Annotated in this window: 38 protein-coding genes (2 of these 38 running past the window's edge); 21 read left to right on the forward strand and 17 right to left on the reverse strand. The window is 63.9% G+C overall.

The window, feature by feature from the left end:
• Positions 1-4026: the 3' portion of an ATP-binding protein gene (locus RMP10_RS00535; RefSeq protein ID WP_310568570.1), read on the forward strand. Its footprint begins 39 nt before the window's first position; 4026 of the gene's 4065 nt are visible here — the last part of the coding sequence; its start codon lies off the left edge, out of view; its stop codon occupies positions 4024-4026.
• A gap of 39 nt (positions 4027-4065) precedes the next feature.
• Positions 4066-5847, forward strand: coding sequence for a serine/threonine-protein kinase (locus tag RMP10_RS00540; RefSeq protein WP_310568571.1), 1782 nt, complete (start codon positions 4066-4068; stop codon positions 5845-5847).
• Here the strand turns inward: RMP10_RS00540 and RMP10_RS00545 are convergent.
• The 4 genes from RMP10_RS00545 to RMP10_RS00560 form a co-directional block, all read right to left on the reverse strand.
• A complete protein-coding gene (locus tag RMP10_RS00545; RefSeq protein ID WP_310568572.1) occupies positions 5795-7210 on the reverse strand; it encodes an aldehyde dehydrogenase family protein in 1416 nt (471 codons plus the stop codon). The two genes, RMP10_RS00540 and RMP10_RS00545, sit on opposite strands and share 53 nt — an antisense overlap.
• An 86-nt stretch (positions 7211-7296) precedes the next feature.
• Positions 7297-8601, reverse strand: a complete 1305-nt coding sequence (locus tag RMP10_RS00550) for a GGDEF domain-containing protein (RefSeq protein ID WP_310568573.1) — start codon at positions 8599-8601, stop codon at positions 7297-7299.
• 316 nt (positions 8602-8917) lie between these two features.
• Positions 8918-10444 (reverse strand): sodium/solute symporter, encoded by a 1527-nt coding sequence (locus RMP10_RS00555; RefSeq protein WP_310568574.1) that lies wholly within the window; start codon positions 10442-10444, stop codon positions 8918-8920.
• Entirely contained in the window at positions 10441-10803 is a 363-nt protein-coding gene (locus tag RMP10_RS00560; protein WP_310568575.1) for a DUF485 domain-containing protein, read from the reverse strand. The genes RMP10_RS00555 and RMP10_RS00560 overlap by 4 nt, the downstream gene beginning before the upstream one ends.
• Positions 10804-10905: 102 nt before the next feature.
• On the opposite strand from RMP10_RS00560, the gene RMP10_RS00565 reads away from it, so the two are divergent.
• Positions 10906-11346 (forward strand): vitamin K epoxide reductase family protein, encoded by a 441-nt coding sequence (locus tag RMP10_RS00565; protein ID WP_310568576.1) that lies wholly within the window; start codon positions 10906-10908, stop codon positions 11344-11346.
• A gap of 6 nt (positions 11347-11352) precedes the next feature.
• Here the strand turns inward: RMP10_RS00565 and RMP10_RS00570 are convergent, their stop codons facing one another.
• Positions 11353-11964 (reverse strand): hypothetical protein, encoded by a 612-nt coding sequence (locus RMP10_RS00570; RefSeq protein WP_310568577.1) that lies wholly within the window; start codon positions 11962-11964, stop codon positions 11353-11355.
• 28 nt (positions 11965-11992) lie between these two features.
• On the opposite strand from RMP10_RS00570, the gene RMP10_RS00575 reads away from it, so the two are divergent.
• The gene (locus RMP10_RS00575) at positions 11993-12778 is read left to right on the forward strand and encodes a ubiquinone/menaquinone biosynthesis methyltransferase (RefSeq protein WP_310568578.1); all 786 of its coding nucleotides are present in this window, start codon (positions 11993-11995) and stop codon (positions 12776-12778) included.
• Positions 12779-12946: 168 nt separating this feature from the next.
• On the opposite strand, the gene RMP10_RS00580 is transcribed toward RMP10_RS00575, so the two are convergent.
• A complete protein-coding gene (locus tag RMP10_RS00580; RefSeq protein ID WP_310568579.1) occupies positions 12947-13741 on the reverse strand; it encodes a 4'-phosphopantetheinyl transferase superfamily protein in 795 nt (264 codons plus the stop codon).
• 69 nt (positions 13742-13810) lie between these two features.
• Here RMP10_RS00580 and RMP10_RS00585 point away from each other — a divergent pair, with 69 nt between their 5' ends.
• Positions 13811-15202, forward strand: a complete 1392-nt coding sequence (locus RMP10_RS00585) for an MFS transporter (protein ID WP_310568580.1) — start codon at positions 13811-13813, stop codon at positions 15200-15202.
• Here the strand turns inward: RMP10_RS00585 and RMP10_RS00590 are convergent.
• On the reverse strand, positions 15199-16509 hold the full coding sequence (locus RMP10_RS00590) for a threonine/serine exporter family protein (RefSeq protein WP_310568581.1): 1311 nt from the start codon (positions 16507-16509) through the stop codon (positions 15199-15201). The genes RMP10_RS00585 and RMP10_RS00590 overlap by 4 nt on opposite strands.
• Positions 16510-16592: 83 nt before the next feature.
• Here RMP10_RS00590 and RMP10_RS00595 point away from each other — a divergent pair, with 83 nt between their 5' ends.
• From RMP10_RS00595 to RMP10_RS00605, 3 genes are all read left to right on the forward strand, one after another.
• Positions 16593-17111: an FKBP-type peptidyl-prolyl cis-trans isomerase gene (locus tag RMP10_RS00595; RefSeq protein WP_310568582.1), complete on the forward strand. Its 519-nt coding sequence runs from the start codon at positions 16593-16595 to the stop codon at positions 17109-17111.
• A gap of 78 nt (positions 17112-17189) precedes the next feature.
• Positions 17190-18779 (forward strand): D-aminoacylase, encoded by a 1590-nt coding sequence (locus RMP10_RS00600; RefSeq protein ID WP_310568583.1) that lies wholly within the window; start codon positions 17190-17192, stop codon positions 18777-18779.
• 2 nt (positions 18780-18781) lie between these two features.
• Complete coding sequence (locus RMP10_RS00605; RefSeq protein WP_310568585.1) at positions 18782-19657, forward strand: glutaminyl-peptide cyclotransferase; 876 nt, start codon at positions 18782-18784, stop codon at positions 19655-19657.
• A 55-nt stretch (positions 19658-19712) separates the two neighbouring features.
• On the opposite strand, the gene RMP10_RS00610 is transcribed toward RMP10_RS00605, so the two are convergent.
• Positions 19713-21236 carry a YifB family Mg chelatase-like AAA ATPase gene (locus RMP10_RS00610; RefSeq protein ID WP_310568614.1) on the reverse strand — a complete coding sequence of 508 codons (1524 nt, stop codon included), beginning with the start codon at positions 21234-21236 and terminating at the stop codon, positions 19713-19715.
• A gap of 17 nt (positions 21237-21253) precedes the next feature.
• Between RMP10_RS00610 and RMP10_RS00615 the strand changes: the two genes are divergently transcribed.
• The 5 genes from RMP10_RS00615 (at position 21254) to RMP10_RS00635 (ending at position 26380) form a co-directional block, all read left to right on the forward strand.
• A complete protein-coding gene (locus tag RMP10_RS00615; RefSeq protein ID WP_310568615.1) occupies positions 21254-21826 on the forward strand; it encodes a transposase in 573 nt (190 codons plus the stop codon).
• A gap of 1404 nt (positions 21827-23230) precedes the next feature.
• Positions 23231-24163 carry a transposase gene (locus RMP10_RS00620; RefSeq protein WP_310568586.1) on the forward strand — a complete coding sequence of 311 codons (933 nt, stop codon included), beginning with the start codon at positions 23231-23233 and terminating at the stop codon, positions 24161-24163.
• Positions 24160-24489 carry a hypothetical protein gene (locus tag RMP10_RS00625; protein WP_310568587.1) on the forward strand — a complete coding sequence of 110 codons (330 nt, stop codon included), beginning with the start codon at positions 24160-24162 and terminating at the stop codon, positions 24487-24489. Before RMP10_RS00620 ends, RMP10_RS00625 begins: the two co-directional genes overlap by 4 nt.
• Positions 24490-24721: 232 nt before the next feature.
• Positions 24722-25333, forward strand: coding sequence for a DUF47 family protein (locus RMP10_RS00630; RefSeq protein WP_310568588.1), 612 nt, complete (start codon positions 24722-24724; stop codon positions 25331-25333).
• A 9-nt stretch (positions 25334-25342) separates the two neighbouring features.
• The gene (locus RMP10_RS00635) at positions 25343-26380 is read left to right on the forward strand and encodes an inorganic phosphate transporter (RefSeq protein WP_310568589.1); all 1038 of its coding nucleotides are present in this window, start codon (positions 25343-25345) and stop codon (positions 26378-26380) included.
• A gap of 360 nt (positions 26381-26740) precedes the next feature.
• On the opposite strand, the gene RMP10_RS00640 is transcribed toward RMP10_RS00635, so the two are convergent.
• Together RMP10_RS00640 and RMP10_RS00645 are read right to left on the reverse strand one after the other, a co-directional pair.
• Complete coding sequence (locus tag RMP10_RS00640; RefSeq protein WP_310568590.1) at positions 26741-27235, reverse strand: multicopper oxidase domain-containing protein; 495 nt, start codon at positions 27233-27235, stop codon at positions 26741-26743.
• A 72-nt stretch (positions 27236-27307) separates the two neighbouring features.
• Positions 27308-28499 (reverse strand): IS3 family transposase gene (locus tag RMP10_RS00645; RefSeq protein ID WP_310568591.1). Its coding sequence is split into 2 segments (ribosomal slippage): positions 27308-28205 and positions 28204-28499, totalling 1194 coding nucleotides; the frame shifts between segments, so codons are not numbered across the junction.
• Positions 28500-29173: 674 nt separating this feature from the next.
• On the opposite strand from RMP10_RS00645, the gene RMP10_RS00650 reads away from it, so the two are divergent.
• The 5 genes from RMP10_RS00650 to RMP10_RS00670 all read left to right on the forward strand — a co-directional run bounded on the left by RMP10_RS00650 (position 29174) and on the right by RMP10_RS00670 (position 36887).
• The gene (locus RMP10_RS00650; protein WP_310568592.1) at positions 29174-29491 is read left to right on the forward strand and encodes a hypothetical protein; all 318 of its coding nucleotides are present in this window, start codon (positions 29174-29176) and stop codon (positions 29489-29491) included.
• Positions 29492-30182: 691 nt separating this feature from the next.
• Positions 30183-31925, forward strand: a complete 1743-nt coding sequence (locus tag RMP10_RS00655) for a recombinase family protein (RefSeq protein ID WP_310568593.1) — start codon at positions 30183-30185, stop codon at positions 31923-31925.
• A 158-nt stretch (positions 31926-32083) separates the two neighbouring features.
• Positions 32084-33106 (forward strand): PD-(D/E)XK nuclease family protein, encoded by a 1023-nt coding sequence (locus tag RMP10_RS00660; protein ID WP_310568594.1) that lies wholly within the window; start codon positions 32084-32086, stop codon positions 33104-33106.
• A 1592-nt stretch (positions 33107-34698) separates the two neighbouring features.
• The gene (locus tag RMP10_RS00665) at positions 34699-35973 is read left to right on the forward strand and encodes a tetratricopeptide repeat protein (RefSeq protein ID WP_310568595.1); all 1275 of its coding nucleotides are present in this window, start codon (positions 34699-34701) and stop codon (positions 35971-35973) included.
• A 458-nt stretch (positions 35974-36431) separates the two neighbouring features.
• Positions 36432-36887 (forward strand): helix-turn-helix domain-containing protein, encoded by a 456-nt coding sequence (locus tag RMP10_RS00670; RefSeq protein WP_310568596.1) that lies wholly within the window; start codon positions 36432-36434, stop codon positions 36885-36887.
• 560 nt (positions 36888-37447) lie between these two features.
• On the opposite strand, the gene RMP10_RS00675 is transcribed toward RMP10_RS00670, so the two are convergent.
• A complete protein-coding gene (locus RMP10_RS00675; RefSeq protein WP_310568597.1) occupies positions 37448-38296 on the reverse strand; it encodes a sigma factor in 849 nt (282 codons plus the stop codon).
• Between the two features lie 1960 nt (positions 38297-40256).
• Here RMP10_RS00675 and RMP10_RS00680 point away from each other — a divergent pair.
• Positions 40257-44915 carry a hypothetical protein gene (locus RMP10_RS00680; protein WP_310568598.1) on the forward strand — a complete coding sequence of 1553 codons (4659 nt, stop codon included), beginning with the start codon at positions 40257-40259 and terminating at the stop codon, positions 44913-44915.
• 447 nt (positions 44916-45362) lie between these two features.
• Here the strand turns inward: RMP10_RS00680 and RMP10_RS00685 are convergent, their stop codons facing one another.
• From RMP10_RS00685 to RMP10_RS00710, 6 genes are all read right to left on the reverse strand, one after another.
• A complete protein-coding gene (locus RMP10_RS00685) occupies positions 45363-46199 on the reverse strand; it encodes a hypothetical protein (protein ID WP_310568599.1) in 837 nt (278 codons plus the stop codon).
• Entirely contained in the window at positions 46199-47065 is an 867-nt protein-coding gene (locus RMP10_RS00690; RefSeq protein ID WP_310568600.1) for a hypothetical protein, read from the reverse strand. Before RMP10_RS00690 ends, RMP10_RS00685 begins: the two co-directional genes overlap by 1 nt.
• A 784-nt stretch (positions 47066-47849) precedes the next feature.
• Positions 47850-49286, reverse strand: coding sequence for a HEPN domain-containing protein (locus RMP10_RS00695; protein ID WP_310568601.1), 1437 nt, complete (start codon positions 49284-49286; stop codon positions 47850-47852).
• 246 nt (positions 49287-49532) lie between these two features.
• Positions 49533-51446: a recombinase family protein gene (locus RMP10_RS00700; protein ID WP_310568602.1), complete on the reverse strand. Its 1914-nt coding sequence runs from the start codon at positions 51444-51446 to the stop codon at positions 49533-49535.
• 317 nt (positions 51447-51763) lie between these two features.
• Positions 51764-53500 carry a recombinase family protein gene (locus RMP10_RS00705; RefSeq protein ID WP_310568603.1) on the reverse strand — a complete coding sequence of 579 codons (1737 nt, stop codon included), beginning with the start codon at positions 53498-53500 and terminating at the stop codon, positions 51764-51766.
• 911 nt (positions 53501-54411) lie between these two features.
• A complete protein-coding gene (locus tag RMP10_RS00710; RefSeq protein WP_310568604.1) occupies positions 54412-55164 on the reverse strand; it encodes a hypothetical protein in 753 nt (250 codons plus the stop codon).
• A gap of 9 nt (positions 55165-55173) precedes the next feature.
• Between RMP10_RS00710 and RMP10_RS00715 the strand changes: the two genes are divergently transcribed.
• On the forward strand, positions 55174-55308 hold the full coding sequence (locus tag RMP10_RS00715) for a hypothetical protein (protein WP_310568605.1): 135 nt from the start codon (positions 55174-55176) through the stop codon (positions 55306-55308).
• A 706-nt stretch (positions 55309-56014) separates the two neighbouring features.
• Positions 56015-57671, forward strand: partial view of an AAA family ATPase gene (locus RMP10_RS00720; protein WP_310568606.1) — the 5' portion only. It continues 446 nt past the right edge of the window; only the first 1657 of its 2103 coding nucleotides appear in the window; it begins with the start codon at positions 56015-56017; its stop codon lies off the right edge, out of view.

The following is a 57671-nucleotide window of genomic DNA, read 5'->3' on the forward strand; positions in this document are numbered from 1 at the left end:
CCTTTGGGATGGGTCGCGTCGACTAGCACCGCGATCGTTGCCTGCGCACTCTGGCAGCAGGCGCCGGGGTGGGCGTCGCTGGTCGTGGCGCTCGTCGCAAGCGCGAGTGCGGTGTGGATGCTGCACACGATGCGACGTCCCCGCGGCATTTCCGCGGCAACGGTCGCGCTACTCGCGATCACCGTCACCGTGGCGGTTGGCGAAACCGCGACCCTCTTTTCGGTTCGCCGGGATTGGGGGGCGTGGTCGGCGGGAGAACGAGAGGATCGGGCGCAGCGCGTGGCCGCAAGCCTGACCGACGTCGCGTCGACATTGCGACGAGTGGCCGAAGAGCGGGTGCTGGACACGCTGAACGTCGCGTCGCCTCCGCTGGAGGGTGCGGTGGAGTCGGCGCTGCTGGTGTTCCGGAACGGCACGCTGGTGGCGCGCGCGGGTCAGACGCGCACACCCATCATGCCTGGAGCACCAGTCGGTGTGCGGCTGGTGGACGGCGCGTTCCATACCTCGTTAGTGGCACGCGCGCGCTCAGCCGACGGACGGGTCGAGGCCGTGACGGTGGCGCTGGTGTCGTCGGCCCCGCCGGCGGATCGCTTTGCCCGACCGCTGCTGCGCACGCTCTCCGGCCGGGTCGATGTGGCGCATACGATCATCGAATCACCGGACTCGACCAACGTGGCGGTCGGTTCGACGGTGGTCGTGGTACCCGATGGGCCGAATCGGTTGGCGCGGGTGCGGGCGTTGAGTTTTTCGGAGGGTGAGACCCAGCTCTCGCTGCTGCAGCGCGCGCGGGCGCGAACCAATCTGACCCTTGGTCTCGCCCTCCTCGGCATGCTGGTCGGCGCCTGGCGCCGACCGGCGCGCACTGGGCAGCGCGTCGCGGCCGCCGCCGCGGCAGTGCTCGCGATCGCGGTGGCGCCGCTCACCGCGTTGTCGAATGTGAGCGCGTTGTTTGACCCCGCGAGCTACTTCGCAGCGATGGGTGGCCCGCTCACGTCGAACGTGGCGGCGCTCCTGATGACCACCGCCCTGGCCCTCGCCGTGTTGTTGCTCGTGTTGCGCACGTCGTTTCAGAAGCCGTCGCGATGGATCGCGGCGGCGGTGGTGATCATCGTGGCGTCGGGCGGACCGTTCTTGTTGCGCGATCTGGCCCGCGGCATCGCGCTGCCCGCAGCCGGCGCGGGGTTCGGGTTATGGATCGCATGGCAGCTCGCGCTCGCACTAGCCGGTGTGTCGATCTTGCTCGCGGGTGCGGCAGCGGGGCAGGCCGCCCTCGGCCCTCGTCGCGGCTTGCCATCCAGCGTCGCACCGCTGCTCGCTCTCATTACCGGCGTTTTCGCCCCGATCCTGTGGGATGCCCCGGGGGGATGGCCGGCGTGGTATCCGGCGCTCTGGGTGGCTGCCATTGGCTCGCTGGCGCTCACGCGGCGCGGTCTCGCGCAGGTCGCCGCGGCCGCCGTCGTGGCCGGCGCCGGCGCGGCGACGCTCACCTGGGGCGCCACGGTACGTGCGCGCATGGCGCTCGCACAACATGACCTCGAGCGCATTGAAGCCGTCGACGAGAACGCGTATCGGTTGCTCGAACGGTTCGCGACCGCGATGCGCGAGGAAACGCGTCCGGTGCGCAGTACTGACGCGCTGTTACGACGATACGCCGCGAGTGAACTCGCGCTTGCCGGGTATCCGGCACGGTTGGCACGCTGGGTGCCAGGCAATTCCACGACGCCGGTGTCGGAGCTGTCACTGGCGCCGGTCAACGACACGATCGGCGCGCAGGCCGTGATTGCGACCATGGCGCGCGAGAGCGGCGTCGTGGAAATCCGCGCCGTGGGCGACGGACCGACGACGTTGCTGGTGGCCGCGGTTCCAGCGCCGGACAGCGTCGTGACGACGATTGCGGTGCCGCCCCGCACGCGTCTGCTCCCGCTCGATCCATTCGCTGCGTTTACCGGCGTCACGGGGGCACGCGGGACGGAGGCACCCTACAGACTCGCCCTCGCCGTGCCGCTGCCCGGCGACTCGATCGCGCACCCTCTCGAATGGCGTCGGCGTGGCGACGCGATGCATGGCGACGGCGTCGCCGGCACGGGCATCGATGTGCGGCGCGTGCACGTGGAAGTGGATCTCCGCACGCTCGATGTGTTGCTGCCGCGGGGAGCCCTGCTGGTGTTACTCGATGTCATCGCGGTGATGCTGCTCTGGTCGGCGACGGCACTCGCTGATGGCGCGTTGGGCCGACTGCTTCGCGTGCGACGGGTGCGATGGTCGCGTTCGTACCGCGTGCGATTGAGCGGTGCGTTGCTCGCGTTCTTCATCGTGCCGGCGACCATCTTTGCCGCCTGGGCATGGTATCGATTGCAGGACGATGACCGCGCGGCGCGCGAGTTGTTGGTCCGTGAAACGCTGCGCGTGGCGGCGGCCGAGCAGGAACAACGATCGGTCGGGACGTCGCCATCGAGTACCGGCGCGCCGCTGTTTTTGTATCGCGATGGTCAGCTTGTCACGGCCAGTGACTCGCTGCTCGATGCCCTCGCACCGCTTGGTCGATTGTTGCCGGTGTCACTCGGCACCGGCGACTTCAGTACGGACGACTTCGGCACCGACGACGTGTTCGCCACTCGACGCATCGCGGTCGGTGACGCGCGCACGCTGGTGGGCTTCCGGCACCTCGCGCCGACCAGCCCATCGGTCCTGGCCACGCCAGCGCGCGGCGACGAGTTCGCGCTCGATGCCCGTCGCGAGGATCTCGGTATCCTGCTGCTCTTCGCGACGATGATCGGAGCGCTGGCCGCGCTCTGGTCGAGTGGGCTCGCCGCGCGGTCATTGGCGCGACCGGTCGGCGCGTTGCGCGAAGCGGCGCTGGCCATTGCCGCCGGCGGTCAGGCCCCCGCGCTCGGCACCGCGCCGGCGACGGAGTTTGCGCCGGTCTATCGCGCCTTCGGGCGGATGGCCGATGATCTGGCCACCAGTCGCGCTGCGCTCGAAGCCGCGCAAAGGCGCACCGAGGCTGTGCTCCAGCACGTGGCCAGCGGTGTGCTGGCGTTGCGGTCTGTATCACGTGGTGCCGCACCCGGTGGCGATATCCTGATCGCCAATCCTCGTGCAGAGGCAATGCTTGGTGTGTCGCTGCGCACCTCAGGTGTATCGTTGCACTCGTTGCCCGTCACGCTCGCTCCACTTGTGGAGCGCTCCGTGGCGTTCCTTTCGGCCACGAACGACGAGGAAGCGTTCGAGCTCCTGGTGCTGGGAAGACAAATGCGCGCACGACTCACGCGATTGCCGAGTGGTGCCGTGCTGACACTCGACGACGTCACCGAGCTCGCATCGGCGCAACGGGTGCTGGCGTGGGGCGAAATGGCGAGGCAGGTCGCGCACGAGATCAAGAATCCGCTCACGCCGATTCGACTCGGTGTGCAGCACTTGCTGCGCGCGTATCGCGACAAGCGCGGCGATTTTGGCGAGATCCTGGACACCAACGTGTCGCGCGTTCTGGCGGAAATCGATCATCTCGATGAGATCGCGCGGGCGTTCAGTCGGTATGGCACCGCGCCCGAAGATCGCACGCCGGCGGTACCGGTGGATGTCGCAGCGGTGGTGCTCGACGTCATGGCGCTGGAGCGTCTGGGCGAAGACGGCGAGCGCGAGGCCGGCATTCGCTGGCACATCGACGCCCCGGAGCCGGGGGCCGAGCAGGTCGTCGCGCTGGCCCTGAGAGACGAACTGAAAGAAGTGCTGCTGAACGTGCTCGAGAACGCCAGGCTGGCCGGCGCCGGCACGGTCGTCGTTCACGTGGAAGGCACGGCCACGCACGTGGTGATCGACGTGAAAGACGATGGTAGCGGCATCCCTGCCGATGTGCTGCCGCAGGTGTTCGAGCCGCACTTCTCCACCCGGACGAGTGGGAGTGGCCTGGGGTTGGCGATCAGCCGCCGGCTGATCGAAGGGTGGGGCGGGACGATCGGCTTGACGAGCACGCCGGGGGACGGAACGACGGTTCGTCTCACGCTCCGACGCGCCACTCGCCGCTGAACAGCACATGACTTCGCTCGGGGCGTTAAACTGCATGTCATGAGTCAGTCCACGCCTCCTCCCGACCACCGGCAAACCACGTCGCCGGCTCCGCATCTCGAGGCGTGGTCGTTGCCCCCCGGCTGGTCGTGGGGGCACGAGGCGATCCAGCGCGAGCATCGGCACTATCAGGAAGTGATCGACGCGCTCGGGCGGTCGTTGTCGCTGGTGAGTGCGCCGGATGCGAGCCACGATGAGTGGCTGAAGAACGAGGCGCGCGCCCTCGCTCACCGCAATCATCCGTCGGTTCCCACCACGTACCACTACTGGGCTTCCTATCAGGAGAGCCGTCGTGGTCCGGGGTATCTCCGTCGCTGGATCGGCGGGGAAACGGTGTATTCGCGCGTCACCCGGTTGGGCCCGGAAGCGATCCCGTTCGCGCTGCAGGTGCTGCGTGAGGCCGGGAGCACGCTCGCCTACCTGCACGACACCGGCGCCGCGCACGGCGCGATCTCGGCAAGTACCATCTGGCTCACGCCGGGCGGACGACTCTGGGTGCTGGGATGGGAGTGGGTCCTACCGCGCGATCAGCGACCGGCCGGACTTCAGCCCGACGCGGCCTACACGCCGTGGCCACCGGAGTGGTCGGCCGCCGAGTGGCGTCCGACGTCGGCGTCCGATCAGTGGCAGCTGGCGGCTATGCTGTTCACGATGCTGACTGGCGAGACGCCGCCCGAGCACGACGTACCGCCCATCTCGCTGCTGCGCCCGGACTGTCCGCAGGCCTTAGCGGCGGTACTGGAGCGTGCGCTGGCGCCCAAGCCGGAAGACCGCTTCCCGAGCATCGCGGCGATGCTGCGTGACATGGACCGGCACGTGTCGGTGCGGCAGGTGATGATCGCGCCCGAGGGCGACGAGTTGCCGCCGGCGCTCGACTCGGCGGAGGCGCGACTGCGCTGGGCCACGGCCGACGACTACGAAATTCTGGCGCCGCTCGGTAGCGGCATGTTCGGTAGCGTGTGGCGCGCGCGCGACCTGTCGCTGTCGCGCGAAGTGGCCATCAAGGTGCTGCATCCGCACATCGCCAAGGATGACACGGCGGTGGCACGCTTTCGTCGGGAGGCACGACTCGCGGCGCAACTCGCGCACGCGGCCATCGTGCCGATCTACGATACCGATAGTCGCGGCGACATCGTGTGGTACACAATGGAACTGGCCGAAGGCGGATCGGTGGCCAGTCTCGTGTCGCGCAGTGGACCGCGTCAGTTCGAAGAAATCGCGCCGCAGGTGGATGAAGTGCTCGAAGCGCTGCATGCCGCGCACACGAGCGGCATCATTCACCGCGACCTGAAGCCGGAGAATATTCTTATCGATCGGTATCGCCGGTGGCGGATCGGTGACTTCGGTATCGCGTACGCGCTCGGTGAAGAGCGTGCCGGTACGTCGGGCACGCCGTCGTTCGCCGCACCGGAGCAGTTGCTCGGAGAGGCGCAGGGACCGGCGACCGACTGCTACGCGTTGGCGAGCATCGTGTACTTCGTTCTCACCGGACGTGCACCGTTCGGCGATGGCCCGGCCGAGACGATTCTGGCGCAACAGCTGTCCGGTTCACTCGCGGCGCGGCTCGAAGACGACGGATTCCCCGAAGCGCTGGGTGGGTGGCTGCTGAACGGACTGGCGGCGCGGATGGAGGATCGCTTCGCAGATGCACTCGAAATGCGTATCGCCTGGCGACAGGTGGTGCGTGCGACGCGTCGTGCGGAAGATCAGCGCCCGTGGTGGCGGAGACTCATAGGGGGCGTTCAGGAAGACGAGCCCGTCGAACCGCCTTCGGGTTGGTGAATTCGCGGAATCCGAGTGGGCCGAGCTCGCGGCCCATGCCGGATTGCTTGACGCCGCCGAACGGATAGCGCGGGTCCGATACCACCATCTCGTTCACGAACACCATGCCGGCATCGATCGCCTCGATGCACTTCGTGGCGAGTCCGTGATCACGCGTCCACACACTGGCGCCCAGTCCGAACGGGGTGTCGTTCGCTTTGGCGATCGCCGCATCGACATCGGCCACGCGAAACACCGATGCCACCGGACCGAACAACTCTTCGCGCGATGCCGGTGCGTCGTCGGGAATATCCACCAGCACCGTGGGCGGATAGAAGAATCCCGCTAGCCCTTCGGTGGAGCCGCCCACGAGGGCACGCGCCCCGGCCGCGATCGAGTCGGTCACCTGCTTCGCGAGTCCATCGCGTACGCTCTCGGTCGCGATCGGTCCGATCTGCGTGGCTTCATCTCGCGGGTCGCCCACGCGCAGGGCGCGCATGCCGCTCACGAACAGCTCCAGAAACTCGTCGTATACGGCGTCGCACACGATGAACCGTTTGGCCGCGATGCACGACTGTCCCGAGTTCACGGTACGGGCGGCAACCGCTTGAGCCGCTGCGAGCGCGATGTCGGCATCGGGGAGCACGATGAACGGATCACTGCCGCCCAGTTCGAGCACGACTTTCTTGAGATGCTGTCCCGCCACCGACGCTACGTGTCGGCCGGCGCGATCACTGCCGGTCAACGTCACTCCCGCGATACGATCATCGGCGACGACGCCGTCGAGTGCGTCCACCTCGATGAAGGCCATATGGCACGGTGCATCGGGCATGGAGGAGTCGGCGGCACGTGCGGTCGCGCGTGCTTCGGTGAAGCAGGCATCGAGCAGTCGCGCACCACCGGGCACGGAGCCGGCCGGCTTGATCAGCACCCCGTTGCCGGCCAGCAACGTGGGCACGGCAAATCGCAGCGCCTGCCAGTACGGAAAATTCCACGGCATGATGGCGAGCACTGAGCCGAGTGGCGCGTACTGAATGCGCACATCGCTCACGTCGTCCTGGAGAAGGACGTCGTCGGCCAGTGCGACCTGTGCCAGCGCCGGCGCTTGTGCGCAGAGCGACACACACTTGTCGACTTCCGCGCGGGCAGCCACGATCGGCTTGCCCATCTCGAGCGAGAGCCACTCGGCGAGCGCTTCACGGTGAGCGTGCAACGCGACACCGAGGGCGGCGACGAATGGCGTACGCTGCGCGTGCGTGGTGTGACGCCATTGCTGCTGTTGGCGATGCACGCGCTCGATCAATGCGGCGCGTTCTGACGTCGTGAGCGGCGGAAACTCATGTAGGGCGACGCCGGTCGCCGGATTTACTGCGCGGAATATCATACCAAGAACCTCGGCGCCTGGCCCCGTAAGGGTCAAGCGCCGAGGTGAACTGTGTTGCGTGTACCGATGAGCCTACGCCGTTTCGCTCATGCCGCGTGTGTAGGCAGAAAGGTGCCCGAAACGGCGGGTGACGCCATCGAGGACACGGCGGATGTCATCGACGCGGACGCCATCGGGAGGGCCATCGCGGCGGCGCGTGCGATCGCGGCCACCTCGGCCGGGACCGGCATCGGCGTGAGCCGTGGCGCACGTCGCGGTGCACGCTGCGGCGCGTGTTCGCGCTGGCGCGCTTCCGCCACCTTCGTCATCTGACGGCGACGCTTGCGGGCGTACAGCAGCTGGTCGGCACGGGCGAGCAACTCACTCACCGATGACGTGTCGCTTGGCCGGACGCGCGTATGTCCCACCGTGAGCGACAGTGGCATCGGCAGTTCTCCCGACGCGTTGAACAGCGCGAGCCGTTCATCGAGGCGCTTCTGGATCGCACGGGCACCCATCACATCGGCGTCGAGAGCGAGAATCGTGAATTCATCACCGCCCATGCGCGCGACCACGTCGCAGTCGCGAACGGTACTGCGCAGCAAGCGCGACACGGCAATCAGGGCACGATCGCCGGTGGCGTGGCCGTGGCTGTCGTTGAGCTGCTTGAATTCGTCCATGTCGACGTACATGACCACCGCGTCCTTGCCCTGTCGGCGCGCAATCCGCAGATGCTGCTCGGCAAGCGTCATGAAGCCGCGGCGGTTGTACAGGCGCGTGAGGTCGTCGGTGAGACACGCCTTCCGCATACGAAGTTCATCTCGCTTGTGCGAGGAGACGTCGCGCACCGTCACGGCCAATCCATCGGCGGTCGGTGCGGCTTGATGAAAGAGCCAACTCGCAGCGACCGCGCGGCGGTCGACCCGGAGCTCTTCTACCACCGCGGTGCGTAGCGTGAACGCATCGACATAGCGCTCGAAGAGCATGTCGGCCATCGGCGTCGGTAATGCCTCACGGATGCGGCGACCGACGAGTTGCTCGCGCGTTTTATAAAGCGTGGCGGCACCGCTGCCGTTTACGTCGGCTATTTCGAAGTCGGTGATCTCGCCGGCCGCCGTGCGCACGGCGCGCAGCAGGAACATGCCGTCCACGTTCGACTGCATCGCATCCTGCAGGTGACGGACCCGATCGCGCAGCGACTCATCCTCCTGCATGCGATGGAGCAGCTCGCGGTGGAGCAGACGCCAGCCGGCAATCGCGACGATGAGCGCCGCGGCCGACAGCAACGGTGCCGCATCCACGACGTTGGGGACGGCATCGACCGACGCGCTGGCCGACAAGCCGGCGGCCGCGAACGCGAGGATCGTGATGACGCCCCAGAACGGTGTGCGAAGAGCGAGTCGATCGAACATGAACAAAGGGTTTGATGCTTGTCGGGATTCCGGAACCTCCATCGGTCCGAAGGAATTCCCGCCCACGTCGCATCGAACGTGTGGCGCCCGTCACCAATGCAACGGGCGTGCCGCTCATCCATTCACGCGCAGCCATCGGGCTGCACGGTCCAGTTTCTGTGCGGTAAGTGTCTGTGGTGCTTTCGCTTACGCAGCTTTTGGTGGCTCCACTAGAAACTCGGTCGACCAAGCAAGTCGGAAGACATTGCCGGATGTTTCGTCCGGTCCCACGCGGCTTATCCCGCCGGGACCGGAGCGGAAATTTCTGCCGAGTGGTCTAGTCGGCGCCCAGCAACAGGCGAGTTTCGATGGCCTCGTGCCGGGCTTCACTGGCCGGATCGGGCCGCAGCAGCGACACCAGAATGCCCGTCGCGAACGACAAGGGAATGGTGACCAGCGCCGGATTCTTGAGCGGAAAGATCGCGGTCGCGTGGTGCAACAGATCGATCTGTACCGCCGGCGACAGCGCGATGAGCACGAGGGTGGAGGTGGCGCCCACGATCATGCTGCTGGCGGCGCCGGCCGTGGTGGTGCGGCGCCAGAACACGCTGAGTACCAAGGCCGGGAAGTTCGCGCTGGCCGCGATGGCGAAGGCGAGACCGACCATGAACGCCACGTTCTGCCCTTTGAAGGCGATGCCCAGGATCATGGCAACGACGGCCAGTACGACCGTCGCAATGCGCGCGACTTTGATCTCTTCACCGGGCTTGGGGTGTCCCTTACGGATCACACTGGCCCAGATGTCGTGCGAGATCGCGGCGGCGCCCGAGAGCGCCAGTCCGGCGACGACGGCCAGAATCGTGGCGAAGGCCACAGCCGCGATGAAGCCGAGGAAGGCGCGTCCACCGAGCAACTCCGCCAGCATAGGCGCGGCCATGTTGCCGCCGGCGTCGATCGCCTTGATCGACTCGGGCGTGACGAGCACCATGGCTCCGAAGCCGAGCACGAACGTCATCAGATAGAACAGGCCGATCAGTCCCGTCGCGATGAATACCGAACGACGCGCGGTGCGGGCATCCGGCACGGTATAGAAGCGCATGAGGATGTGCGGCAGGCCGGCGGTACCGAACATGAGCGCCATACCGAGCGAGATCGCGTCGAGCGGATTGCTGACCAGCTTTCCGGGTGCCAGCACTCCCGCGCCGTACTTGGCGGCCGCGGCGGCGAACAACGCGCGCGGATCGAAGCCGAACTTGGCGAGCACCATGATGGCCAGTGTGGCCGCACCGCCCAGCAGCAGGACGGCCTTCACGATTTGTACCCACGTGGTCGCGAGCATGCCGCCGAAGAGCACGTACGCCATCATTGCGCAGCCGACGATTACGACGGCCGTTTCATACGGAATGCCGAAGAGCAGGCGAATGAGACTGCCGGCGCCGACCATCTGCGCGATGAGATAGAACGCGATCGTGGCCAGCGTGCCGACGGTGGCGCTGATGCGCACCGGCATCGGATCGAGCCGGGAGGCGACCACATCGGCGAACGTATACCGACCAAGATTGCGCAGGGGCTCGGCGATGAGAAACAGCACGACCGGCCACCCCACCAACCATCCGGTGGAGTAGATCAGGCCGTCGAACCCGCTGGTGGACACGAGGCCGGCAATACCCAAGAACGACGCCGCGCTCATGTAATCGCCGGCGAGGGCGAAGCCGTTCTGGCCGGCGGTCACCGATCGTCCGGCGGCATAGAAATGGTCGGCCGTCTGCGTGCGGCGGGCCGCCCAATAGGTGATGCCGAGGGTGATGGCGATGAAGACGGCGAAGAACGCGATCGCCACCGGATCCGGAGTGCCGAGCGTCATCGGGCGCCTCCCTGCGGGGCGCCGTGTGCGTCGTGCGTGCCGCGCGCGGCGGCGTCGGAGCCCGGCATGGCACGGAGCGCGGCCAGCGCCGGGTCGTACACCCGGTTGGCCCACTGCACGTAAATCAGCGTCAGCACCCAGGCGGACACGATGACCAGCGCGCCCAGCACGATGCCGAGGGACAGGCCCTCGCTCACGAGCCCACCGAGCAGGGCCGGGCGGTAGGCCACGAGGAGAATGAAGCCAAAGTAGACCCCGACCATGAGCAGGGTCAGGATCGCGGCCACTCGCCAGCGCGTGAGGGCGAGGGTGCGCGTGGCGGCGATCTGCGCCGCGCGATCAGTCGAAGAAGGCGTCATGGCGCGCGAAGGTACGGGCAGGGCATCTTACGCGGTAGAGTCCCGCCGTTGTTCGGTCTCCGTCGTTCGGTCCTTCTTACCTCGTCTCATACCACGTCTCACGTGACACAGCGCATGGGCATCGCGTTGGGCAGCCTCATTTCTGGGCTGGTCGCGCTCTATCTGCATCTTTGGAAGCTCGGACTCACCGGCGCGCTCGGCTGCAGCAGCGCCGGGGGCTGCGAGTACGTGCAGGGCAGTCGCTATGGGTGGTTTCTGGGCGTCGACGTGGCGCTAATCGGTGCCGTGGGCTACGCGATGCTGTTCGTGGCTGCGACCGTCGGCACGATGTCCACGTATGAAGACGAGACGTGGCCCAATACGCTCATGCAGCTGATGATCTGGCCGGCGGTGTTGTTCACGCTGCGGCTCAAGTACGGCGAGTTCATCGTACTGAAAGGCTTCTGCTCGTGGTGCGTGGTTTCTGCCGTCACGATCACGCTGTGCGCGATTCTGGTCACGCTCGACCGGAAGCGGCTGACCAAGCTGGCCAAGCAGGCCTAAGCTGAACTAGGGGACGTCCTGGTCGCCGACCATGACGGCGTACCAGTGCTTCATCTCGTCGGGGATCGGATATCCGGGGAGCGTACGCACCACGCGGCCGTTGCGGTCGATGGCCACGAAGGTGGGCGTGCCGGGATAACGGAAGGTGAGCAGTACCTGATCGGAACTGCCGGCCGGCCCGATGAGCTGCGCACCGGTGAGCTTTTCCTTGGCGAGCATAGCTACGCCTTCGCCGGCCCCCTCGAGGGTGAGCAGCTTGAGACGCGGCAGTGGACGGCCGGCCGACATCACGCCTAAATCCTTCAGCGCGCGCTTGCACCAGCTGCAGGTGCGCGAGCTGATCATGAGAATGGCCGGTTCCCCCTTGGTGTGCAGGGGAATCACTTTGCCATTCAAGGCGGTCACCTTGAAGGTGCCGATCGCTTGCTCAGCCGTGGGCGCGGTGGCCGGCGCGGTGTCGGTCCCGGCCACGACGCCATGGTCGGCCAGTAGATTCACGACATCCTTCTCGGCCGTCGCGCGCTTCGCGATCAGCACGGTACAGGCCAGCCCCACCAGCACGAGGGCCAGTGTGCTGAAGCTGATGCTGCCGCGAGGGGAACGCGCCGGTGCTGACATACCTGAAATATACCCCGTCCTGGACTGAATGACGCCGCCCGCCGGTTCTCCCGAACGCAAGCTCGGCTCCCTTGATGTGGACGCGTATCTCGCCGATCCGTCGCGCAAGCAGGCGTTCGTGACGCCGATGTTCGACATCATCGCGCCGCGCTACGACGCGTTCACGAAGCTGTTCTCGCTGGGGATGGACGCGGGCTGGAAACGACGCGCGATCGCCGCCGCCATCGCGGTGGCACCCGGCGCTCGCCGCGTCCTCGACCTGGCCAGCGGCACCGGTGACGTGGCCGCACAGCTGGCACGCGCGCTGCCGCAGGCGACGGTGGAAGCGCTCGATGCCTCACCGCGCATGATCGATGCGGCACGTGCGCGACTGAATTCGGTCGACGCGGATGTCGCCGGTCGTGTGACGCCAATGGTGGGCGACATGATGGCCCTCCCGCAGGAACGCGCGAGCATCGATGTGGTGAGCGCCAGCTACGGTGTGCGCAACGTGCCCGACCCCGCGCAGTGCGTGCGCGAGATGGCGCGCGTCCTTCGGCCGGGTGGCGCGCTGGTCACGCTCGACTTCTACCGCCCCGGCTTCGCCCCGTGGCGCGCACTCTTCCTCCGGTATCTCGGCGTGGCCGGCAACGTGGTGGGCTGGCTCTGGCACCGCGACCCGATCGTCTACGGCTACATCGCCCGCAGCATCCGCGATTTCATGACGGCCGATGAATTCTCGGCGCTGCTGCGTCGCGAGGGGTTCGAGGTGGTGAGTGTGCGGTGGTATCTGTTCGGCGGGATTGCGCAGCATGTAGCGCGGCGGGTTGGGTAGGCGGTGTGGTTGCTGACGGTGCGGCTTGAATATCGAGCGACTAAAGCTTCGACGCGAAGGTCGCGAAGTTCGCGGAGGGCGCGAAGAACAGCACAAGCAAAACATTTCTGTTGCTGTTCTTCGCGCGCTTCGCGGACTTCGCGCTCTTCGCGTCGAGCTTTTGCTTTGTTAGATTGAGCCAGATGTAGTCTCAGCAACCGCCGTCGCCACAATCCAACGGTCATCAAGCGAGTACTGCGCGCGTACCGTCATGTCGCTGCGAGAAAGCTCAGGCAGCAGCAGTGAGACCGATACCAATCCGTTGCCCGTGAACTGCAGCGCGACCTCTGTAAAGCGCACATAGCGCCGCACCGTCGGGTCGATCGCCTTGTACACGGCTTCCTTGAGCGCGAACGAGAGAATCACACGTTCACGTTGCGCGAGTGGGTCGGCGTCGAAGGCCGAGAGCGCGTCGAGTTCCGGTACAGTGAGAATGCGGCGCGCGATGGAGGGTCGTGCCACGTCGCGTGCAGTGGGGCGATGCTCGAGGTCGACGCCCACGTGCATCGATGTCCCCGGCGCCAGGCCGTGACGCGGCAACATGAGCGCGAGCGCGGCATCGTGTTTGTGACTGACCGACCCGGCGACCGCGTGCGGCAACACTGGTGCGCCGCGGTCGGTGCGGAGGATCGGGCTGTACGCATCGTGTGGTGCGTGCACGGCGAGGGCGGCCCGCATCGCGAGGCGGCCGGCCACGAAGGTGGAACGACGGGTTTCCGGCATGTCCACCACGAGCGCGGCTTCGTCGGGATGCAGCTGGTTGGACGCGATCATGGCCGGGAGCCACATGCCGGTATCGGGGTCCAGCGGCGTCGGCACGTCGACCCGCGCCAGCGTGAACGCTGACGGTGCGTCACTCGGGGCGGGCACGAACTGCGCGGCCGGCCATGCTAGTGGTGAGGGACGAGTGATCGCGTCGGACATTCTGAAATCTACTGCGCACCGGTGCCTGATCGGCGTGCAAATCCCTGCGCGGGCGTTCACCTTTCATGCGTGACGACGCCACTTCGCTCCGAATCGACGGATAGCCCATCGGCCCGCTCGCGTCTCGTGACGCCGGCGCAGGCCTGGTACGCCGTCGCGATCCTCACGATCGCCAATGTCTCGGGCTTCGTGGATCGACAGATCTTGAATCTGCTGGTCAGGCCGATCAAGCGCGATCTGCATGTCACCGACACCGAGGTGAGTCTTCTGATGGGACTCAGCTTCGTGGTGTTCTACTCGCTGCTGGGCCTCCCCATCGGCCGATGGATAGACCGCGGGCATCGCCCCCGCATCGTCGCGTTGGGTGCCGCCGTGTGGAGCATTATGACGATGCTCACCGGCACCGCCCGCAGCTACGCACACCTCTTCATCGCCCGCATCGGTGTTGGCGCCGGCGAGGCCACATTGGGCCCCGCGGCAGTGTCTATCATTGCCGAGCAGTTTCCGCGCAAGACGCTTGGCGTGGCGATGAGCACCTACATGATGGGCACGTTCCTCGGCTCGGGCGTCGCGTATGCGCTGAGCGCGTTCGTGGTAGGACGCGTGGACAAGCCAGGGCTCGTGCATCTGCCGATCGTCGGCGATGTGTTTCCGTGGCAGCTGGTGTTCTTCTACGTCGGACTTCCTGGCCTGCTCGTGGCGTTGCTGGCGCTCACCATTAGGGAGCCCCGCGCGTCAGGAACACGAGTGCTTCGCGACGAGGTGTCTGCGAGGGTGCCGTTTGCCGACGTTTGGCGCTACATGCGGGCGAACGCTCGCACGATCGGGGCGTTGTCGTTTGGGTTTGCATGCTCGGCCTCGGTGAATTACGGCGTTGGAGCGTGGCTGGCCAGCTTCCTGATTCGGACCCATGAGTTCACTGAGGTCCGGGCGGGTCTACTTATTGGTGTGCTGACCGCCACCCTCGGTCCGCTCGGTGTCGTGCTGGGCGGACGGCTTACCGACGCGTTGTCGAAGCGCGGTTACATCGACGCACCACTGCGCGTGGGCATGCTCGGCGGGCTGGGCATGCTGATCTTCGCCGGGCTCTATCCGTTGGTGCCATCGGCGATCTTTGCGGCGGCGCTGCTGGTCCCGGTCAACATCTTCGCCGCCATGCCGTGGGGCGCCGCCAACGCGGCGATCGCCGAAGCGATGCCGCCGCGCATGCGAGGGCAGGGAAGTGCCGTCTATCAGCTGGTCGTGAACCTCATGGCAGGTGTCCTCGGTCCGACCGCCGTCGCGCTGCTCACCGACAAGGTGTTTCGTGATCCGCTGGCGCTGCGGTACTCGCTCTCGCTTTCGGCCGTCGTCGGGATGACCCTCGCCATCGCTCTGCTGGCCTGGGGCCGTCCGGCGTTCCGAGTCACGGTGCAACGGCTTCGCGACACGGGTACCGACGAAGCGGACAACGCGGCCTAACGTCGAATCCGGTTCACCGCGCTGGTCACTACGTTGCCCGCCAACAAACCGGCGGCCAGCGAGATGCCGATAATCGCCACGCGGAATCCGGTGGCGATACCGGTTTCGACGTCCTGACCAATTAGCGACTGCATGCTGCGCAGTCCGATGCTTCCCGGCACCAGAATGAGCAGGCCGGGCACCTGCGTCACCATCGCGGTGCGGCGTTTGATGCGCGCGAACAGATTGCTGCCGGCACTGACCACGAACGCGCCAAGGAACGCACCAAGCTGCTCGCCCACCGACGCGCCGGCGAATTTCGACACGAGATAGGCGGCCGCGCAGGCCACCATGATGTTGCCGATGTCACGGCGCTGAGCGCTGAGCAAGACGGCGAACGAGATTGGCGCCACCATCAGCGCGACCCATTCGGTCCAGCCGGGAAGCGTGGCACGTGACAACGCGCCTTGCAGCTGCGGCATGGCCTCGTGCAAGATGGGCCCGAGGGCGCCGCCGGTTTGTGCGCCGAGGGCGAGACCGAAGCCCAGTCCGAGGAACACTACGACCGCGCCGCTCAGTCGTGCTGTTCCCGAGGAGAGATGACGGGTGGAGAGTTCCGTCAGCGCCACCGTGAAGGTAAGTCCGGGCAGCAGGATCACGAGGCCGGCCAGAGATGTCGCGAATCCGCTGCGTGTGCCCATGATCCCGTCCATCGTGAACGCGACGGTCGTGACCACGAACGCGACCAAGGGCTCGGTTACATGACGCGTGCTTTCGCGGCGGCCCGCCAACAGAGCGAGCGTGCCGGTGAGCAAGCCAAGGAGCGACGCAATGAGCACGTCGCCCACGCGCACTTTCAGGAAACACGACACGGCGGCCGACGAGCAGATGAACGCGAACAGGACCAGCCACTGCGGATAGGGTGGCGGCTGCTGTTCCAGCGCCTCGACTTGCTGCAGCCCGTCGGCCGGGGAGACCGTCCCCTCGATCACGCCGCGGGTGATATCGCCCAGGGTGGAGAGGTGTCCCAGGTTGGGTTCCCCGGGCTCCACGCGCAGCAGCGACACGCGCTGGTCGTCGAGATTGCCGATGCCCACCATGATGCTGGTGGGGGTCGAGAAGAACTCAGCCTCGAGACCGAGCCGCCGGGCCGTAATGGCCAGCGCCGTCTCCAGCCGATGGGCCGGCGTGCCGTGCTTGTGGAGCGCCCTTGCCAGCTGCAGGAGAAAGCGACGGGATACCGCCGAATGTCCGCCGGTCGACCCCATGGGCACATCCAGCGGGTTCTCGGCCATGCTGAGGGCGTCGGGCAAGTTGGAGCGAGCCATGAAGCTGAGCGTAGGGGAAGCCGACGTCGGGCGCAACGGCTTATCTTTTACGAGAACCCTTCTTCGCCCTTACTTCGAGACACATGCTTCGTTCTCTGTCCTCTACGACCCGCCGCGCGGCGTCGCTGGTCCGTCAAGCTCTGCTGCTGCCCGTGTTCGGCGCCGCGGCGCTCCTGAGTGCCTGCGGAACCGACAGCACGGCGCCGAATATCCCGTCCAATCCCGCCGTGGAAACGTACGCAGCGTCCTTGGGCGTGAACATTGCCGCCATGACCCGCAAGACCGACAACCTGTACGTGCAGGACTTGGTGGTCGGCACGGGCGCGGAGGCGATCGCCGGTCGCGTGATTCGCGTGACGTACACGGGCTGGCTCGTGAACGGCAGCCGCTTCGATACGAACGTGGGCGGCACCGCCTTCAGCTTCACTCTGGGCGCCGGACAGGTCATCCCGGGCTGGGATCAAGGCGTGGTCGGCATGAAGGTGGGCGGCAAGCGCAAGCTCGTGATCGGCTCAGAGCTTGGTTACCGCAACCAGGGACAGGCCCCCATTCCTGCCAACGCCACGCTCGTGTTCGACGTGGAACTCCTCGGCGTGCAGTAAGCAGGAGACAAGCGTTGCATCGAAGGGAGCGGAGAGGATCCTGCTCCCTTTTGCGTTGGCACCCGAACCGGACGACTCATGAGTGCACGACTGCTGCTTGCGCTGGCGTTGACCCTGGTGCGTGCGCCGTTGCCGGCGCAGGCAACACCTGAACGATTCGACCTACTGATTGCCGGCGGCTCGGTACTCGACGGCACTGGCCGCGCCGCGCAGCGACTCGATGTGGGGATCCGCGGAGATCGCATCGTCGCGATGGCCCCCACGCTCTCGCGGGCGAACGCCGCGCGGGTGATCAACGCCGCCGGCCGCACGGTGTCGCCGGGGTTCATCGACTTACATGCGCACCTCGAGCCGCTGCTGCAGTACCCGCTCATGGAGAGCGCGCTGCGACAGGGCGTCACGTTAGCGCTGGGTGGACCCGATGGCGGCTCACCGTTGCCCTTGGCGCCGTATCTCGATTCGGTGCGCACGGCCACCATCGGCATCAATGTGGCGTATCTCGTGGGGCACAACGATGTGCGTCGCACCGTGCTGGGCATGCAGGCGCGGGCACCCGATGCGGCCGAGTTGTCGCGCATGAAGCAGTTGGTGGCGACGGCGATGGGGCAGGGCGCCTTCGGGCTGAGCACCGGCTTGTTGTACCTGCCCGGCACGTACTCGAACATTGAAGAAGTGATCGCGCTGGCGCGGGCGGCCAGCGACAGCGGCGGCATCTACACGTCGCACCTGCGCAAGGAAGGCATCGGGCTTCTGGACGGTGTGGGCGAAGCGCTCGAGATCGGGCGACGCGCGCACATCCCGGTGGTGCTCACGCACCACAAGGCGGTGGGCCAGCAGATGTGGGGCAAGAGCACGATCACGCTGGCCATGGTGGACAGCGCGCGAAAGGCCGGCACCGATGTGATGGTGGATCAGTATCCGTACACCGCCACGCACACGGGCATCGGCGTGCTGGTGCCGAGTTGGGCGATGGCCGGTGGTGATGCGGAATTTCGCAAGCGCCTCGCGGTACCGGCGATCAAGGACAGCATAACGCGCGGCATCATCGACAACATTCTGAACGATCGCGGCGGCGGCGATTTGGCGCGCGTGCAATTCTCACGCGTGGCGTGGGACAAGAGTCTCGAAGGGAAGACGCTGAAGGATTGGGCCGCGCGTCGTAAGCTTGCGCCAACGCCAGAGAACGGGGCCGCGCTGGTGCTGGAAGCGATGCTGAACGGCGGCGGCAACGCGATCTATCATGTGCTCGACGAGCAGGACGTGCGCCGCATCATGGTCGCGCCGTTCACGATGATCGCCAGCGATGGCCGCATCTCGAGCCCCGGCGATGGCCATCCGCATCCGCGCGCCTACGGCACGTTCCCGCGCGTGCTCGGCGAGTATGTGCGCGTTCAGAAACTGCTGCCGCTCACCACGGCGATCCACAAGATGACGCAGATGCCGGCCGTGCGACTTGGCCTGACCGATCGCGGTGTGCTGAAGGTGGGGAACGTGGCCGATGTGGTCGTGTTCGACGCGGCCACGGTCAAGGACATGAGCACGTTCGCGGCGCCGCACCAGTATCCCGTGGGAATCGAGACGGTGGTGGTGAATGGGGCGGTGGCGGTGAGTGGTGGAAAGGCGACGGGCGTAAGGGCGGGACGGGTGGTGACCCGGCCTGGGAAGTGAGCATGACGCGCTGCGCGCTGCTACGACTGCTGGTCGTGTGCGTGCTCGTGAGTGCCTGTCGCGATCGCCCTGACACGCAGACGCCAGGTGATACGCCCGTACTGCCGTCGGGGATGATGACGGCGACCGTCACCAATGCTGACGGCGTGGCGCCGGCTGTTCCGTTCTCCCCCAGTACACCGCTCGCGCGCCCCACCGTCGTTGAGCGATACGCGCATGATTCAACAGCGTACACGCAAGGGTTGCTACTCGTCGGTGGTCGCGTGTTCGAGGGGACGGGGCTGGAAGGGCAGTCCGACGTGCGCGAAGTCTCGTTGCGCACGGGCCGGGTCATCCGCCGCACACCGACACCGAATGGCGCATTCGGTGAAGGGATCGCCGAACTCAACGGCCGCCTGTATCAACTCACGTGGCGACGCGGCGCGGGCACGGTGTATTCGAAAGACTCGCTGCGTATCATCGACAGCGTTCGCTACGACGGCGAGGGCTGGGGACTCACCGCCGACGGCACACAGCTCTATCTCAGCGATGGTACGCCGCGTATTCGCATTGTCGAGCCGAAGGCGTTCACAGTTGTGCGCACGATCGACGTGACGGAGGATGGTCGGCCGGTTCGTTGGCTGAACGAGTTGGAGTGGGTGCGTGGCGAGCTGTGGGCGAATGTGTACCAGACGCCGTTCATCGCGCGCATCGATCCGCTGAACGGAAACGTGAAGGGTTGGATTGACGTGGCTGCGCTGCTCACACCGGAAGAACGCCTATTCGTCGGGGCGCGCGGAGGGACAGCCAACGGGATCGCGTACGATGCGACGACAGATCGGGTGCTGCTGACGGGGAAGTTGTGGCCGTGGCTGTTCGAGGTTACGGTGCCGAAATAGGGGATGAGTCTGGCGCTTACTGCTTCCTCCATCCTGATACCCTCCTCACTGCTTCCTAAGCTGTTGGCAGTTCTGCGATGCTCGTTTCATCAACCACCGGCCTATACCGCAGCGCCTCCCCCACGTGCATACGGTTCACCACCTCGAGGTCATCGAGATCGGCAATCGTGCGCGCCACGCGTAGCACGCGATGATACGCGCGGGCACTGAGGGTGAGTTTGTCAGCAGCGCGCACGAGCAATGCGCGGGCGTCGGGCTCGAGTCGGGCGGCGGGCGCGATGAGTCGCACGGGTGCCGTGGCGTTGGTGAGCGCGGCCAACGGTTGCGTGCCCGCGGTATGGGCATATCGCGCACGCTGTCGTTCGCGCGCCGCGATCACGCGGGCCCGCACCTCGGCCGATCGTTCCTGCGGCGTGTGCGAGGCGAGGTCGCTGGGCGGCACGCGTTGGACGTGCACGTGCAAGTCAATGCGATCGGCCAGTGGGCCCGACAGTCTGGCGCGATGGCGTTCCAGATCGGCCACCGAACATCGGCAGTGGCGATCATCGCAGCCGGCGTAGCCGCATGGGCACGGATTGCTCGCGGCGATCAGCGCGAAGCGTGAGGGGAATCGTACGGCCCGCGCCGCGCGGGCGACGACCACGACGCCATCCTCCAGCGGTTGCCGCAGTGACTCCAGTGTATGTCGCGGGAACAGCGACAGCTCGTCGAGAAACAATACGCCGCGATGGGCGAGACTCACTTCACCGGGGCGTGGCCATCCGCCGCCACCAACGAGTCCGGCGGTGGAGATGGAGTGATGCGGGGCGCGGAACGGGCGTGCCGGCGTGGCGCTGGTGGGAACCTGCTCGGGGCCCAGCAATCCGGCCACGGAGTGAATGGCGAGCACTTCGAGTGCTTCCTGTTCATCGAGTGGCGGCAGAATGCCCGGGAGGCGACGGGCAAGCATGGTCTTGCCGGCGCCCGGTGGCCCCACCAGCAGCAGATTGTGCGAACCGGCCGCCGCGATTTCGATGGCGCGTACCGCGAGTGACTGACCGACCACGTCGCCGAGGTCCGGTGTGTCATCGGGTGGCGCGTCGGTGCGTCGTGGTCGCGTATCACTGCGGGCCGTGCCATCACGCAGCGCGTGCACCAGTTCTTCGAGCGTACGTGGCGCCATCGCTCGCGCACTCGGCACGCGCAGCGCCTCAGCCAGATTGTCGGGCGGGACGATCAGCAGGGCGTCGCTGGTCGCAGCCACATGCCGCGCCACAGCGAGCACCCCGCGTACGCTCCGGAGTTGTCCATCGAGGCCCAGTTCTCCCACCGCGCAGGTGTGCTGCAGCGAGTCGGCCGGCAGTTGTCCGCTCGCGGCAAGTAAGGCGAGCGCGATGGGGAGATCGAAGGCGGTACCTGTTTTTGGCAAGTCTCCAGGCTGGAGATTCACCGTGATCCGTCGTGGTGGAATCGTGAATCCTGAATTCGCCAGCGCCGCGTGCACGCGGTCGCGGCTTTCCTTCACTGCCGTCGCGGCGAGACCGACGAGCGTGATAGTGGGGATGAAACCCCCGCAGGGATGAGGCCAAGGCGGCAGCAGAAACCGGAATCCGAAGCATAGACCGCCGCTGCGGCACCGCCAACGTCTTCGGCGTCGTCGAACCCAAAGCCGGCCGTCACTTCACGTGTGCCACGCCGAATCGGACGGCCGCCGCCTTCGCGCGCATGGTGCGCCGCGTGATCGAGGCCTACCCGAAGGCGTGGACCATTCATCTGGCGTTCGACAATCTCAACACCCACCGCGAGAAGGCGCTGCTCGATCACTTCGGCCCGGTAGATGGCGCACCACTCTGGGCACGGTCGACGGTGCACGACACGTCCAGGCACGGCAGCTTGCTGAACCGAGCCGAGATCGCACTCAATCTCGCGTCCCGGCAGTGCCTCGGCACCCAGCGCATCGATCAGCTCCGGGCGCTCCAACGGCAGACCCGCGCGTGGACCGCTCGGGCGAACCGGCGTCGCACGACGCGTACCTGGTGCTTCACCCGCAAAGACGCCCGCCGAAAGTTGGGTTCTCAAAAGCCACTTTCTAAGCGGTCACAGAACTCGCGCCGCATGGAAATCTGCTCATCGCCGCAACGAGCCCGAAGCGTCGTCTTCGAGTCCGTCGGCCACAAGGATCACGTGTAGCCTCTCCGCGCCGATCTAGTCGGTGTCCGCTTCTGGGGAACGAGCATGCCCTCTGCGTCACGCGCCTGCCGCCGTCATCGCGAGAGGGACTCCTCCGACACGACTGCCGTCGTAGCCAATGGTGATTGAATTGATCGATTCGTCTACACCGATCTTGCAACAAGTGTCCTGAAACAGGGGGGCGGGGCCGAATAAGGAAACTCTTCACCGAATAGAAGTGGGCACGCGCGAGCGGTATGCGCAAGTTGCCTTCCCGCACTCTTCCATCAGGAGTCATATCGTCAGGCTCCAAGTTGGCTGGTTAACCGCTTTCTAAGGAGCAATGTGCATGAAAAAGCCTACGGTGAAGTATGGACTGGGGTTAGTCGCAATCGCCACAGCGTTGATGATCGGTACGGCTGCACTCGGTTATGCCTATAAGCCGCCAACTTCTCGCGAGCGGGCCACAATTTGGCTGGCCGAAAATGCTATAAATCGTCCAACCGAGTACGCTGGGATTGCTTCGCAGCCGATACAATGGCGGCGGCCGTTATTCGGTTTGTTGACAAGTCGGGAGAAGATGGCTCTTTGGAAAGCGCATCTGGAGTCTTTTGTGTTGCCCGATGCAGCGTTGACTGCTGTCCAATTGGGAGTCCGTACGAAACTCAACGCGACGTTGTCGGCAAAGCAGGTTGCGCAAGTTCAGGCCGTAATCGCGCAACTTCCGGAACTGTTCAGCGCGACGAAATCTCTAGTTGAGCGTCAGACACTGCTTCATGAGGTATGCGCACTGAACAAGTCAATGTTCACCCGTAGAGAGACAATCGCAATTTTTGGTCTGATCGGTGAGCTCGACGACACACCCATAGGAGATTGGCCCGCCAACCAACCGCAACCGGCCGCATCCCAAACGAACGTTCAGACCGCTAGCGTCCTACCAGGAGCGGCGTTCGTCGGCTTGCTCCGAATTGGTCTAGCGACAATGGGCATCGGACCGACCGCCTGCAACTGCAATTCCGGAAGCTGGTGCAGCTGCTGGGGCGGAGATTGTAATGGGTCGAACGGGGAACCCGGTTCCTGCCGAGTAACTTCCGGTGACCAAGAAGACGGTGATCCGGGGTGCGGTTGCCTCTGGATTGATGGGTGCGACGGTAAGTGTTCGGAGGCATAGCACTCAACCGTATATCCAGGATCTAAATCCTGCTTTTCCTCCTCTATCACGCAATTTGGACGATAGGGGAGGAAAATGGAGTGGCGAAGGAAACCGCAGCTCTGCACCTTTTGCATTTCATGGGAGCTTAGGCAATTGGAATCTGTCCAAGATCTTGGGGTCTGTGCTAAGGCTAATGCAAATTTGGGTGGTGCCTCCATACGGAAGCGCTGATCCCGGCTAGGATTCGCACGTCACTACAGAGGGCACCACCCATGCGAAGCGTACGAAAGAAAACGCGTGCGCACCAGCCAGCCGCATCACCTCCGATCCAGACGGTCGCGCCGTTGGACGATGGCACCGTGGCGCTGTCGATGATTCAGGCCCTGATCCCGTTCGGGCTCAAGGCCGTGGAGGACGCGCTGCAGCAGGAGGACACGGCGTTGAAGGGCGCGCGGTACGCGCATCGCGATGGCCACGGCGGGATCGCCCGATGGGGCTCGCAAGCCGGGTCGATTTTCCTCGCCGCTCAGAAAGCGCCGATCACCGTCCCGCGCGTGCGGGATCGAGACGCCAGTACGGAAGTCCCGCTGGCGACCTACGCGCAGTTACAGACGCCGCGCGCGCGGGATCTGGGGTTGTTTCGTCGCGTGTTGGGCGGCCTGTCGTGTCGCGAGTACGACGCCGCGGCGGAAGCGGTGCCCGAAGCGTTTGGGCTGGCCAAGTCGAGCGTCTCCCGGCGCTTCATCGGGGCCAGTGCCCACGCGCTGCGCGCGTTGCACGAGCGGCGGCACGATGATCGCGAGTGGCTCGTGTTGCTGCTCGACGGCAAGTCCTTCGCGGCCGATCAAGTGGTCATCGCGTTGGGGGTCACCACCACCGGCGAGAAGCGCGTCTTGGGACTCGTGCAAACCGCCACCGAGAACAAGCGCGTGTGTGCCGCGTTTCTCCGCGAGCTGATCGAGCGCGGATTCCGTGCGCCCACCGGCCTGCTGGTGGTGCTCGACGGGGCCAAGGGGCTGCGCGCCGCCGTCCGCGACGTGTTCGGCGACGACGTGCCGGTGCAGCGTTGCCAGTGGCACAAGCGGGAAAATGTGGTCAGCTATTTGACGAAGCCCCTGCAGGTGATCTGGCGGCGCAAGCTGCAGGCGGCGTACCAACACGCCACCTACGCGGACGCCAAGCGCGCGCTGCAAAAAAGCTCGTGACTGAATTGGCGAAGCTCAACGAGTCCGCGGCCCGCCGTCTCGAGGAAGGCTTGGAAGAAACGCTGACGCTGCATCGGCTCGACGTCTTCGCCGAGCTCGGCACCAGCTTCAAGACCACCAATCTCATCGAAAGTGTGATGGCCCGCGTCGACGCCAAAACGCGCCGGGTGGGACGCTGGCGAAGGAGCGATCAGAAGCAGCGATGGTGCGCGGCCACGCTCCTCCACATCGAAAAGAACTTCCGTCGCGTGAAAGGCGGCGAGCACTTGGCCTTGCTGCAACAGGCCCTGACCGACAAACTCCGTGTCCGCCTCGCTGTCGCGTGAGCGGCTATTCCAAGGCACTCACCCGAATTTCAACTGAAGTCGGGACACACCCTGCGGGGCGGTGCGCATTTCGTTTGGCAGTGAACGACCGGGCACTGAAACCAATCGCATTTCCTGATTTCCCCCGCACGCGCGCGCAGCGGTGTATCGTTGCGCGCGCTATATTCCAGCAGTGCTTCAAAGCGCGTTCTTTCACTCCTCCTCGTATCGTTTCCTCAGTCTCCAAAAACCTGTGAAGCTTTTTTCACCCGACGAAGAATTCTTCAATTCCTTTCGTCAGCTGGCCGAACGTATCGGGCATGCGGCGGTGTTGATCGGGCAATTGTTTGATACACCTCGGGAGTCGGCACGGATTGCGGCCGAGATCAAGAAGTTGGAGACCGACGGTGACGAAATTGTGCGCCAAATCAATCAGCGCATCGACACCAGTTTTGTTACGCCGCTCGATAGGGAAGACATTCACATGATCGCGAAACGCCTCAACAACGTCATCGACTCGATCAGCGGAGTTGCTCGCCGGGTCGTGATGTTTCGCGTTACTGAATCGCGGTCGGGGGCAAAGGAAATGAGCAGCGTCATCGTGCGCGCGGCAGTCGAAATTCAGAACTCAATTGGCGACATCAACAAGCGCCCGAAGATGCTTGAGCACAGTCGCCACATGAAGATCCTCGAGGAGGAAGGCGATAAACTGTACGCGGCGTCGGTTGGTAATCTGTTCGAACCGGAACTCCAGACCATCGAAGTGCTGAAGTGGAAGGAAATTTACGATCTTCTCGAAGAAGCAATCGATGAATGCGAGGGTGTCTCGAACGTGCTCGATAGTATCGCACTCAAGAACAGCTGATCGGCAAGCATGGCCTACTACGTTCTTGGCATCGTCATCGTAGCACTGCTCTTCGATTTCATCAACGGGTTTCACGACTCGGCGAACTCCATTGCCACAATTGTTGGCACACGCGTGCTTACTCCGCTCGCGGCCGTTATCTGGGCCGCAATCTTCAACTTCCTAGCCCTCTTTTATACGGGCACCGGACTAGCCAAGGCCATCGGCGCGGGATACATCGACATCAGTATTGTCGATGCCAACGTGATCATGGCGTCATTGATGGGCGCCATAATATGGAACATCATTACATGGTGGTTTGGAATTCCTTCTAGCTCTTCGCACGCACTGATTGGCGGCTACGCCGGCGCCGCTGTGGCAAAGGCTGGCTGGTCCGCCCTGCTGTGGGGACCGAAGTGGATTGAGACACTGTCAGGGATTATCCTCTCCCCGGCCAGTGGCATGATGGCTGGCTTCCTGCTTATGACCTTCGTTTGCATCGCCTTCAAGAACGTGTCGTACCAGGGTAGCAAATCATTTTTCCGCATCGCACAACTAACCAGTTCAGCTATGTTGTCCCTGGCGCACGGTGGCAATGATGCGCAGAAGACCATGGGTATAATTGTCGCTCTATTGGTTGCAACGCAGACTTCTTTCGTGGGACAGACAGGCTGGGAGCAGCACCTCTACGTCAAGGACATGTCGGTCATCCCGATCTGGGTCGAGCTGAGCGCATACACTATGATCTCGATGGGCACCCTCTTTGGCGGCTGGCGCATCGTGCACACCATGGGCACCCGAATCACCAAGTTGCGCCCGGTTGGCGGATTCTGCGCGGAGACCGGCGGTGCACTCGTAATTATGTTTGCGACGCATTTCAAAATACCTGTCAGCACAACTCACACGATCACCGGTGCAATTGTCGGAGTAGGCGCGACAACTCGTTTGTCGGCAGTTCGCTGGGGGTTGGCGGGTCGTATCGTATGGGCGTGGGTCATCACCATTCCGGCGGCGCTGCTCCTTGCTGCCTTGAGCTACAAAAGTCTGGCGCTGCTCGTAACGCTGTAGCCCATATGCCTGAAGCAACATCCCGCCTGTACTTAAACACTAGATCTAGGGAGTGTCCCGAGCTTTCGCGAACGTCGGCGGGGATGGAGCCGGCCACGAGGTTAACGTATCGTCAAACGACGACGGGGGCCTGGCGCAGTCAAGCGGAACGCAGCTGCCGATCACCGCACGATCCGGTACCCCGAAGGCAGCGAACTGTCTGCCTATGTGGCGAATGGGCGGACTGGACTTGACCCGATTTCGTGGACGCCCGACTTGCCCTAGTTGTGGGGCCGAGGTGACGCATGGGATCAAGCAAGAAGGTCGAACCGCGTGTGCGTCTCGCCCAGTGCGTCCTGATCATGAACCCGCCCGGGCCACTCATCGCCGGCGTGTCGGCAGCCGATTAGTAGGTGCTGCATTCAACCGAATCGTGGTCATCATGCCGCCATCCTCGTGCTCGAGGATGTGACAGTGGTAGACGAACATTCCGACGGCGACCGGATCCCAGAATGGAACGACGACCTTGACGGTCCCGGGAATGCCATTCGCCATGTACGAAACATTTACGTTGTCCTGCAAACTCACGCTGTTCGCAGATTGGCCGTTGACCTGCGTCACGAGAAAATCCGATTGGTGAATGTGGAACGTATGTAGTTCGGTCGTTTGATTTACAATCGTAAACTCAACGACGTCTCCGACACTGACATCGGTGTCGATGCGTGAAGGGTCAAACTGCTTCCCATTTATATAGAACTTGGTTCCTGCCGCATTCTCGGTATAGGAGAGTGTAATGCGCTTCGTGATTTGCGCACGGCTCAGCGTCGCAGGGGTAGGACGTACGTTTGTCGCTCGCGTCGTGTGCGGTCGGCCCAAGGCAGACGGTGCCGATTTTATTCGCGCAGTTTTGGACTTAACCCGAAAAAGTGGACGCGTAATTGAAAGGAACTACGCGGCCTTCGGTAACTGCGCTTCGTACTCCGCCGGACTGACGTACCCCAAGGTCGAGTGCCGTCGCTTCCGGTTGTACCAGGTCTCGATGTACCGGAAGATGGCGCGTCGCGCCTCCTCCCGGGTGTGCCAGTCGTGCGTCATCACCAGCTCGAACTCCAGCGTCGCAAAGAAGCTTTCGGCGACGGCGTTGTCATAACAGTCGCCCTTCCCGCTCATGCTCGCCAGCATGCCGTGCGCCGCCAGTTCCGACCGATGCGCGGCAGACGCGTATTGACTGCCGCGATCACCGTGAAAGATCACGCCCGGCGCCGGCTGCCGTGTCTCCCGCGCCATCCGCAGCGCGCTGAGCACCAAGTCCACCTCCATGGTGTCGCGCATCGCCCACCCGATGCAGCGCCGCGGGGCGAGATCCAAGACGGTCGACAAGTACAGAAACCCTTCGCGCGTCGGGATATAGGTGATGTCGCCCACCCACACCCGATTCACCGCCACGCCGTGGATATCGAACTGCCGTGCGAGGCGATTCGGCGCGATGGGATCCGCGTGATTCGAGTCGGTGGTGGTCACGCGACGGCGCGCTTTCGGTCGAGCCGCCAACCCGGCCTCTCGCATCAGCCGCGCGACGCGATTCGTGCTCGTCGGCAGTCCCGCCGCCCGCAGTTCGTGGTGCACGCGCGGGGCGCCATACGTCTCCCCGCTCTCCGCGAACGCGATGCGCACATGGGCCATCAACACGTCGTCGATCACCGCCCGCCAGCTCTGCGGTCGCCGGCGATACGCGTAATAGCCGGACACGGACACCTCCAACACGCGGCACATGAGTCGCACAGGAAACTCGTCCTCGTGACGAGCGATCACGGCGCACCTCAACGCGACTCTTTCGCGAAGTACACCGCCACTTTTTTGTGAAGGCCTGCTCCTGGCGCAGCGTCGCCACCTCGCGTCGGAGCCGCCGATTCTCTTGCTCCAGCGTCTCGCCTGCCGGCGCCGACCCCTCCCCACTCGCCTCCCGCTGGAGTCGCGTCCACGCCCGCAACTGATCCGGTCGGACCTCTAATTCCCGGCCGATCTGCGTCAGCGACGCGCCGTCCGCCCGCCGCGCTGCCACCAGCCGTACCGCCTCCGCCTTGAACTCCGCACTGAACGCGCGACGCTCACGCTGAACGACCTTCTTGCTCGATCCCATGTGCCACCTCCGCCCCAAAACTAGGGCGAGTCGGGCGTCCACGAAATCGGGTCAATTCCAGTCCAGGCGCAGACTAATGGCCAGATCCTCGGCACTCGGTGCCTCGCCCATCAGACCCAACGCGACCAGTCTGCAGCGGTGCGTCACGGTGCTGGTGCATCGCCGCGCACCGTCTCGGTTTGGTGATGAAGGAAACCCAACCGCGTTCCAAGCCGTGGGCGCGCCGAGAGTTCGTCCAACCGTAAAAACTCCTCCCGAACAGCTTGGACGCACCGGCACTGCGCATCGCGCACGCGTCGGTGACCACGCGCGGTGCCGACATACCGTCTCCCTAACAGAACCTATAGGTATCTGTCACGGGAGAGGATCGTATGAGATCGCCGCGAGCAATGATCACATCGGGAGGACGCTCGGCGCACGTTCGTTCCGCGGGCGAGCATCCATCGAGCACCGAAGCGACCACTCGACGGCCGGCCGCCCATCTCGTCAAGGACTTGTGGGAAGAGGTGTGGTTCACGCGGCGGGTTGTACTACGGTCGCTGCCGCCGGGACTCTACTCTATTCGGGAGCTGGCGACGCGACTCGGGCGTCATCCGAAGGCCGTGACCGACGCGGTCCGCCAGGGCCGCATCGCGCGCGTGACAGGACCCTGGCTCCGAGGAGTAGCGGCGCGGGTGAGTGACGCGCAGCTGGAGCAATGGCGCGCACGTTCCTTGGAAGCGGTGCTCGCGGATTTCCCAGCCCTCCCGCAGCGCGAGAGCGAATGGCGCACCGTAAGCCAAGTCGCGCGGCACATTGGCGCGAGCCATCAAGTTGCCGCTTTTCGTCTGGAGCGTTTGGCGGCAGCGGGCGAGGTTACCATGCTCGAATGGGAGGCCGACACCCCGTTTCGGCGCCAGCGTCGATTCTGGCTGCCGCGCTTTCCTCGTGCGCTGACGAGAGGAGTAAAGGGTGACCGGCCAGCCGTCAAAGCGCACGAGGATCAACGGTAACTCTCCGCCCTCGGCGCAACGGGCCGTTCATCTCCCCATACGGTAGGCTGCCGATACGACCAGAACGACGGTCGCCATCGGTACCCGACTGATGGAGATATGGAGACCGTCCGAGCGAGCGACTGTGGCGAACCTGCGAACACGACGAGCACGCACTCGGTCGGGATCGAGTCGAAATCCACTCCCTCTCAAGCCTCCACCGCCATCGCAGCAACGGCCCCGCGATGCCGGGAACGCGGGGTCATTGCTCCGTACGAACGGCTCGAATCAGGCGACGTCAGTCGGTCCGAAGCGAAAACGCGAGTTCTCCATCCTGGGGGTCGTCGCGATGGACAGCGGGTGCGCTGATCTTCGCGCTTATGCGCGTGCCGCCGCTGACATCCTCGCCCGTCGTCAATCGTCCACGCCTGGCCAGTAAACGCGCGGCGCTCGCGAATCCACTTTTAATCCGCCAGCCCGTCCGAAGCCGTCCACACTTGTCACGGATCAGTCGCAAGATCATGTCGTTCGCATCGTATCGCTCCACCCCGCTAGCTGCTCTGCGTTTCTCGTTGGCCCGCGATGGGCACACCGTGCTGCGTGGTGGCGGGCGAGCTAGCCGACACTGTGCCGCCGAGGGTTTCCCGCTCGCCCCCCTTCACAGCACGGTCTCGCGCGCGTGGCGCGCTCGTATAAAGTGAGGGTCGCCCAGATGTCGTCACATCGACGTGGGCATCAGCGCCCAACCGAATCCCAAGCGGTCACCGACGAGGTGCGCACGTCGACGGCGCTGACAGCGCTCACGGACGCGCCGTGGCTCGTGCTCGGTGACACCTTGCTCGGCTATTTTCGTTCCTCAACGGACGAACAGGATCGCTCGTGTCCGCAGCAGGTCCGCGAGGTCGGACGCTTCTGGGCAGAGCAGGGCAAGGTACGGGACGCTTCCGTGCTCACGGTGCGCAGCGGCGTGGAGCAGGGCATCTATGTCGACGAGGGGGTCAGTGGATGGAAGACCGCGCCTGACCATCGACCCGCCTCCGCAGCACTGCTTGCCTACTGTGCCGCACACCCTCAACCGCAGTCAGAGCCGGGCGTCATCACGGTCTGGGCGCTGTCGCGACTCGGACGATTTCCCGACGGGCCCGTGGAGGCATTTCACTGGCTGTATCACTTCCATCGGCTCGGCTGGCGCTTCTGGAGCCTTTCGGAGGGGGATCTCGCGTGCAACGATCAAGACCGACTGCTGAAGGTCCTCAAGATTGCGCTGCACGCGGAAAAGGATACGGCCTCAAGCGAGGACAAGGCGAGAGGCGTCGTGCGCGGAAAGCGCCACCTGCGTGAGCACGGACTCTGGCAGGGCAGCTTCCCACCCTTTGGCTATGACCGGTGGGCGGCACGCGTTTCTAGCACCAAGATTCAGTGGATCGAGCCGCTGCCGGTTGGGAAGCGCAACGCATTCGCGGACCCCGACATCCATACGCTGCTTCGGCCGAACGACGACGCGCCGGCTGTACGGCAGATCTACCAGTGGGCTGCTGACGGCGAGAACGGGCGCACCATCTCGCTCGCGGAAATCTGCGCGCGCATGAATGGGGGCACCGCGCGACCCTATATCACTCGACACGGCGCGCCTCACGGAACTGGGTGGTGGCCAAGTACGGTTAGCCGGGTGTTAAGCAACGAGGCGTACCTCGGGATTCAACTGGACGCCGCGGGACAGGAGTATCCTGCGCGCTGGGATGCGTTGGTTGACCGCGCGACGTGGCGTGCCGTGCGCTCACGGCTGAAGGACAATGCCACGCGTCCTCGCGCGGTAAACACCGCGTACGTGCTCACTGGGCTACTGGCCTGTGCTCATTGCGGATCCCGCCTTCACGGCGAGCGTCTTCGCAACACCGCCGGCGTGGTGTTCTACTATCGAACGGGCCGCGTACCGGGGCCAGGCAAGTGCTCGGCATGCACGGCACGGCTTCGCGCGGATGTTGTCGAGCCAGCCCTCGTCGCAGCGATATCCGAGTTCGCGGATGACCCGGCGGTGCTGCAAGCCGTGGCGGACGAGCGCGGCGCACGGTCCGGCCACTCAGCGTCCCTGAACACACGACGTCAACTACTCATCGCTGCGCGCGACACGGCGCAAGCGGAGATCACGCGCTTGCTCGACCTGGCTGGCATGGGCGGTGAGGTCGCTCGACAAGCGCGAGAGCGCATTGCCGCAGCGAATCACGATGTCGCTCGTAGAAGCGAGGCGCTCGAGCGACTCGCGCACTCCCCCGCCGCGGCTCCGACGGTACACGCGCGGCAGCAGCAGGCGCGCCAGTTTGCCACACTGTTCGAAGCGGCATCCATGTCTGAACGCAAGGTGATGCTCCGATGCTTCGTCGTCCGTGTGGACGTCGACATCCCCGGTGAGTCGCTCACGGTGCACTACCGTCGACTGATAGGTCTCGCACCGTAACGCACATGGAGCTGACCTACATGCATCGACTTCGTGTTCCCGTGGCGAAGGATCGCGTCGCGATGTGGCCGCGGTCGCGTCAGTCCGGCACTTGACGATGTGCGGCGCGGTGCCGTGATGCCGTCCCTATGAGTGGACCCACTCATGGAGCGATCAGTATGCCGCCACGAGCACTAAAGCCTTGGGATGCCCCATTCCCGGCAATTTCCTACTCTGAATCGCAGGAGCGTCGGCGTCGGCAGTGCGCCCGGGCGCACTATCATGCCGTCTACACCGCCCATCAGGGGTGGCGCGCTCCACCGCAGAGCGACGCGTGGCGCGCGTACCGCCTGAAGAAGGCCGTACCTCTTCAGGCGGCCATTGGCATCGCCGTACACGACGCGGCGACCCACTGCGTCATGGCGCTACGCGAGGGGAGAGCGCTGCCGACCTTTGAGACACTTCGCGCACGCGCGGCCTTGACGCTGAACATTCGATGGCGCAACTCGCGCACCCGTCGGCACGCGTTCTTGCAAGCGCCGAACCAAGTGCCCGTGTTCCTCGAAGCCCTATACGGTGACGGTCCCTCGCGCGAAGCGTTGGAACGCGCTGCATTAACATTGGATCGCGCACTGGCTGGACTGCTGTGCTGTGAAACGGTCTGGGAGTGGGTTCGCTCCGCCGCCCCCGACGACGTGATTTTGATGGATCCGTTTGCGTCCATGTCGCTTACCACGATTGACGGCCAAACAACGTGCTTCGGCAGTGCCGACCTGATCGTGCGTCCACGCGCGGACGCCCTGTGGCATATCATCGACTTCAAGACTGGAAGCGCAGATGGAGTGGTTGATCAGATCATGACGTATGCACTGGTTGCTCGGTCTGTCCTCGCCTTGGACATCCCGCGCGGCTGTCTGGGAGTGATCGTTTCGCTCAGCGAGGCGCCGTCGAATGCCGTCGGCGTATTCACGATTACACCCGAGGATCTTGTCGAGGCCGAGGAGCGACTCAGTCATCTGATCGGACAGCTACGAACGTTGATCGCTGACCAACGGACCGGCCAACCGATGGCACTGGAGGCATTCCCGATGGCAGCAAAGCCAAGCCAGTGCCGATGGTGCACGTATCGCGCGCTGTGCCATCCGGAGCGGGTTGCCGAAAGCTCAGTCTTAGCGCCCCTCATCGCGGCTCGATCTGAATAACGACTGCCACGTCGACCGACGTCGGTCCAGCCGTGTGCGTGCATTCCTTCCGTCGCAGGGAAGCGACAACCGCCGCCGAGAGATTTGAACGCGAATGACAACGTTCGACGAACGTCGAGCGTGCTGGACGTAGAGGGCAGCCCACGCTGCGGGTGTGCTCAGTCGTGAGGGCAACGATCCCGGCGTTCCGTGATTCAGAATTCCGGAGAGGGCCACGCGCTGCGACCGCGAAAGTTGCGTCTCGCCGGCGGGCTACCTGACCTCGACCTGAGCAATTGTAGCGAAGCGGCAAGCGTCGTTCGCAAGGGTGTGTTGCTGGCACCTGCGCCGTTGAATTCGAAGCCATGTCGGCGTAGCTCCGCGTACAGCGCCGCCACAGTTCGATACCCCAGTTGAGTAGCTGCTGTCTCCGGCAGGATACGGCGCTCGCTAATGCGGTAAGCGGCAACGAGCGCTCGTGCCCAGCTACGAACCCATGAGGGACTTCGCAAGCCAATGAAATCACAGCGTCGAGACAGTGTTCGTTCCGTCAATCCACACAATGCAGCAAAGAGCGCGGTGCTGGAAGGCGCTTGCGCGATTGAGAGTGCTGCGACGACTATCGGTACTGCCACGTTATCAAGTTGCGTCGAGAGCAGATGTATTAAATGCTCCAGTTCCATCCGTAGTGAGAGCGCCTCTATGAGCGCAAGCAATCCAACGCGAGGGTCTGACTCGCTGTCGGTGCACGCAAGTTGCTCGACGCCCATTCTCCCGAAGGAGAGTAGCAATGCGGGGAGGGGTAGCTGCCGCGTGTACACGAGAGCCATTGTCCACGGCGGCGTGTGTGTGGCGAGTGCCCGCACGCGTCTCAACAGTACGTCATCTCCGCGGTGATCGCGTGCGAGCAGATAGATGGTGGCGTACGGCGCCTCAGCAGTGTGTTGCTGAGGCGCTGCACGTGTTGGGTTGAAGGTGCTGATGTGCATCCCAGGAAACTGCCGTGCGATGGCGCGTCGCAGCCGTGCCGGAAGTCCAACGGTCGCGATACGCATCGGAGTGTGAGTGAGCGATGAGGCGACTGCACTCTCCGCCGCACGAGCCGGACGACGAGCAGGGACGTCACGCTCGGCCCCTACCACCAAGGGATTAGGTCAAACCCAGCGGGGCAGTCTCCGTCTTCAGGTGCGGGCAGAACGATGGCGTCGCCACCGTCTGGGCTCTGCGCCACGCAGCGGTACTCCGTCTTGCGCGGTCGAACCGCGAGCTCGTCAAGAGCGGGAGCCGTCGGGCTCACGTCGGCACAGGCGCTGGCGAGCGATGCGACGACGACAAGTAGGACGAGGGGACGCCGTGCGGCGAGCCATGATTCCGTTCGCGCGACGAGGCGCGTGGATCGTAAGGACATCGGAGACTCCTTGAAGAAGGGAGCCGCAGGATTGGCCTTAGCAGTCCACGCACCGAGTCTCTATTCGGACAACTCCTTGCCTATTCGGCGTATAAATGTGGGCCGAATACGTAAAGCGAGCGCGTGTCATCGACTTCCGCTACTCAGGGGCGACTCGTAAGTTGTCGGTGTCGAGTCCGCCAGCCCGCGCCTTTGTGATCCACCGATGAACCCACCGTTGCTTCGCATCTCCGACTGGCTACGTCATTCGCCCGAGAGCGCCTCGGCGACTGATGACGCCCGCGCAGCGCAGCTGGGAGCACTTGCGGTGCTTGCGGCAGGTTTTGAAGCGAGCGATTCGTTCGACTACCCGTCAATGGCAATGGAACCGCTGCGTGAACCGCTAGCGCAGTTGCCGCAGCAGTTCGCCGGGATTCCGCCGGATAGCGCGATGGGGGAATGGCTGAACCTTGCCTCGCTCGCCGAATTCCTTCAGGCACCGCAGCTCGCCGATCTCTTGCTCGTGGAACTGATTCTGCGACTCGCGCCGCAGCGCGCCGGGCGGGCTCACGGATACGGCCAGTCCGAGCGCGGGGAGCTCGCCGCACTCTGTTGGACTCGGCGCGGCCGAGTGGCACGCACGCAGGGCAGATTTGACGATGCAGCAGCGTGTTACAACACGGCGCTACGACTCGCGGGGCGCGTGTGGCGCGATGCGCGGCCGCAGGCTACGTTGGGCCTCGCCGCTCTGGCGGCGAATCGCGGCAACATTCCCGCCGCGGAGGTGCTCGCTCTTCAGGTGCTTGAACGAGGGTCGCAGGTGTACGCGCTCTATCGTGTGCCGGCGCATCAACTGATGACGTTCACCTTGCGTCGGCGCGGTAGCTTGCTCGACGCGCTCCTGCATGGATGGCACGCGTTCGATTTGTTGGGGGCAGATGATCATCGGCGAGATGAGGTGCTTATCACAATGTCGGAGATTGCGTTGGCTTACGGTGACCTTGAATCGGCGGCGCGCGGCTTTGCCGCGGTGCGTATCGCCGCGCTCCCGGTGCGCATTCGGATACCGGCCCTCGTCGGCACGCTCGACGTTGCGGTGCAACGCCTGTCCAAACTCCGCCGGCGCGATGCCGTCGATGGTGCCGACGCTATCGCGGTCGCTACCACGCAGTCGGTGTTGGCGGCGCAAGCGCCCCTGATCGCTCTACTGGAAGGGACGCTATCGCCCGGCGACGTCCTACTCGCCGTTATCGCGCTTGGCGAGGCGGCGCTTGAACTCGGTGAGCGCGATGACGCGATGGGATGGATTGCGAAGGCGGTTTTCATCGCAGACCAGCACGGCTTTCACGAGAAGCGCTTTCAGGTGGATTCGCTCCGCGCACGAATTGCGGGCGGCGCGGTCCGCGAAGTGCCGACCAGCGCGAGCGGACACGCGTCGGCCGCACCGGTGCTTCGCCGCTTCGCTGCGCTGGGCGGTCCCTTGATGACGGTGACGCTCTAGTGGCGACGCGCGCGCAACCGGCGGTCGTCGGCGCGCGGGCCGGTGCGTCCGGAAGCGTGCTTCGGTTGCGCACGCCGCTACCGGCCGGTGTCATAGCCTTCGCGTTGCCACTGACGCTGCTCCGAGAGGTGAGGGTCGCCATGCAGTACCTCCTGCCCGTGTCTGGCGCTGACTCGGTATCCAACTGCGAGCAGTTGCTAGCACGTCACGTCGGGCAGTGCCTTCTGGTTCGCGTCCCGACACCAGATGAGGACGCCCTGGTCGAGCAACTGATGAACCTGCGAGCACGGTTCCCGCGAGTGCCCTGCGTCGCCCTCTTTATTGAAGGTGCGTCAGACAGTCGTTGGGTGCTTCGCCTTGGGGGCGCTGGTGTCACGGAGCTTGTGATTTGTAACCAGCTAGTCCCGTCAGTCCCCCTCACGAACGCGCTCATCCGTTGCGAAACGGACAGTCTGGCGGTGCGCGTGTGGAAAAGCGCAGGGGTGCAGGTCGAGGATGCGCTGCTCGCGGTGGTCAAGCCAGCGCTTCGCCTCGCGCACGCGCCGATCAGCATGCTGCGTCTCGCCGCTGCAGCGCGGATGCACGAGCGTACGCTGCGGAAATACTGCGATCAGCATGGCTTCGCCAGTCCACAGTGGATCATCGGGTGGGCACGGCTGCTCACGGCGGCCTACTATCTTGACGATCCGGGTAGAACGGTTCAAGATGTCGCCGAGTTGCTCGCGTTTCCGAGTGCCGCATCGCTGGCAAACCACGTGCGTCGCTACACCAAGTCCACCCCGTCGGCGCTGCGCGACGCCGGCGCGGTTCGAACCGTGGCGTCGTTGATGGGATCGGGCATGCTGCGTCGCGGGGGCGTTAACCGCGTATCGAACTACACGCCGTCTACCATCCTCCGGCTTATTTCGAGCTGAAGTGGGTGTCGGCGGACCGCTTCGCGTTGGCATCGGCAGCGCGAGCAGGGAATCGCGCGCGCACGGAATCCGGTTGCTGCAATACACGAGTGACGGTTTGACATTGCCCCTGCGGTACCGAGCGGTGTCGGCGGAGCGCCACGGTGCGAGCGCCTCTAGCCGAAGCCGCCGACGCATCGAGAGGCTATCGTCTGAGTCGCACCAACAGCCCGGGCCTGCTGCATACTCGCTTTGCCCGTAGATACTACGGCAAGGAGTTGCTATCTCGGCCGGCCGCTCGCATGGCACGCTTCGCGGCCTTCGACGCCTCGTCCGTTGAGGCCGTCTGTAAATTCAGGGCGGCGCTAGCTTCCGTTAGTGGAGTATCCGATGACTCAACGTTCGACGATGCATCGGTAACTGACGGCCGCTCGGGCGCGGCGGGCCCCGCCTCGGTGTGGTCGATGGGGGGCGTTGACCCGAGAGACGAAGGCAGGCGCCAATACGCGAGAAGCTGTCGCACGAGTGAAGCAAATCCAGGCACGGCATACTGCGGCGCCGCAGGGCGCGTCGCTGCGCACTCAGGCTACGGCACCACCCTCGATGGAAGACGAAAGCGCTCGGCTTGCACGAACCCGTCGCGTAAATGCCATCGCGGCCCGAGGCGCCAGCGGCGGCACGGGTGCAGCACTACGTCGGTCCGCTTCGACCTCGTTGTCGGATACCTGGTCCGACATCACCGCTTGAGCGTACCCGAAACGCGCAAGGAGTGCAAGCACAGCATGTCGGTCGACTTCGTCAAGCGCGTCCACTCGTCGGATGACCTCGAGGCGCAACGTGTCCATCGCCCGCTGAAATCGCCGCTTTGCGCCCGCTGGCGTCGTCTGCACTTGCTCACCGATCTCACGCCAATCGAGACTGATGATCAGCCTCCACCAGATTAGCTCACCGGTGGAGTCGATGGCGCCGTTATACGCGTCGGCCATCAATCGAAGCAAAAGCTCCATGGCAGGCTCCAGCTCCGCTCGCTGTCCGATGCTGTCTTCCATCGTCATGCCAAACATGGCCTGCGCGGTTACGTCTGCGAAGTATGCCGCTTGCAGGCCCGACTGCCGCGACCGAACGAGGTCAAGCACGAGGCGGTGCGCAATGGTCATGGCCCACGCCATCACTTCGCCGTCGGATTGCGCCCGACACGTGCGGACACCCTTTGCGATCCGAATCAGTGCGTCTTGCGCGATATCGGCAGCAAGATCGTCGGCGTCTGGCGAACGTTGGACCTTGGCAAACGCGTACCGCTTAATCGGGGCATGGAGGAGGATGAGCAGCCTCTCCAACGCGACGTCCGCAGCCTCTCCCACTCCCCGCGCTACCGACACTAGCGGCATGAAGGTCGCGGTAACCTGCGACTCGCGAGCGGGAGTCGCCATTCTCGACGTCACGGCTCGCGAGATCGACGTACCAGAAGTCGCCGACGCTCGGAAGCCTTCCGCTGAGACAGGCGGGCGCGTCGTTTCCATCGTGCCGCATTGCAGACGTACGGATGCCATCAGGCGCCACCAGAGCTGAGATTGAGAGAGGGTGCAGGAGACCGACGTACAGGGTGTGCGCGAGCACACGGTTTCCTATTTCGGCCAGCCATACAGGTAGATCGCGCACCACAGGAGCACAGGTTGGAAGGACTGTGCCGCGTCCCACAGGACGATCCCCGACTGCACGCGCGCCGTTGCAAGCAGTCGCCGCACCTGCGATGAGAGTGGATCAGCGTCCATTCGCGGGCGCGTCGTCGCTGGCCGCTGGCAACGCGCACGCGAGCGACCGAGGCGGCACGACCAACAGCGGCAACGACTGCGTGTGGAGATTTGCACGGTTGGAGTCACAATGAGGTTGAGAGCACATCGGCTAGGAAGGCAACGCCGTTATGACGGCTTCACAACGAGGACGGAGGCGCGGCACCGTCGGCCATGCTGCATACTAGATCTTGTTTGCCGAAGTGGCCGCTACATGGCAGACGCCAGACCGACAGAGCGGGTGCCGGTGCATTGCGTTCGCGGGCCGCCGGCCGGCGCTTCGCGGGACGTGGTGAAGACAAATTCGTGAGTACGCCTAATCGTCATAGGTCAGCGTCCGACGTGTGAAACAGCGTGCGTTGAAATCGACGCGGGCGCGAGCGGCTCTTTGGGCGTATGACGCGTACCTCAATGAAGAACGGCCGCAGCACGCATGGCCGGCGCGTGTTCAATCGCCTAGCTGCTGACGAACGCAGGACGATCCGCGCGCGCTGGTCCGGCCTAGCCGTTGCGGGCATGAGGCGTGGGCAGGCGGCGGTGATTCCGGGGAGAGCGCACTCGGTGGCGGTCAACGCCTGCGAAACGCCGCAATACGAACCGCTCGCAAGTCCGGGCCGTTTACATATGGTCGCGCATTCGCCGACCCGCGCTCGGCGCCGCAAGTTGCGCGTTCCAGTCCAGCCTCACGGGTGCGCAGTCGGACTGCATTCAGTCGGAGCCTCTCGATGTCTGCGAACGCCGAGCGCTGGCTTCACAACGCCAAGCCTCACCCATCACCCGAATCCATTGCTATGGAAAATCAGCACGCGCGGCGACGATGAGCGCAACGGTTTTCGCACGCATGCGGCTAGCTCAGGTTGGAATCGATGCGGACCGCATCTCCGGTGACGCAGCCGCGTTGCTGAGCGGGGTAGTTGAACGGTTGCGGTCTATGGTGGGCTCCCTCTCGTGGGCGCAGGTCGCCCTCCTTTGCGTACTCGCGGTAGCCGTGATCGTCACCCGCTGTCCTACGTGCTGGATCGGCACGCGCGTACCGAGGTCGGGTACAGGCGGCGGAGCGTACTGGGGCTGCAGTCGGCGCAGTCGTGGCTGTCCTGGGCCGCGTGGGCCGCGCCGTCGACGGAAGGCATGATACGTGAACGTCCGACGCGGGGTACGCAGTCGGTGGATGATGTATAGTTGCGCGACGAGCGAGAAGGCTGCGCCGACGGGAACGAGTAGGACGAGGGCGGCGAGTGCCAGCGTTATGAGCCTCAATGGAATTTCAGGCGACGCTCCGGTCACCTTAATGAGGGCAAGCCCGCTGCTCGCGCCGAAGCCCATCGCCAACGCACCGAAGCACCGCAGGCGCGCAAGACGACGCACGGGATGACCGCCGCCACTAAAGGCGAGGCTGTAAAGGTTAATGCTGGCCCACGCGCAAATGAGAGCAGCAGACGGGAGAATGGAAGTCGGAGGCGGCGGGATGGGCATGCATGTACGAGTACCAGAACGCAAGAGCTGGCTGCTACTCCGATGCCTATCCTGCGCGCGGTCAGGACGCCGCCGAGCGCAAATCGAGAGCGCTTGCGCGCAGCAAGCGCAGACGTAAGCCTTACGTATGTCGTCTCGCCGTCAAATCATCGGACCCTTCGAGCCGCTTCGCACGGCAATTCTTGGGCTTATCGCAACCGGAGATAATGGATTCGAGGGGCTGCTTGCGTCGTGTCTCGAAGCGGCCAGTGGCCTGCCCATCGTGCTTGCCAACGCTGGAGATCAACGCGGGCGTGACGGTGCGTCGCCTGCCGCCGCGTCGCGAGCGGCTGCGACATTCGCCATTGCCATGGAAGCCAAACGCTACGACACCCGGCTGTCATCTGAGGCACTCCTGGCCAAGGCGCAGCGGGCTATTCTGAACCCGACGGGGGCGCTCGACCTGTGGGTCTTGGGCGCCACCGTTCCACTCGCGGATCAGGTCGGAACCGACCTCGCCGAAGTGCTCGAGGGGGCAGGGGTCACGCTCCTCATGCTCGATTGGAGCGCACGAGGGGTACCTCGCCTTGCCGTGCTGCTCGCGCTTGCAGAAGAGAACTGCGTCGGATGGTGGGAACAACACGGCACCGGCGCCACCGTGGCTGTGTTTCGTGCATGGTTGGACGAGGTTCGCCGGGCCCCCACTTATGGCGGTACAGCGGCGGCATTAACGGCGGAGTTGCACCAACCGACTCTGGGCTTCGCAGCGGCGCAGCGGGCAACCACCACGTGGCTCCGAAATCTGCATAGCCGCCGTGCCGAGGCAATTCGCACGATGGGGCAACCACTCGCCGTGCGTGATCCTGCCTTCCCGGCGATTCGCCGCGAAGCGTCGCTTGAAGCGTTCGCCCAGGCCGCGCGAGAGGCGCATGCCGCGCATATACACGCTCGGCGCACGCCGCTATCGCTCGACGTGCGCGCGGCCAGCAGCGATGGATCCTCGGCTGAAGGACGGGCTACGCTCCCACGCGTGGTCGTTGTCACCGGTGAGGAAGGGGTGGGCAAATCGTGGTTGGTTGCCGACTGGTGGAGTTCTCTCGTCTCGCCGCCGCTGACGGTGCACGCCTCAGGGCCGCGCTTGGATGCGCTCGCACTTGCAAGAACGTCTAATTCCCTCAGGACGCTTGCGGAGTTGTTGGCGGCGCAGGACGTCGACTGCAACGAGCAACGCGTCGCGCAGTGGCAACGTCGACTGAGTCGGTGGGCGCGACTCGGAAGGAGAGGATCGGGATCCGACGAATGCGCAGCGCTGCCGCGCCTACTCATCGTACTAGACGGGCTCAACGAGCATCCCGTCGCAGCATGGGGCGACCTTATTGCGAGGTATGCCGAAGTTGCGCGCGACTTAGGGGGACTGCTGGTCGTCACCTCGCGTCCACACACGTGGCACGCTGTCCTCGCGGAGACGCTCACGGAAACGACCGAAGCGCTCGTGGTCGCTGTGCCCGAGTATACCACTTTGGAACTCGACGAACTCCTGCGACTTAACGGTGTTGACAGTACTGGCTGGGACAACGCTCTTCGCACCTTTCTTCGAAACCCTCGCCTTGCCTATGTAGCGATAAAAATCGCTTCACGAGGGTTGCTCCCAACCGGTCCTCTTTCGCGTGAGCGAATACTGTTTGAGTATTGGCGTGTGTATCGCGCGGAACGAAGCGGACGCCCGGTACATTCAGTAGCAGATTTTGATGAACTGCTCCGTCGCCACGCGCGGCGAGCCCTTTCCGAAATGGATATTCGCTTTCCGTCCTCCGAATGGGCCGGTTACTCGGTGGTCGCGCAGCGTGACTCGCGCGCGCGCGCGCGCACCGATCTATCGGAAATCACGGAGGGGCGCTTTCTCTCGGCGGATCCGGGTCGACCTGGCTATTACACATTTCGCGCCGAGACGCTGCCGTTTGCACTTGGGTTGTTGCTGACGGATGATTTGCAGGACCTTGTAAACGTGCGCCCATCGGCTACGGCGCTAGAACTCACGGAGCAGCTGCGGCAAATACTCGATCCCGTGGAAGGGGTCGACCAAACGGCCGACGTGATCGTGGCGGCCATTGCCGTTGCGTGTCTGCGTGAGCAGGTAGGTCCGATAGTGCGACAAGTGCTCGTGACCGCTGCGCTCGCGCTCCAGAATGTTGACGATGAAGCAGTCGGGCGCCTCGGCTCATATGTCATCGACCGACCCGATGCGTTTTTCGACGCGTTGCAAGGCACGTCGGAGCAGATACGTTTCCAGCGCGCTTATGCGCTCGTTGAAGTGCTGCGCGATGCTGCCGATAGCAGACCCGTCGCGCTCGCGCGCGAACCACGGATTGCGCGCTGGTTGGGTGGGTGGTCGCCGCTGCTCTCCCTACGGCTCGGAGTCATTCAAGACGTTGAGCGTCAAGCGGGCCGCGATGCGGCGCGCAATGCGGCGTGGGATGCCTTTGCCGCGAGCGAGCGCGCGTTCGTTCACACATACACATTCGAGCAGCAGACTCCGCCGGGAACTCCCCTCGCTCGACTCGCAGTCCGGCTACAGGTTGGTCTGCCAATAGCGCCGCAAGCTCACGGAATCCTTGCGTGGGCGCTGGTGCAGTGGTTCGCCCCTGAATTCCCGAACGCATACGACGACGTTCGGTGGCTGTTGTTGTTGAACCCGGAAGATCCAGCGGAAACGACGGCTGCACTTCGCGACACAATCCGCATCTGCTGTCCGAGTGGACCTTCGGGCGCATCCGAGATGGTGCGCAAGTCAGTGGCGATGTTGCTTCGTATGTGCGGGGATATGCATGCAGCCTCCGACGCCGCGAGTTGGTACACGTTCGAGTCACGCCATCGATGGCGGTCCGTGTCGCGGTTCTGTGCGACGAATCCATATGATCCGGGCGCGCCACCGAGCGCGGAGTTGCGCGACGCATATCTCGCCGCAGATGGTCTGCCGTCACTCGACGTCTGGACGAACTTCTCTGTGACAACGGAGGATGCCACGCTTGATGACCTTTTGCCTGCGCTCGCGCGGTTTGCTCCCGAGGTGATGCGCTCGACGCTGCGAGGAATCGTTGCGACCATTCCGAATCGCGACTGGATGGGTTTGCGCCAACTCGGCTGGCGGCTTGATTGGCTCTCGCCACTGCTTGAACCGTCGCTTGCGGACGCACTGCGCGAGACGACTGAGAGACTCTCACTTCGCGACGCATCGCTTGGTGAAGACGTAGACTTGACGGAGATTGAGCTCGTGCGTGCCGATTACACGTCGGCGCTCACGGCGCTGGTCACGCCCAAGGAGCAGCTGGCGCTACTTCAATCCCTTCCGGGTGATATGCCGCTGTATCTGCTCTTGGGCCGTCACTTGATGCCACTCTCCGCGACTGAGACCGAGGACGCGTTGTGTGTGACTGCGCCTGGGCCTCTCCGGTGGACGCTGTTCTTCGTGGCCCGCTCACGCTCACCGCTCACCGAGCGTGCGCGTGCGCGCGTCGCGACGCTACTGATCAGTACGGACCCGGACCTTTCCGCCGGCGCGGCGGCGGTGGCAGCCACTGCCGACGAGTTGGAGCTCGATGAGATTGTATTTCGAGAGGCAATTCGGAGTGGCTCGCATTTTAAAAGCGAATTAGATGATCCGCGCTATGCACGGGCCGTTGTTTGTGCCGTGATACGCCAGCGTGGCTCAGCAGCCCGACCGACAGCAATACCTTACGAAGCATTGCCGTTTAACGTACTGGCAGCACTCGCCGGCGATGGCGACGTAGCCGCCGTTGCCGTGCTCGACTTGCTGCTGAACGAGATCATCGAGAACACATTGCGCGGCGAACCCTTAATGCCACATGGAATCATCTCCTTCGGAGCGTCTTCGAGACGACATGATCAGGCCGGCCACCTAGCATTGCTAGAATTGCCTCCGCTCAAGTTCTTAAATGACTATACGTTCCGAAACCCAGAACTCGTACTTCGATTCTTACGCGTTTTGGTTGCGCGTGGGACGGCCAGTGACTGGTACATCGGAGGTAGCCTGTGCGCCGCGCTTGCGTCCGCATCCTCACGGCATGATCCCGCGCTAGCCGCTCGAGTACTTCGTCAAGTGACGGGGCGACAAACGCGATTCTCCGTGACGATCAACGACGTAGATCCGGTGGTGCTCGCGCTGTTCTCCGCGGACGTCGCCGAAGTTGAGCCCGTCCGCCGAGAATTGTGGAGCAATTGCAAGTCTGATCTTGAGATAGAGGTTCTCGTTCAGGCTGCGGAGGCCGCCGGTGCGGAAGGTCATTTAGATATGTTGTGCACCGAGTGGATCCGCGGCGCTCCGGCAACCATTGCGCGGGCGCTCACGATTACCGGCCTCCGCACGCATCCCGAACGCCTGGACGCGCAGTTAGCATCGTATTGGGGCGGTGGAGTCCTCGAGGAGATTGCGACCGTAGCACGACGAAATGCCGCGCGCTACCAGTGGTCCCGGTATTGGCTTGGGCGAGCGGCGGCCACTACCGATGGCGTCGAGCTCTTTCGGCTGGCGTTTTTGGGGGCCGGTGTCGCCGATTGGCGTGTGTTGCGCGACGTACGTGGCGGCCTAGCTACCGAGTCCGATGCGTTTAATTCCTATCGCGATGTGGTCGATGAGCGGGTCGCTAAAGCGACAAAGGATCGTTCAGCGAAGCGTGGCAAGACCCTATTTGGTCTGCCTAGACCAGCAGATGATCTGCATCGTGCCATCGGCGATTACGGCCGGCGTCAGCGGAGCGGAACAGCGCGCGCAGCCGACGAACTTGAGTGAGAGGGGCCCTAGCGGCCGGGCTGCGGCGGGTATGCCCACCAGGGTCGTTGCTCCGATATGAGAAACAGGCGGTATTGACGCAGCGGACGGCGTGTGCTCCGGCAAGACGTCGCTGCCTGCATGTTGACTGTGGCTTCGGACCACTACGGCCGGCGTATGTTTGCGCGTTCCGCGCATTGTCAGGCCCTAGTGATCGTTTCGGTGTGGCTACAAACATCGGACTGAACGGGGTGGGAGTGCTAGCCCGCGAACACTTTGCGCTTCAAAGGACGATTGTCGGTGATCCACCAGGGAATTAATCGCCTGGCGACGTTCGGCCTCGTCGAGGGATGTGGTGAGCGGTCGGCTCGTCGCTTACGCGCTCACCACCCGAGCTGGAACCAACCACGTTGGCGCGCAGCAACGCCGCCACGTCGCGCAACCAGGTGCTGCCCGCGAAAGCCGCGCTCACTCCGCTCGCGCCCGCCAAGCTTCGCCGAGTCGAGAACGCATGCGTGTCCACAGCCATTCCGGTAACAACGGCATTCCGGCCCGCGCGATCTGGTACTCATACCATTGGCGCACGGCCTCGGTCTCCGTGACGTCCCCAACCGCAAGCAGACGCTCGGTCGAATGGACGGTACGCTCACAGCGGCTTGCCATACGGAAGTATGCGATGACGTTCTTGATCATACCGAGCGAGACCGACAGGGTGAGCCACGCCGCGACGGCTTTCACGACCGCGTCGGGCGAGGCCGCACTTGTATAGCGGGGCGCCGCCGCGAGCATGACCAGCGAAGCAATCACGATGACACCCACTAGCGCTGCGTAGACGCGCGCCATCGCCAATGACAGATGCCGGGTGTACCACGCGGACTCAAGCACGCCCTCAAGGGCACGACGCGGACCCGGCGGCGCGCTACCCGTGAAGTATTCGTCGGCGGCGGTGCCAGTCGCCACCATCCTCGTGTGCCGTGGCGCCGCTATAACGAGATCTCGCAATTCGGCGTGCGAGATTGGGCGTCCGAACGTGCGGCAACGATCCAGCATGCGCAGAACGGACTCGGCGTCCCCCTTTGCCAGATCGGAGAGGATCTGCAGACTCTCGGAAATCAGCGCCAGCGCCACCATAACCCATGGGGCGAACCACACGGTATTACCTAACGCAATGGTCACACCGAGGAGGAAGAGAATGCCTTTTAAGACAAGCGACGTCTGCCAACGGCGCTTGGCGGTCTCGAACTGCGCCGTGTTGATGCGCCGAACATCAAGCCTCGACTCAGTTGTCGGTTGCTCGTCGCCCATTAGCTGAATGCTGGGAGTTCGGGCCCCAAAACGGCGCGCCAGTGATTGAGCGCCTCTCGATGATCGCCCCTCAGTTCCGCAGCCTGCGCCTGTTCGGCGCGGAGCAGGTCTGTGCTTGCTCGCCCAGCAACCGCGACTCGGCTTGGCCAGCTCATCGTGTTCAGGTCGCCCTGAATGCCCTTGGGATCGGAGACCGGTTGATGCACATCGGAGATTAACGCACGCAGGAGTCGCCGGATTTCGACATCGACATAGGGTGTCGCAGTGCTGCCGTAGAGGGCCGATACTTCATAGTGGCGTACAACAAGGCACTCTAAGGCATACGACGGCATCGTGGGCATGGTCGGCCGACGATTCCAGTACTTCATCACGCGCAGCGCATTCAGGACATGCCCGCCGTGCGTTTGGTTTATCGTCCGAATTCGGTCTCGGTCAATCCGCGGATCCGTTTTCATCCAGTGCCCGTCCTGATTGGGGATGATGTAGTAGGTGACTCCGTCCGTTTCGGGTGTCGTAAAGAAGGCGGGGACAATATCGAAACTCCACGGATACGACTTGAGATTGAGCACGGCGGCAGATCCATTCCGGTGAACGGTCGCGCGCTCGTATTGGGGAATCTCGGCGAGGCCGCGAACGAATGCGTTGATCACCTTGCGAGAATTCAGCAGCGCGGTGCCGTCGTGGCAAAGAGTACTGAGCACTGTGCCCGTTGGCGCGGTGACCCGCACCTCGGCGCCGCTCGCCTCGTACGTCCCGCCGAGCCCCATCATTCCGATGACGAGGTCGATGTCATCAAGCGGCTGGATCTTGGTCCGACGCTCGAACGAGCCATAGAAGATGTCCACGTCGGGATAGAGGGCGGGCACATCGTCTCGCCGGAGCGGCAGCTGCGCGATTTGCGTTTGGAGCCACGCTCGGCTCCGACGAGCCTCCGCCGTTTCGTCACGGTCGAGATTGACGGTGTCTCGCAGGAACGTGTAAAATGCGTTGTTAACGCTGGAAGCCATCGCGATTCGCCGTGAGGAATTAGGTGGAGCCCACACGCGTGACCCATCGCAGAGCGAGAGGGAAGGGCGCGCGAGCGTGTCCTTGGAGATATACCGAGCGCCGGTGCCCGCCGATGACCAGTCGGCCGATTACGTAACATCCTGGGGTATCGCGCCGTCCGCGAAGGCCGGCCAGCGCGACGGGCACTCGGAGGACGGGACATAACGTGCCGGCCTGGCGGCGCCAGGCACTTGGCCAAGACGACAGTTGCGGTGGAATGGTCGAGGTGCCGCAATAAGTGGCGAGAAGCTCAAGCCTCCGCCGCAGGACCCCCGCATGGGCTGCCACGCAAGGGTTGCCGGCGAGAAATGCGGCTATTATCTCGGCGAAGATCAATGAATCACGCTGAGTCGCCTGGCATTGTTTTTGGCAAACGCGCGCGATCTCCGATGTCAAAGCTTGTCACACGGCGTGCAGCTATCAGTGGCACAACGCGATAGCACAGCGAAGCAGTTCGCGCGACGCGCAGTTACGCGCGAAGCAAATCCGCGTGTCGGCGTGCTTCCCATCTCACCTCGCGACTATCAGCCCGCACGAGAAGCGCTTCAGATCGGAACGACTCGAAGGCAACTGACCACGGTCCCAAGAGCTCGCCGACGGGATCTAGGCTCGCAACAAATCATCTCGCGGTGCGCCATCCGTCGCATCTAAGAGATCGAAATCGCTCCAGGTAGGGAAATGGCGCGCCGCGATAGCCTTTCGTGCCGCTGAGCGAACAATCTGCGCGGTCTCGCGAATGATCGCACCATGAGCATCTCGGCGCATCTGTCGTTCAGTTAACTGTCCTCGATGCACTGCCTTGGAGCGCAACTCGTAGAAATGCTTCACGGTGTTGCGAAGCCGCTGACGCTCCGAAAGAAGTGCTCCACCGACGTATCGGGCTGCTCGTGTGCTGAGTCGGTACTGCAGTTCGCTGGTCTCGGTCTCGGAGAGGAATGTTGTCTCTAGGGCAATGCCAAGCTGAGCGCACGCCTCTGCCGGATCACCGCTGGCGCGGACGGCCGCCGCGAGATGACGGGACAGGGTGAGCATTGCGCGTCTGAAGTGAGAGGTGAGCTGTCCCAACTCCTCAACCACGACACGCGTTGCGGCTGTGTGCGCGTCGCTCCACGCGGCGCTCCCATGGGGGTCGCGCGCGCGAAAGGGTGACCAGCCAAGCGGACACGGAAGGTTCTGGTCCTGCTGCTGATAGAGGGCCACTGGCACAACCGCAATGTCCGTGGCGAATGACATGGCCGCGAGCGCGTCGAAGAGTACCGGCGCGGCATCCACGTCAGGGCCACCGTCATTCGCGAAGTATGCCGGTGTGCCAAACGGTACGTTGCGCTGCCGCCAGTGAAGGATTAGCGCGGCGTGTCCGTTCACCGCGTTGGCACGGGCATAGCGGTGCCACGTGAACGCCTCCTTGGCGCCCGTAAGGGGCACATCATCCCACGGAACGAGGGAGATACCTCGGCCTAAGTCGTGCGCTCCAGTCAGCGTCAGATGACGCAGCACCACGACAGCGTGGTAGCCCAAGTGTGACGCGGAGCGAAGCTCCTCGTACTCGCGCAACGCGGGTTCGACGCCCCGCACGCGAGCGCGCCACAACAACCAAACTGCGTACTCGAATGCGAGCCGCCGTACTGGGTCTCGTGCACCGTCGTCCGCAACGTAGAGGTGCTGCAGAAGTGGATCGTGGAAGACGATGTGATGCAGCATGGCCGTCGCGCCGTCTGGGTCACGCTTAGCTACCGCAAACCACTGCGTAACGTCCTGCGAGAACGTTACGGTTTCAGGTACACACGCCACGGCTCTCGCGAGCATTAGCGGCAGGTACGAAGTGAGATCCATGAAATCGATTCGGGTCGAGGTTGTATCGTGGCCAGCGCCCACCGTTGCTGATTGCTCGCTCGACCACGCCGCAAGCGCGCGAAACCCGCAGGTGAAGAAAAGGGATCCTCGCCGGCATCTAGTCGCTAAATCACGATTTGCGGTCCTAGGCACGAACATGCCCCAGGCTTTTACGGCCATCATTGCCGCCTGCGTAATCCCGTTCATCGTGGCGACCTAACGCCACGGTGCGGCGCCATCAGCTGGACGTCGTGTGATCTTCGCTGTTGTGCCAATACCTGTCGCTAACGCATTGCGTCCTCCGAAGAGCCCCAACGGCCGACCGCACGAAGCTGCCGGTCGATCCGACGTCAGATATCTGCGCTTCGGACTTCAAGAACCCGGAGCGCGCCGGTCAGCGTGACCGATTCGGGACGACATCGCGTGCCACATGCCTTACGAGAACCCGCAGTCCTAATCTCCACACGCCTCGGCGCCTAGCGTACTTGAGCGAGTCGTGAAAAGTACCTGCCGCGATGCGAAGTCGACGTGTACCGCCTCAATGAGCCCTTCGTGTACGCGCCGCTGTACGAGCGTGGGAGCTTGGCCGTACAGCGTGTACAGCGTGGCCGAATACGCTTCTTGGTGTGCAAGCCCGCGCTCTATCGCGGCGAGTCGTGCATCCTCTTGGGCGAGCGTAGCGCCGACTGCCTCAAGGGCTTCGAGCTTCGAGACGATGCGATCCTTGCGACTACGGAGCGACCGCTCCCAGTGCGATTGCGTGCACTGTCCGAGTTCTTCCGAAAGTCGTCCTAGTTCGCGCTCGAGCTCCCGAATTTCGCTGGCGCACGCGTGCCGTTCCTCGGCACGCCTGCGCTGGCGCGGATCGTCGAGATAGCGCGTCACTTCCGATGCGACCAGCTGCTGCAGCCGATCAGAGGCGAGGGCATCGTGCACGATGTTCACGAGCGCACTGTCGACCGGCGCTGCGGCGATGTACCGATTCTCGTGCGGACATTGCGATCCTTCACCGCGGGTCATGCTGTGTCGATAGTAGGTGCGCACCTGACCGACGCGATTGGGCGCCGAGCCAAATCCGTGTAGACCGCGACGGCAGGAGGCACACACCAGCACGCCGGACAGGGGGTAGTTACGCTTCGTCCTGCTGCGAGCCTCATGCTGATACAGGTTCGCCTCCAATCGCTCCTGGACAGCCTCGAAATCCCCACGACTCAGCGGGGGATCCGAAAGAAAATCGAGGTAGAGGATTTTGCCGAACGCGTCATTTTGAGCCTGTGGGGCCAAAACCGCCTCTTGACCCCGGAACCGCTGGCTCGTTCGGCCATACAATAGGTCCCCGCGGTAAATTGGATTTCGCGCAATCTTGCGAACGAGTTCTTTGTGCCATGGTCCGTCGACGCGCGCGGTATTGTAGCGTGCCCCGGGAGGAGGAACGCACTTTCGGGTTAATTCTGCGGCGATCCACCCTAGTGAGCGACCCCCAAGGATCCATCCGAAAATATCTCGGACCACCTGAACCGATCCATCGGTCGCCCAACGCAAGATGATGGCGCACCCCTCTCGCACATAACTCACGCCCGGATCGAGCTTGAGAATGGGTTCGCGCGTGTGTGCCCAAGCCACCCACCGATCCGTCGCGTAGTATGGCGCCTTGAGCGAATAGAAACCCTGCTTGATATGGGCACGCGTGCCGCGATTGGTACGCTTAACGATCTCAATTCGCTCGTTGCGCGACTGAATACTCTTGAGAGTACTGTGCAGAAAGCGAAGGGTGACCTCATCAGAGGTGTCGTTGTCCCAATCGACCCACTGAGGGTCGCAGCTCTCCACAATCGGTACGCCACGATCCGCAAAGTAGACCGCATAGTAGTCGTGCCGTCGTGGATCATTCCAACGGCCGATGCGTGACCGCTCCCTGATGAATAGTGCGCTGGCCGGCTTCGATTCGCTCGCGATGCGGTCGAGCATCCGATTAAATGCGTCTCGGCTCTTGAGCCTACCGGACGTTTCGTCGTCAGAATAGCGGAATTCTGGGGTGTCCGGGATCGCGAATCCAAGCCCTGCCGCGACTCTAGCGTTTTCTTCGTGCTGCCGCCGAATTCCGTCGGGGAATTCTTCAGATTGTCGCGCATAGCTGAAGGCGAGGCGAACTCCAGTGGGCGCGAACGCCGTCTGACCGCTAACGAAATTGGCCGTACGGGTTGCCCGTGCGCGACCGTCAGAGCGAGGGGTGATGAGAGCGGGCGCCGTCACGCTTCTCAGCGAACGCGACGACGCGAGCGCCTGCTGGACAGACGTATTGGAATGGACATCCTCCGTGGCGATCACGCCGACCGTTGCTAGTGATGCAAGGGGCGCTTTACGCATGGGTCGAGACCATTGAACTGATGCTGTCCGAACGACGCGCGCGCGGCTTCGCTTCGCGTAGAACTGGCGTCAGTAGTTGGCTCGCGGAGCGAGCGTGCTCAAGTGCCAGAGGCAGCAGCGCATGAACGATGCGCGCATCGTGCTGGAGATCCGTGATCCGATGGACGACAACCGTAAACGACTTCGCGTGCATGCAGTGCCTCCAAGAAGTGAGTCTGTTGGTCCTCTCACTGGTGGAGACGGTATCGCGGCACCGGCGACTATTCTGCAAATTCGCACGGGCTGTCGCGAGGATATGGAAGCCTACTCGGCGACTGCTAAGGCCGGTTCGCGATGATGCCTTGAGCCCTCGGCGTGGCACGGACTCGATAGACCACCTCCATGCGATCAAGGTCCAGAAGCACCTTTGGGATCATGTATCGAAGCAACGATGTCATGGACTCAGACGTCGCGTCGCCCGTTGTAGTTCGGAATGTGTTGAGTGTGCTGGCGACTTGTGGGAGCGCGTGCAATAGCTGCGCGATCTGGTCCGGTGCCCTCGCCAACTCCGCAGCCCGTGAGTGCGATGCCTCGAGCTGGCGCGCGAACTCGTCGCGCTGGCTCTCTAAATCGCGAATGGCAGCGACGCTCTCGGTGCGCAGAATCGCTGCGTTGGCATTACGGAGTTTCGCCGCGAAGCTCGCCGCTCGCTTTTGCGCTTGCCTTAAGGCAGATTCGCTCTGCGAACCGTCCCCACGGGAGTTGGCACTACCGACCGCATCGCGCAGAAGGCTGGCAAAGGTTCCGGAGCTCAACAACGCTCGCAGCAGATCATTGGCATTCGACTCAAGCTCCGATGCGTTAACATATCGTCCCTGCCATACGCAATGCGCGCGACGACGCGGTGACGACGCGTCGTGACGGTAATAGCGTCGTCGTACACCGTGAGCGTCCACAGCAGATTGAAAGCCTTGGTAGTTGCACTGACAGGCCGCGCAGCAGATCGCTCCCCCCAGCGGATAGCTGCGTTTCGCGTTGAACCGTGCTTGCCGGTCAGCAGTGTTTTGATCGAGATGGGTTTGAACAAGTTCCCATTCGCTTCGGCCGATTGGAGGGTCCTCCATGAAGCCCGCGTACAGAATCATGCCGAACTCCGTGGTCTTCGCTTCTGTCGCTGCAACCGGAGTTTGACCTTGATAACGCCGGCTAGTACGGCCGTAGAGTAGATCTCCGTAGTAGATCGGGTTGCGCGCCACGCTGCGAACTACCTCCTTGTGCCACGGCTGGCCGGGCGTGGACAACCCGTAGCGTGCGCCCGGGACCGGCGTACCGCGCGTGGTAAGGTGACGGGCAATCCAACCCAAAGAGCGGCCGGTGCCAAGCCACGTGAATATCTCACGTACGACCTCTAACGACCCGTCGGTGGCCCATCGAAGCGCCACGCGTGCGCCCGCGCGCGACTCGGCCTGTCCGGGAGTAAGGCGCTTAATTGGTCGCCGCGTTTGCTCGTCAACAAGCCATCGCTCGGTACCGAAGAACGGGCGCTTCAGCGTATAGAACCCTAGTTTGATTCGTGCACGAGTACCCTGATTCGTCTTGGAGATAATATTGATGCGTTCGCGGCGAGCATGCAGGCTTGCCATGCAATCATTCAGCATTCGCCACTCGATATTGTTTGACAGGTCGGACTCCCAATCAGTCTGGTCAATGTTGGTGCTCTCAATGATTGGAACTCCATGGTCTGCACACAATACCGAGTAGTAAGCGTGGCGCTTTGGGTTATTCCATCGGCCCAGCCGGTCGCGCTCGCGAACGAAGAGAGCGCACGCCATAGTGCGTCGATTAGTGATCATATCGATCATCGGGTCGAAACCTGGACGCCGCGTGGTCGTGCCCGAAACCTTGTTATCTCTGAATCGATACTCGGGCGACTTCGGTATCGTGTATCCGAGCTTCTCCGCGATCTGCGCATTCACTTCGTGCTGTCGGTCAATGCCTTCCTCAAAATCGATGCTTTGGCGGGCATAGCTTATCGCCAACTTCAGCGGACTTACTACTGCGGAGCTAAACGTCATCGCTGACTCCGCGAGAGAAGCTGCGGCCGCAGTCTGTGGAAGACCACGGGCATGCGTGGCGGTGACTGAGCGTGACCGGCGTGTTGACGACGTTAGGGGCATGGTGGAGGTGGGAGAGGTTGGCGCGGTGTATCTGTAGAACCTGTCTCTTTACTGCGCCGCCGCGAGCGCGTAGCGAAGCGCACAGCGGTGTGTGCGTCTCAACGGTGCGCGCGAGGAGCCCATGGCGCGCCGCGACCGAAGCGTCAGACGGCAGGGAGCTCCGAGTCTCACGACCAAAGAAGATCATCGGGGCATGGGCTTTGGACCGCGTTTACGAGGTGACGACAGCGGCGCAACGAAGCACAGCCACGCCACGCCGGCCTCGTCAATTTCGAGCCCGCGCATTTTCATTCCCGGAGGTAGGGCAGAGCACTCGTGAGAAGCCGAGCGTGCAGGCTCACGTGTCTTAGGGCTCAATAGCCTCGTGGGGGCTGAATTAGTAGAGCAGCGTCCTGCTTTGATTTTTGCCGATTTTGAGTCGCTACAGAGGGAAATATTGGTAGAGCGACGTCCTGCTTTGATCCCAACCGCTGTCGTCGCTCTACGAAAAGGCGTTGGCTCGACCGTCCTCGGAGTAGTCCTCGTGGTCGGCGGGCGATCAGCTGCTTCCAACGCGAGACGAGGTGCGACGCGCGTTGACGCTCGAGGTTTCGGCGAAGGGGGCATGGGAGTGCGATGAGGTCTCCGCCTAGCGTAGCGGCGCTGTGGGGCTGCGCGCTTACCCCGCGCCCTTACGATTGCCGTGTGAGTTGGCGGAATGGAAGGCGCGACCAAGACCCGTCCTGCCCAGACACACTGCGAGGCGGGCCCAGCAGACGGTGATCTCCGACCTTCAGCGGTTCCTCGCAAACTCGTTCGAGCGTGGCCTATTAGCGCCAATTCACGTGGTCAATCCCGACTACCGCAGGCATGTCGTAGGTCGTCGTATGATGAGCAAGACACCGGGGGGTATGCGGTTGGACCGGTCCCCCGCAGGGGACACGCTGGATCAGCTCGCGGCGGGTCGCCTCAGGAAGCGTTGTCCACCACGACGGGCGTGCGTACCAGTTGTCAGTTCCCTCAAAGACGAGTCGAACGAGGGCGTCCGACGCTAGAGCACGCGGGAGATGAGCGAGTGTTCGTGCGAGCGCTTCGCCTGGCGCGAGACTTCGAGTGCGCCACGCGAGGATGGCCACGCCACGCTCCCCGACGCCGAGCAGGTCAAGCGAGACCATGTCGTCGGTTGAATACCACCCCGTGCTGCCTGGGAGCCGCTCCCCCGCGAAGTCATAATGAGGAGCCACAAGACTGGAGCACATAAGCGGGGGCGGGCTCTCGAACCACACCACGGTTCCGTGCATATCTGACCAGTCGCCCCGCTGGAACGCGTCGTCGAACGCCCTCTTATGGCTACGCAGGAGTTCCACCCCCTCCTGGGTCCCTTGTATGAAGGCGTCAAACTCGCCGACGGCCTCGCGCTGCGCCGCCGGCGCGGACCCACGACCCGCGAGGCCTCGGATGACGCCGAGCCCGTGGATGTTCGCCTCCTTCGCGTACAGCTCTCTACAGATGGAGCGATACTGCAGCAACCCAAGCTGCTCGGCGGTCCCTGTCAACGCCGCTTTCTCAAGCGGCGCAAACACTTGATCGTCGTGAGTTCGGCAGAAGCCGAGAAAGGTCGACGCGTCGTTGATCCCGACACGGCCAATTCGCTGACGCGGGCCGCCTGGACTCGAAGTTTGACGGCGCACGCCGACTACGTGGCCATCTTCGGCAATCTGCCGTAGCGCCATTCCCTTGGGCACCGAGTGCGCATTGATCACGCTCGTGCACGGGACGCTGTCTACCCCATGATGCCAGCAAACCCGACGACGATATGCCAAGCGGAGTGGCTCGGACAGGTCGTGTCTGGAGGCCGGCGCCTGCGTCTCATGCCCCAGATGACAGCGCTTAAACTTTTTGCCCGAACCGCACCAGCACGGGTCGTTGCGCCTTAGAGGATTGGGCGGAAGATCGACAGGCATGTGCTTGAGCCGGACGGTGGGCGACCTCCAGAAGGGTGCCTAGAGGCGAAGATATGACGGAACCTAGCGGGAACGGGCGGCACGGTTTGAAAAGAACTCCGGGCAACTACTCGTGCTCGGTCTTCACACGTGCCGCGCCGCGGAGAGGCTCCGCCCGCTGGTGGCCCTCCAACCATCCCCGGACGTCGGAGTCGAAGACGGTGCTCCACGAGTGTCGTGCGTCTCGCCGACGCGCCAGCAGCGTGCAGCACCAGACGTCGAGCGAGTATCACGTCGCTGGGGTCGCGCGAGCGCCATGAATGCTCGAATGATCTGTATCGACCGGTCACCTGCGGTGCGCCCCCGCTGCGACGTGATCCCGACGCAGCCGGTCGCGAGCGACTACGATGCGCAGTAGCGCTGGCTATCTTTCCTTTCCACGACTCGTGCCCCCGGCCGTGCCCACACAGTCACCTCTCCCGACTCGCTCATGCGGCTTCTCAAGTTTCGCGTCACCGGCTTTCGCTCTGTGGAGGATAGTGGATGGGTCGACACGGGGGACGTGACCGCCCTCATCGGCACCAACGAGTCTGGGAAGACGAACCTGCTGCTTCCGCTTTGGAAACTGAAGCCAGCCAAGGACGGCGCCATTGAGCCGGTGCCGGATTATCCGCGCGCGCGCTTCACGGACATTCGCAACGCCAAGGAAAAGCCCGCGTTCATCTCGGCGCTCTTCGCGGTAGATGACGTGCTCGCGGCGGACGTGGTTGCTCGCACCGGCGCAACGCCCGACGTGGCCTCGGAGGTCGAGATCACGCGCCGTTTCGACGGCAGCTTCGTGGTCAGCTTCCCCAAGGCCGCCAACAAGCGCGTGATGCCGGTCGCCCCCGTGCTCGCGGCGATGGACCAAGCAACGACAGAGATCGCGCGCTTGGATGCACCGAAGCCTGAGGAGGTACTCCACACCAGCTTGCTCGCCGCCATCGTCACGGCCCGCGCCGAGGTGGACGTCGTCGGCGCGACCGTTGGCGCGCAGGACCTCGCGCACGCACGGGACATGCTGCTGACGGTCGATCTTGAGAAGGCGCCGAAACGCAGCGCCATCGTCCCGCACTTCGCCACGCTCCTCGACGCCATCACTACCATGCTCGCCGACGTGACGGTGATCGATCCCGGACAGGATCAGGCGGTTCGCACGCTCATGGTCGACGAGATGCCGACGTTCGTGTACTACTCGAACTACGGAAATCTCGACTCGGAGATCTACCTCCCTCACGTCATCGAGAACATGAAGCGCGAGGGCTTGGGCTCCAAGGAGACCGCGAAGACTCGCACGCTCAAAGTGTTGTTCGACTTCGTGGGGCTCAAGCCGCAAGAGATTCTGGATCTCGGGCGCGAGCCGCGCGTCAACGGACGCGAGCCGACACCGCAGGAGCTGCATACAATCACGGAGCAGAAGCGTGAACGGAGCGTGCTGCTGCAGTCGGCCGGCACTAAGTTGACGCGTGAGTTCAAGGACTGGTGGAAGCAGGGGGAGTATCGCTTTCGCTTCCAGGCGGACGGCGATCACTTCCGGATCTGGGTCGCCGATGATCGCCGCCCAGAAGACATCGAGCTTGAAGCCCGGAGCACCGGGCTGCAGTGGTTCTTGAGCTTCTACTTGATCTTCCTCGTCGAGCGCGCCGACGAACACGCCGACGCCATCCTGCTGCTCGACGAGCCGGGCCTCTCACTGCACCCGCTGGCCCAACGCGACCTCTCGGAGTTCTTCGAGAATCTCGCCAAGACGAGCTCCATCATCTACACGACGCACTCGCCGTTCCTAGTCGATCCCGACCACCTGGACCGTGTGAAAGCGGTCTATGTGAACGACGCCGGGGCCACCGTCGTGTCGCCAGACCTGCGGGCGAGTCAGTCGAGAGAGGCGCAGCGGCGCTCGATCTATCCGGTGCACGCGGCACTGGGCCTGACGGTCTCGGACACGCTGCTGCAAGGGTGCCAGGTGGTCGTCGTCGAGGGGCAGAGCGACCAGCTCTATCTCAGCGCTATGAAAATATTGTTGATCGCGGCAGGCCGGATCACTCCCGCGCGTGAGCTGGTGTTCGTCCCGGCGGGCGGGGTACGCGGCGCCGCCGCGGTCATCGCGA

Origin of the sequence: Gemmatimonas sp., from assembly GCF_031426495.1 — a bacterium.
GTDB lineage: Bacteria > Gemmatimonadota > Gemmatimonadetes > Gemmatimonadales > Gemmatimonadaceae > Gemmatimonas.

What these genes read in the sequence shown, in the direction of transcription:
- RMP10_RS00550 (WP_310568573.1), bottom strand. Translation starts at nt 8,601, where the DNA reads ATGTTCGATCGACTCGCTCTTCGCACACCGTTCTGGGGCGTCATCACG.
- RMP10_RS00595 (WP_310568582.1), top strand. Translation starts at nt 16,593, where the DNA reads ATGCTTCGTTCTCTGTCCTCTACGACCCGCCGCGCGGCGTCGCTGGTC.
- RMP10_RS00600 (WP_310568583.1), top strand. Translation starts at nt 17,190, where the DNA reads ATGAGTGCACGACTGCTGCTTGCGCTGGCGTTGACCCTGGTGCGTGCG.
- RMP10_RS00680 (WP_310568598.1), top strand. Translation starts at nt 40,257, where the DNA reads ATGTCGTCTCGCCGTCAAATCATCGGACCCTTCGAGCCGCTTCGCACG.
- RMP10_RS00660 (WP_310568594.1), top strand. Translation starts at nt 32,084, where the DNA reads ATGCCGCCACGAGCACTAAAGCCTTGGGATGCCCCATTCCCGGCAATT.
- RMP10_RS00705 (WP_310568603.1), bottom strand. Translation starts at nt 53,500, where the DNA reads ATGACGTTTAGCTCCGCAGTAGTAAGTCCGCTGAAGTTGGCGATAAGC.
- RMP10_RS00695 (WP_310568601.1), bottom strand. Translation starts at nt 49,286, where the DNA reads ATGAACGGGATTACGCAGGCGGCAATGATGGCCGTAAAAGCCTGGGGC.
- RMP10_RS00580 (WP_310568579.1), bottom strand. Translation starts at nt 13,741, where the DNA reads ATGTCCGACGCGATCACTCGTCCCTCACCACTAGCATGGCCGGCCGCG.
- RMP10_RS00570 (WP_310568577.1), bottom strand. Translation starts at nt 11,964, where the DNA reads ATGTCAGCACCGGCGCGTTCCCCTCGCGGCAGCATCAGCTTCAGCACA.
- RMP10_RS00685 (WP_310568599.1), bottom strand. Translation starts at nt 46,199, where the DNA reads ATGGGCGACGAGCAACCGACAACTGAGTCGAGGCTTGATGTTCGGCGC.
- RMP10_RS00620 (WP_310568586.1), top strand. Translation starts at nt 23,231, where the DNA reads ATGCGAAGCGTACGAAAGAAAACGCGTGCGCACCAGCCAGCCGCATCA.
- RMP10_RS00635 (WP_310568589.1), top strand. Translation starts at nt 25,343, where the DNA reads ATGGCCTACTACGTTCTTGGCATCGTCATCGTAGCACTGCTCTTCGAT.
- RMP10_RS00575 (WP_310568578.1), top strand. Translation starts at nt 11,993, where the DNA reads ATGACGCCGCCCGCCGGTTCTCCCGAACGCAAGCTCGGCTCCCTTGAT.
- RMP10_RS00675 (WP_310568597.1), bottom strand. Translation starts at nt 38,296, where the DNA reads ATGGCGACTCCCGCTCGCGAGTCGCAGGTTACCGCGACCTTCATGCCG.
- RMP10_RS00560 (WP_310568575.1), bottom strand. Translation starts at nt 10,803, where the DNA reads ATGACGCCTTCTTCGACTGATCGCGCGGCGCAGATCGCCGCCACGCGC.
- RMP10_RS00605 (WP_310568585.1), top strand. Translation starts at nt 18,782, where the DNA reads ATGACGCGCTGCGCGCTGCTACGACTGCTGGTCGTGTGCGTGCTCGTG.
- RMP10_RS00545 (WP_310568572.1), bottom strand. Translation starts at nt 7,210, where the DNA reads ATGATATTCCGCGCAGTAAATCCGGCGACCGGCGTCGCCCTACATGAG.
- RMP10_RS00655 (WP_310568593.1), top strand. Translation starts at nt 30,183, where the DNA reads ATGTCGTCACATCGACGTGGGCATCAGCGCCCAACCGAATCCCAAGCG.
- RMP10_RS00555 (WP_310568574.1), bottom strand. Translation starts at nt 10,444, where the DNA reads ATGACGCTCGGCACTCCGGATCCGGTGGCGATCGCGTTCTTCGCCGTC.
- RMP10_RS00700 (WP_310568602.1), bottom strand. Translation starts at nt 51,446, where the DNA reads ATGCGTAAAGCGCCCCTTGCATCACTAGCAACGGTCGGCGTGATCGCC.
- RMP10_RS00590 (WP_310568581.1), bottom strand. Translation starts at nt 16,509, where the DNA reads ATGGCTCGCTCCAACTTGCCCGACGCCCTCAGCATGGCCGAGAACCCG.
- RMP10_RS00665 (WP_310568595.1), top strand. Translation starts at nt 34,699, where the DNA reads ATGAACCCACCGTTGCTTCGCATCTCCGACTGGCTACGTCATTCGCCC.
- RMP10_RS00540 (WP_310568571.1), top strand. Translation starts at nt 4,066, where the DNA reads ATGAGTCAGTCCACGCCTCCTCCCGACCACCGGCAAACCACGTCGCCG.